Origin of the sequence: Prolixibacter bellariivorans ATCC BAA-1284, assembly GCF_000621705.1 — a bacterium.
Classification (GTDB): Bacteria; Bacteroidota; Bacteroidia; order Bacteroidales; family Prolixibacteraceae; genus Prolixibacter; species Prolixibacter bellariivorans.
The window spans coordinates 115,344-173,014 of the sequence record NZ_KK211332.1 but is presented as its reverse complement, the minus strand read 5'-3'; the positions used below and the strand labels follow the sequence as shown (position 1 = coordinate 173,014).

Genomic DNA, 57,671 nt, shown 5'->3' with positions numbered 1-57,671 from the left:
GGACGCGACCTGCAAATACGCGGTGGCGGCTGGACCGATGATTTGTTGTTGCGCGAAAACAAGGACAATCTGAAAGCGCAGGTTGAATATACCAGGCTGATGAACCTGAATACCATCCGGCTGGAAGGCTTCTGGGGCGAAAGTGATGAGCTGTACAAGCTTTGCGACGAAAATGGTATTCTCATCATGGTCGGCTGGAGCTGTGAGTGGGAGTGGGAAAACTATGTGGGCAAGAAATGTGACGAGTTTGGTGGCGTACAAACCCCGGAAGAGATAAGGCTCGTCAGCAACTCACTGGATGCTCAGATTCTTTGGTTACGCAACCATCCCAGCATCTTTGTGTGGGTACTGGGAAGCGATATGCTGCCGCGTCCGGCGCTGGAAAAGACCTATCTGAAAAATCTACAGGTTTCCGACCCGACACGACCTACCTTATCGGCGTGCTCGGTTCGCACCAGTGAGGTAACCGGACCAACAGCCGTGAAGATGAATGGCCCGTACGATTACGTGTCGCCGAATTATTGGTATATCGATACCGTGAACGGAGGTGCGTTTGGTTTCAATACCGAGACAGGCCCCGGTCCGCAGATTCCACCGATTGAGACATTAAAGAAAATGTTCCCGGCAGACAAACTCTGGCCGGTGAACGAAATCTGGAACTATCACTGTGGCCGTGGCGAGTTCCACAACATCGATACCTACCTGAAAGCATTGAACAACCGGTACGGTGAAGCGAAGAACATCGAAGATTTCGAAATGAAAGCGCAGATGGCCAATTACGAAGCCATCCGGCCGATGTTCGAAGCTTTCGCAGTGAACAAAGCCGAGGCAGGCGGTGTCATCCAGTGGATGCTGAATGCTCCCTGGCCGAAGCTTTACTGGCAGTTGTACGATTATTACCTCACACCCAACGGAGCTTTCTTCGGCACGCAAAACGCCTTGAAGCCGCTGAACATCATTTACAACTACGGCAACCACGGCATCTACATTTCCAACGACTACCGGCACGGGTTTAAAGATCTGACGGCCGAAGTAAGAGTGCTGGATCTGCATTCGAAAGTGGTCCTCGATAAGAAAGTTCCCTTCTCGGTAGATGAATATACATCGAAAGAACTGTTGTCGTTGCCGGAGATGGAAGGTACCACGCCGGTTTACTTTGCCGATCTGCGCATCGTTTCCCCGGAAGGGAAGGAGATAGCCCGTAGTTTTTACTGGCTGTCGCAGAAGAAAGATGTGCCCGATTTTGAAAATACGAAATGGTACGTCACCCCGATAAAGAAATATGCCGACTTCACGGCACTCACCGAACTGCCGAAGGTAAAAGTGGAGAAGACGGAAACCATTGAACAGCATGGCGACCAAACCTGGGTGAAAGTAACGTTGAAGAATCCGTCTGATAAGCTGGCGTTCTTCATTGGTCTGAAAGCCAAAACCAGTGAATCGCATGAGATGGTATTGCCGGTTTTCTGGAGCGACAACTATATTTCCCTCCTTCCGGGAGAAGAACGGGAACTAACCGTGAAGATGAACACCAAAGACCTGAACGGCGAACAACCGGTAATTGAAATGAAAGGTTACAACACACTTTAACAGTATATACAGAAACATAGTATTTTAACAGACAAAAGATACCTATGAAACGGAACTATTACATGGTGGCCCTGGTGTTCATCGTTTTCTTTGTGATTTCTTTTATTACCAATATTCTGGGATCGATTAATCCCAATGTATCGGACAGTTTTCATCTGAGTGGTGCCATGACCGGTTTGTTGCCCTTTTCTTTTTTCATTGCCTACGGACTGATGTCCATCCCATCGGGGATGCTGGTAGAAAAGTACAAAGAGAAGATTAGTATGAGCGGCGGATGGATTGTGGCGACCCTGGGAGCATTTGTTTTTGCTTTGTTTCCCAGTTACCCGGTCTTTCTTGCTTCGTTGTTCTTCATTGGCGCTGCCATGGCCCTCATGCAGGTGGTCATCAATCCACTGTTGCGGGTATCGGGAGGAGAGGAGCACTTCGCCTTCTATTCGGTGTTTGCACAGCTGGTGTTTGGCGGGGCATCGTTCCTGAGTCCGTATGTCTACTCTTACCTGGTGCTCAACCTCGACAAGAGCGGACCGCAATCGAACTGGTTCCTGCAAATTCTGGCCGACATCACGCCCGGGGATTTGCCATGGGTATCGCTCTACTGGGTATTTGGTGTCATTACCCTGCTGATGATCGTCATTATTTTAGTATCGCGCTTCCCAAAAGTGGAACGGAAAGAGGATGAAACAACGGGAGCGTGGGCCATCCACAAAGAGCTGCTGAAGGACAAAACGGTTATCCTTTTCTTCTTCGGCATCTTTGCTTACGTGGGAACCGAGCAGGGTATTGCCAACTGGATTTCGGAATTCCTGCGCACCTATCATGGCCTGCGCCCCGAAGTGGAAGGTGCCGCAGCGGTTGGTTGGTTCTGGGGAATGCTCACCATTGGTTGCCTGTTGGGTATGCTGTTGCTGAAATTCATTGATAGCAAACTGGTATTGCGTGTCTTCGTTATCGCAGCCATGGTCATCTTAACGGCTACGTTGTTTGGTGGCGAGCAGATGGCCATTTATGGTTTCCCGGCACTCGGATTCACCCTTTCGGTGATGTGGTCGATAACCGTTTCGCTGGCGCTGAACAGTGTGGCGAAGTATCATGGCACCTTCTCGGGAATACTGATGAGCGGTATTGCCGGCGGGGCGTTGGTATCGCTGCTCATTGGCGGATTGAAAGATATGATTGGCTTGCGGCAGGGAATGTTTGTTCTTTATCTCACACTGGGCTATCTGCTGTATATCAGTTTTTGGGCCAAACCGTTAATAACCAATAAAACCATTCAGCTGAAGAAGCAAGCCGACCAATAACGTATTAAAGCAGTAGAGACAAGGCATTGCCTTGTCTCTTTTTTATATAACACCTTTGCCTGGCAGGAATCAGGATAAATAGCGTAGAGTCCCTTGGTTGTTTTTTTTTCTTTTCCCTATATTTGGATGCATGTTGTAAAACTTACAGGAAGGTATGTGGGTATCCAGATATCTGACTTCCAAACCAAAAAGCCATCAACCCAATGAAAGGTCTCTCTAACGCATTCATCTTTGCTCTTTTTGTTAGCATTCTGTTTTCTTGTTCCACGTCAGACGAAAATTACCGATCTGACATCGACTTGTCCGGAACCTGGCAGTTCAGCCTGGATTCGGCTAATCGGGGAGTGGAAGGGAAGTGGTATGCCAACGCGTTAAATGACTCTGTTCAACTTCCGGGTACGACCGATACCAACCACAAAGGATTTCTCAATACCGATTCCACTACGATGCATCTGAGCCGGGAGTACAAGTACGAAGGTCCGGCCTGGTACCGGAAGACGATCGATATTCCGGAGAAGTGGAAAGGCAAGCACATCCGTTTTGTGATGGAGCGCACGAAGCCTTCGAAGGTATGGATTGACGAGCAGTATGTTGGTAGTTCATTGTTGTTGGAATCGCCGCAGAAGTATGATGTGTCGGCGTTTCTTACTCCCGGCAAGCACACGATTACCGTTCGGATTGACAATGATCGGAAGCTGACTCCTTACAGGAATGTGCACATTTATTCCGACGACACGCAGACCAACTGGAACGGCATCATTGGGAAGATTTACCTCGAAGCTTCGCCCAAAACCTATATCTCCGACCTGCAGGTTTATCCCGATATTAAGCAAAAGAAGATCAAGGTGAAGATGGGCATCCATAACGGACTCAAACTGGATAAAGTAGATGTAGCCTTGCAGGTGACCAAAACGCTCGACGGGAAGGAGACCCACCTGAAAACTACATACTTTCAGGTGAAGTGCGATTCGCTGGTCAACCTGGAGTACTCGCTGGGCGACAAGATGGATTTGTGGGATGAGTATCATCAGCCAATTTATCATCTCAATGCCATTATCAGCTATAACGATATCAAAGACAACAAGGAGGTTCCCTTCGGGATGCGGAAGTTTGCGGCTGAGGGAACGAAGTTCGCCATCAACGGTCGGATTACGTTCCTGCGCGGGAAGCACGATGCCTGTGTCTTTCCGTTAACCGGATATCCGCCCATGAATGTGGAAGGCTGGATGCATGTGATGAAGATAGCGAAATCGTGGGGTATCAATCACTATCGTTTTCATACCTGGTCTCCACCGGAAGCGGCATTCGAGGCTGCCGATCGGTTAGGGATTTATATGGAGTCGGAATTGCCTTTCTGGGGCGGTTTGGAATCGGATACGCTGGCTGATCAGCTCAAAGCAGAAGGATTGGCCTTGCTGAAGAACTTTGCCAATCACCCGTCGTTTGTCATGCTGTCACCCGGAAATGAGTTGTGGGGCAATTTGGATAAAGTGGGTGAGCTGATTGCTGACTTGAAAAAGGCTGACAATCGCCCGTTGTACACGCAAGGCTCGAACGACAATATTGGGTATTCGGGACCGCTGTCCGTTGAGGATTTTCATGTGGCTGCCCGCACACCGTATGCCCACGATACTACCCTGACGCATGTGCGGCTTACACAGGCGTTCGTCGATTCCCGCGACGGCGGAATCCTGAATACAGAAAAGCCGTCGACGATGGTGAACTTCGATTACCCGGTATCACAAATCAAGATTCCGTTAATCAGTCATGAGGTCGGGCAATACCAGATTTATCCCGATTATAACGAGATCAAGAAATATACCGGCATCCTGAAGCCCCGTAACCTGGAAGTTTTCCGGAACCGTTTGAAGAAAGCCGGCATGTTGGATCAGGATAGTCTGTTTGCTAAAGCGTCAGGTGCCTGGTCGGCGTTGTGCTATCGCGACGAAATTGAAGCGGCGTTACGTACCAAAGGACTGGCCGGTTTTCAGCTGCTCGATTTGCAGGATTATCCCGGACAGGGAACAGCGCTGGTGGGAATGCTCGATGCCTTCATGGATAGTAAGCACGTGATTGCCCGTGACGAGTGGCGGCACTTTTGCAACGATGTGGTTCCGATGCTGGTATTTAAGAAATACTGTTGGACCGTTAACGAAACGTTCACGGCCGCAGTGGAAGTGGCCAACTATTCGAACCGGGATTTGAAACAGCTACTGAAATGGACGGTTTCAGATCGACAAGGGAAGGTCATCAAATCGGGAAGCTTCATTAAACCTGATATTTCTATGGGAGGAGTTGACAGTGTAGGAGAGATTCATATTCCGCTTTCAGAGGTAACCGTGCCTCAGAAATTAACCGTTACCTTAAGCATCGAAGGAACCGATTACCGGAACACTTATCCGGTGTGGGTTTACCCCGAACTGAAAAAGGTACAGTCGGCGGAGGGTATTTACGTCGCCTCGAAACTGGACAACGAACTATTCGATAAACTCAATAAAGGAGAGAAAGTATTACTCTTTCCTTCGCGGGAATCGGTGAAAAGAAACCGTGTGGATGGTTTGTTTCCACCCGATTTCTGGAACTACGAAATGTTTAAGCAGATCAGCGAGGGAAATCATAAACCGGTTTCTCCGGGTACGTTGGGGATATTGACCAATCCGGATCATCCGCTGTTCAACCATTTCCCAACAGAGTTTCACACTGACTGGCAATGGTGGTCCATCATCAAACATAGCAACCCGTTAAACCTGAATCAAACAGCCAAAGACTACCGGCCCATCGTTCAGGTCATCGACAACCTGCAACGCAACGACAAGTTTGGATTGATATTCGAATATAAAGTGGGCAAAGGAAAGTTACTGGTTTGCATGTCAAGGTTAGATGAGCTCCCGGATGATCCGGCAGCAACACAACTCTACCGTTCCATCGTCGACTACATGCAGTCCGATGCTTTCCACCCCATTCACACGATAACGGAAAATCAGCTTCGGGAACTAATTTGATGAAGGAACCGGCCGGAAGCTGGCATATCGTCGCATTTCTTAAAATTTGACGAAGACCATAGGATAAATGATTTTCGTGGTTAAATTGCGTGGCTGTTAAGAAATGGTGGACATGGAACCGTTCAGTCTCAAAATAATTGTTGTCATTGCAGCCGGAATTAGCCTGATCATGGGCTTTTACATGTTGCTCATTCACTGGAATACAGTACGGGTGAAAGGACCGATGTGTTGGGCTGCAGGAAACCTGTTGATTGGTATTGGATTGCTTTTCCGGTTAATTTCTCCTGCGCAGGGTTTCTGTGCAACAGCGGTACCTATGTTGTTGATAACAGTCGGACTGTATATTTATCTGGCCGGCATTTGGCAATTTAAGGAGAAGCGAATCATCTGGTGGATTGTGATTGGCATTCCGGCTTTCGACGTTTTTCAATCGCTGGTATTCTTTTACCTTTTCCCGTTAAACCGCATCAGGGTTGGTCTGCATATGCTAATTCTGATTGTTTATAGTATCATGGCCATTTATGAGATGCTTCGACTGGATGATAGTAAGCGATACCTGCGGAATATTTTTCGACTCAATGCCATTTCCTTCACAGCTTTTCTGGTTTTACTGCTGGTAGGTGTCGTAGTCGTTCTGAATCGACCTGCCTATACTTCAACACAGATAGGTAATATATGGGTCATAGCCTTCGGAATTGCCGGTGGTATTATGACGGCCCTTACGTTTGGATTCCTGTCGGCCGTTAACTTGCAACTTTATACCGAGCTGGAAGGACAACTAAAATCGAAGACTAAATTCTTTTCCATCATTGCGCATGACTTAAGAGGGCCGGTTGGGACCATCATGAACTTTCTGAATCTGATGAATACCGAGAAGGATTTGCAAGAAGAGGAGAAGCTCATTTTCATGGAGAAGATGGAAGTGCTGAGTCAATCGACCTACCACCTGTTGCAGAATTTACTGGATTGGGCCCATACTTCACAGAATCTGGCATCTTTTGAAGAAGAACTGATTGAACTGAATCAATTGGTCGCTTCCAATATCGAATTCTTCAGGAGTTTGACGCAAATGAAATCCATTCATCTTGAGTATCATAATGGAGAAGAAGCATATATCAGTGGAAATGTCAAGATGATTGAGACGGTTATCCGGAACCTGGTTTCCAATGCCATCAAATTCACCCCCAAAGGAGGGACGATTTCCATCACGACTGAAAATAACCTACACGGAGTCCGCCTGGTGGTTGAGGACACAGGAATAGGAATAGAACACAATCGACTAAACCGGATTTTTGAATTGGAGAACAGCCGCTCATCTCAAGGAACCGAAGGAGAAACCGGTTCGGGGCTTGGTTTAGCGTTGTGTAAGGATTTTGTCCGGAAGAACAACGGAACCATCCATGTCGAAAGTACCGTCGATGTCGGAACCCGCGTAATAGTCGACTTCCCTTCACCGGTGTAACAGACGTCGAAAGTCAAAGATCGAATAACTTCTGTAATAATAGAAGCGAGAGAACCCGCGCGAAGCCCAACCTGAAACCTGAAACTCAGCACCAGCGTAGCCCAACAACAGTAACCACAGTAACAGGAAACCCCAACCTGAAACCTGAAACCTTTCTAACGATAGTAACAACAGAAACCACACAAAATGTAACCTATAAACCTCTCCATCTTTTTTCTAATGTCTGGCGTCTGATATCTTCTTCTCTAATTTATATTCATTCTCAATAGTCCAATTTTAGTGATGAACGTTCAATTTTCGGTGGTGAACGTATCAAACTTTCTGATGAACGGAAATTCCCTCAATTGGTATGACCGATTTTCCATTGTAGGTGAAACATAAGATTGCAGTCTTTTTATTATTTTGGAATTCCGTTGGCTAACCAATTAGGCGAAGATACCGATTGCATAGCTATCGATTAGACAGACAGATTGACCAACAATCAATATATATCGTAAATTTTATTTTTATGAAGAACTATTTCGATTTTACCTTAACAGGAAAGAAGTTTTTGCCTGTTTGGCTACTTTTCTACCTCATCTTTTTGATACCGATGGGCTTATATTATTACGCAAAACTCTCACGGGCAGCAACAGAACAGCCAAATCCTTATATGGGATTGTTATTTCTGGCGATGGTCGTAATCGGACTTTTGGTTTATTTCCTTATAGCCAAAATTACAATTAAGCACATTCATTACGGTGAAACCAGTTTCGATTTTCAGGGACAGTTTTGGACCTTCACCGGGAAGGTTGTGCTGGGCATGTTCCTGACGATCATAACGCTTGGTATTTATGCTGCCTGGTTTATTCGCGACCTGGAACGTTTCTTCATCAACAGCAGTTCTCATAATGGGCATGCATTACGATTCAACGGCAGCGGTGCCTATCTGTTTGTTATTATGCTGGTGGTTCTGTTTATTCCATCTCTTGTGGTTGGCCTGTTATTATTGCCTGTTTCATCTGCACCAAATGGGACAACAGTGATGATGATCTCCCGCCAGCTACTTTTCATCATTTTGGTTATTCCCTATTATTACCTGTTTTATAAATGGCTGGTAGATATTAATTTTAAGGAATATCACATCCATTGGAAGACAGAATGGATGCCTTCAGTCGGGAAGATTGCGTTAGAAATAGTTTTGGCTGTGATTACGTTGGGAATTTATCTGCCGCTGGCTTACCTGAAGTTGTTTGCTTATTTCTCCCAACGAACTATCGCCCAAAAGGAGGACGGAGCCTATGTATTTGGTTACGATATCGAGCCGGTTGGTGATTTCCTGTTCATTTGGGGACAATTACTGCTAACCATGGTCACATTAGGTATCTATTATCCCTGGGCCTATGCTAAAATCGGCAAACGCATCCTCAGTAAAACCTATGTAACTGCTTCGAATGAACATTGAATGAATAATTAGAGACGTTGCTTGCAACGTCTCTACGAACTAACTAAAATAATTGACCATCATGTTTAAAGAAAGGCCACAATCAGAAGTACCTCAAAGCTTTTACCCCAATATCGGGCAGTCGTTCCGGCTGCTTATCCGGTTGATTTTAATTTCCATTCCGCTATCTATTCCCTATATAGTCCTGATGATTTTGAATAGGGAATATGTGTTGCCTTATGGACAACTCCTCATATCTTTTACCCTATTATTCTCCTATGGCGTACCGTTTTTCATCGTGGCCCGGCTAGGCGTGAAGCGCATCCGGAAGTTCGATATGCCGGACTACCGGTTGAAATTAAATATGGAACCTTATCAGGTGTTACTGGTCGTCGTCCTGATGACACTTGCTGCTTCCACGCTTATTTCGGCAATCACGGATCTACTCCCTGAGTCCGATTGGTTCAATGATTATATGACTCAGTTAGTTCAACCCAATGTATTTGCTTTCCTGACAGTAGTTGTGGCGGCCCCCGTTCTGGAGGAAATCTTCTTTCGTGGGGTGATACTGGAAGGCTTACTGAAAAACTATTCGCCGGCGAAAGCCATCATCTGGTCAGCAGTTATCTTTGGCGTGGCACACATGAATATGTGGCAAACCACTGGTGCGATTTTATCCGGATTGCTGCTTGGTTGGGTGTACTGGAAATCCAACTCCATCATTCCCGGAATGGTGATTCATTTCGTCAACAATCTGATTGGTTATATCGCCATGATAAATACGGCTGATGCGAATGAATCGCTTAGCGACAGTATCGGTGATAACCTGATTTATGGTGTTGTTCTCTTGAGCGCTTTGGGCATCTTCATCCTCACCTGGCGCTGGCTGAACAAACGCTGGACGAACCCAACACCCGAACCGGCCCCGTAGAGACGCGATGCTTTGCGTCTCCGTTCACATCCATGAAACCGAGTAGAGACGCGATGTTCGCGTCTCTCACATTCGACAAAACCCACAGATAAACGTATCTTAGCGGACATCAAAGCATTGTTGTAAACAACAGGATACATGAAGTGGAACAGACGGACGGTTACGACAGGATTGATTTTGCTGACGGGGAGCTGGTTACTGGCGAGTTGCCAGGAAAAGCCCGCTGATATTCTTCGGCAAACGGAAGACCGGATGAACCGGATGCAATCGGTAGGGTACGAAACCAGCATCCATACCTTCCAGCGGGAAATGGGAACCGACAAGCTCGATTCAGCGCTCTGTTATTTCGATTTCACCAGTCCCGATTCCATCCTGGGCGCACGGTACCGGTTTATGACCAGCAGTGGTGAACAGGTGTTCAACGGCCACCAGTTCTTTCAAAGCAATCCGTTCGACAAAACCGTCATCTATTCCAATCATCATGTAGCTTTCGATGTGAACAGCTCCACCTACCTCATCAACTCGGTGTATGTGCTGCGGAAGCTGCTGCCGGAAATGATCGACAACCCCAATATCACCATTACCCGGCAAAAGGACCGGACCATCCGCAAGCAGGAGTGTTGGGTGGTGTCCATCGACATGAAGAACCTGTGGATCGATCCGAATGCCAGCCACCAATTGAAACCGGCACCGGGAAAAACCCATCATTACGTGCTGGCTGTCTCGAAAAGAGCGGGGCTTCCCGTTCAGTTCCGGTGGAACTACCCCGACAACAAAGGCTATTGGGAATCGACCTTCCGTTACCTGGGGATCGATCAAGGGATGGAGAAATCAGCCTGGAGTTACGACCGTTTCCCGAAGTCGTATCTGCGCATGTCGAAGCAGCAATACTTCGCTTCGTTGAAAAACCGGGCACAGGTAAAATCCGGGCAGGTAGCACCTCGCTGGAGACTTCCGGCTTTGAAGGGAGGTTTTGTCAGTCTGAAAGAGTTAAAAGGAAAGCCGGTGCTGCTCGAGTTCTGGTTTCCGTATTGCCAGGGCGATGACGAAGCCACCGCTTTTCTGAATAAACTGCACAAGCTGGACGGACAAAACGAACTGGCTATTTACGGCATCGAAATGACCGGCAGGGAGGCATCCAATCTCAAAACCTACGTCGAAAAGCAGAAACGGCTTTATCCGACCCTTTACCAGGGAAGGAGTGTGGCCACCGAATATGGTGTCGATGTGGCACCCGCCTTTTTCCTGATTGACGGAACCGGAAAAATCGTGTACGTTAGCACCGGACTGAACAAAGCTGCCTTGACCCAGGCCCTTAAAATCACATTGGAAAAACAATAACCCGTAGAGAAGCGATTCATCGCGTCTCCCATCATTCGATCTACCTTTTTTTGAACGAATTATTCGTTATCTTTATTTAACAAAACTAATAACCTACGAGACAGATGAGATTTATTTTCAACCGATTTCCTGATGACCCTGATTTTCATCCGGATGAAAAATGGACCGGATTAAAAGAGCCAACGGATTTGTGGACGACCCAGTTAAAGGCTATCCCTTTTATGATTTTCAATGGTGCATTAATTATTGTATTGATGGGAATGCTGGGGATTCATTTTGAATTGAATATGACCACGATGCTTATCTCCTTCTTAATATTTTCTCCTATACACGAATTAATACATGCGCTTTTTTTTCCTGAAAAGTTAACGTCTTCCAATGTTTGGCTGGGATTTACGGTCAATGGCTTTGCACCATTTGCTGCCTATTTGGGAGAGATGAAAAGGAATACATTTATCCGGGTTTTGCTGGCGCCTTTTGTAATCATATCTGCAGTAGGCTTACTCTTCCTATTCATTTTCGGAAGTAACAGTCTGGTCGAACATATCCTGGTGTTTAATGCAGTAGGAGCATGTGCCGACATGTTAGGAGTCTATTATATTCTAACACAAGTGCCCCGATACGCCTATGTACGTAATAAAAAAATCAGGACCTTTTGGCGAATAACGAATCCATGATTCGCATCGCGTCTCCCATCTCCCATCTCCTGGCGTGACATCCATAAATACCTTGCATGCAACCTCTCTATTTTTTAATGGAAATTTTTTCGTTTTCCGGGTGATGTTCGGAACTTTAACTGCACATACAGGTAAAGAGATAACATATGGAAGCAGTAGCCATTAAACAACATACCATCGAACGAGAACAGACGTACATCCATCCGTCCGTGGATGAGCTGTACGAAAGAACGTTCCCGCCGGTGGCGGCGTTTGTCCGGAAAATGGGCGGTTCGTTCGACGATGCAAAAGATATTTTCCATGATGCCCTGGTGGTGTACATGGAAATACCGGAAGAAGATAAGAAAGAAGTTCGCGCCACACAGGAAGCTTACCTCCTGGGTATAGCCAAACACTTGTGGATTCGCAAGTATCACCGTGACCGAAGAGAAATAGCATTGAATGATGCGGAAAGCCGGATAACCATCCCGGAAGATTTCTATCCGCCCGTGCAAACGAAACGGTTATTAAGGTTCCTGGAAGTTGCAGGGAAGAAGTGTATGGATCTGCTCCGCGCTTTCTATTACCAGAATTTGTCGATGAAGAAACTAGCCGGAAAGCTGGGGTATGCCAGTGTGCATTCGGCCAGTGTACAGAAATACAAATGTATGGAGAAGATTCGTAATACGGTCAAAGAAAAATCACTGAGCTATGATGACTTCACGGAATAACGCACGACTTATCGAACAATACCTGCATAGTGAGTTGTCTCCATCCGAACAATTGCTGTTCGAAGCCCGGATGATCGCTTACCCGGAGTTACAATCGGAAGTACGGCTTCAACGAAAGGTATACCGACTTGTACGGATGTACCACCGAAAGAAACTGAAGGAAGAGTTGGAAGCGGTACATCAGCGACTTTTCAATGATCCCCGCAAAATGAATTTCCGGCAACGGATAGAACGTATATTTCAACCTGAGTAAGATGATACATTCGAATTTAATACCCATGGTAACCGATAATTCGGCCGGAAGCGAGCGGGCGTATGATATATACAGTTTGCTGTTAAAAGAACGCATCATCTTTCTGGGCGAATCCATCAACGAAACAACGGCGGCGTTGGTGGTGGCGCAACTCATTTACCTGAACAGCGTCGACACCAACCAAACCATCAATCTTTACATCCAAAGTCCGGGCGGAGTGGTTTACTCCGGCATGGCCATTTACGATACCATGAAAATGATGAAGGCACCGGTAGCGACCTATGCGGTTGGTTTCACCGGAAGCATGGCTACATTTCTGCTTAGCGCCGGCGACAAAGGGATGCGCTATGCCCTCCCTCATGCGACTGTTCACATGCATCCGACCGGAGGAGGCTCCAAAGGATACACCGAAGATGTACGTATTGCCACACGTGAACAGGAGCGGTTGCAAACCCAGATTTTCTATCTGATGGGAAAACATACCGGTCATACCTGGAAGGAGATTGAGGAATTCTTTCTGCGTGATAAATACCTCAATGCACAGGAGGCGAAAGAGTACGGAATCGTAGACGAGGTGATGGGCGATGCTGACGATCTGGTTGTTTTAAACAATGCTGAGCTGGACATTCACCTGATGACCGGTAACAATTAAATGAATTTTGTAGAGACGCGATGCTTCGCGTCTCCTTTCATCCGGCTATGCATTTAAATCAATCTGTGTAATCTGGTTAATCTGCGTCATCCCGGTTCAGACTATTTATTCATTATATTTACCCGACAAACCCTATCATCAACCCGGTAAAAACAAGCACATGAATCGTCCCATGCGAAAACAGAAGCGCCGCCTGAATAACGAAGATGCAGCCGAACTGCTACGTAGCGGAGAATACGGCATCCTGTCGATGAGCACAACCGAAAACGAAGGATACGGCGTTCCGTTAAGTTATGCTTACGCAGACGATGCTATTTATTTTCACTGCGCCACCGAAGGGGCCAAGCTAGATTTTCTGCGGACTTATCCTCATGCCTCGTTTTGTGTCGTCGGGAAGACGGAAGTCCTGCCGGCGAAGTTCAGTACGCGTTTCGAGAGTGCCATTGCCGCCGGAACCGTCACCGAAGCCGAAGGCGATGACAAACGCAAAGGCCTCATGTTGCTGGTAGAGAAATACTCACCCGACTTTATGAAAGAGGGAGAAGCCTACATCGACCGGGCAATCGATACCGTCATTGTTCTGAAGATGAACATTGAGGTCCTGACCGGAAAAGCGAGTAAATAAAGCCGACACAGCAAGGCCCAACCTGAAATCTGTAACAATAGAAACTATAGAAACGATAGTAACAACATAAACTTTTCTCAGCATGCAACCCGAAAACATCCACATATCAAATGACAAATCGCTGCTGGATTTGGAGATGATACATGACTTCCTGACAAACCGTTCATACTGGGCGAAAGGGCGGAGCATGGAAACCGTGAAACGTTCCGTCGAAAACTCGCTGTGCTTTGGTGTGTATGAAAATGGTAAGCAAGTGGGATTTGCCCGTGTGGTAACCGACTATGCCGTGTTTGCCTGGTTGTTGGATGTCTTCATCCTGGAAGAATATCGGGGAAGGGGATTAAGTAAGCAACTCATGAGCGCTATCATCAGCCATCCCAATTTGCAAAACCTGAAGCGCTGGGGCCTGGGAACTGATGATGCACACGGACTTTACCAGCAGTTTGGTTTTACCGCTCTGAGCAAACCCAATAACATGATGGAACGAAAGTAGAGACGTTGCACGCAGCGTCTCGGTACCTGACCCCGGAGTGGGTCAAATATTGATAGCCCTGTTCCAATGCTTCGGGATTAACCCGTGCACAATGATTAGCGCTCGCGCAGCAGACATGATTGAAATACCTTCCTTGTTCCGACCGCAATGATGATGTAATAATATTTATTCTTTTGTCCTCAAGCCGGACGGGCTCATCCTTTTCCATTCGATGAAAAGGATGCAAAAATCTTGTCAAAGTGATCCGTCCTCCCACAAGGCTAACACACGCTCCGGCGACTTTGACGGGCCAGCCCACTTTTCGCCTGGCGGCGAATCTGGGGACTTAGCAACGGTAGAGCCAAAACCTATAACGAACGTTTCATATCCCTGAATAAATCCCGGAGGGATGGAATATTGTTAGCCCGGTCCCGATGCTTCGGGATTAACCCCGGGTTGGGGAATTGCGTGTAGGAAAGCGGTCGCGTGATAAGCATGATTGAAATGCCGTCCTTGTTTTGACCGCAAGGATGATGCAGCAACCTTGGGAAATCATTATTTTCTACCGGTACTCTTTCGTACGTTGGGACATGACCGGGGAATTTTCAACCTTATTTACGGTTTTCACCTTAGTAACCAATCGGGCATCACACACTCTCCTCCAACCTTATTTTTTAATGATTGATTGCAGCTGTTACCAATAAGGTTAATAAGGTTGTTTGGTACGGTTGGCGGAGGTTACTAAGGTTTTGGTGCAAGATAAGGTTGATTGTGGTTCTTCTCCAATCCCGAAGGGATGACAGGATTGTAGCCCGGGGTGATAACCCCGGGTAGAGAAATGTGTGAGGGAAAACGGTCGCGAGATAAGCATGAATGAAACACCTTCCTTGTTTCGAGCGCAATGGTGATACCGTTGATTGGAGCGCAACTACAGAAACAACAGTAACGATAGTAACCGCTACGCGTAACCTGAAACCATCTAACCCCTGCTGTCTCGTTTCTACTATTCAACAACATCCGGCTGAACAATAAGAATTCAATCTATTTCGCTATTTTAGGACAAGAAAAACAGGAATAGTTAAAAGCTGGCCAGACACAAGCTAATCTTTAGCAACATCATGACCTTAACTACTAAACCAACCATGACAAGAACCAAACTTCTTATCCTCATCTCTTTTCTCTTCGTGACTCATTTGGCGTTTGGACAAAACCAGAAAGCGGAAGATATGATTCGTGAAGGTGTTGCGCTGCATGACAAAGGCGAATACCAGAAGGCCATTGAGACCTACCAAAAGGTGCTGGAAATGGCTCCCAATTCGAGCGTAGCCAATTACGAGATATCCTATTCTTACCTGGCTGCTAAAGACTACAAAAATGCAGAGAAATTCAGTAAGAAAGTCATCGACCTGAACAACGGAAATGTTTTAGGTGCCTATATCACTTACGGGAATGCACTGGATTTGCAGGGGAAGACCAAAAAGGCCATGAAGGTGTACGAAAGCGCAGCGAAGGATTTCCACCACTATTTGGTGTATTACAATTATGCCATCTGTTGTTTTAACGCCGGCGAAACCGATAAGGCGTACGATTTAGCCATCAAGGCAATTACGGATTATCCGTCGCATGCCAGCAGTCATTTAATTCTGAGTAAGATAATGGAAAGGAAAGGCTCGCGAATAAAAGCCATGCTTCCGCTTTATTTTTTCCTGTTGCTCGAGCCCAACTCCGGCCGGTCAGCCGTTGAATACCAAACGTTGCGAAACTACATCGACCACGGGGTCACCCGGGAAGGAGAGAAGAATATCAACGTGGTGGTTCCGGAAGATGAAGACCCGGACTTTGGCGCTGCCGAAATGATGGTCAGTCTGTCAAAGGCCTCCAACTCCCTCGAGGAGAACAAAGGAAAAACGGACCTGGAACTGTTTGCCGAAAACAACGATAACATCTTTAAAGTGATGGGTGAACTGAAGAAAGATCATACGGGTTTCTGGTGGGACTTTTATGTATCGTTCTTCTACCGAATGGCTAATGAGAATCTCACGAAACCGTTTAGTTATTACATCTCAGAATCGGATGGTGACGAAGCCGCGAAATGGCTGAATGATCATCCGGAGGAGTTCGACCGGTTTAAGATATGGATGAATATACCTAACAATTAGAAAGTATATCATCAAATTACATCGGAAGATTTTCGAACATGGGATTTAACGGACCTTGTGAAGCAATATGACCATGTAAAATAAAGGCTGAGCATAGTATCTTCCACATATTATGATTGAACAATAAGAATTCATATGATTTCGTTATTTCTGAGAACTGGAGCGATTCCGGTGGTCAGGAAGAAAGATTAAGACACTTAAGTATCTCATGAATATATAAACGACTACAGATGAAAACACTACTAACTTTTCTGCTAACATTTTTGTTCATCAACACTTTTGGACAGTCAGTTAATACTGAAAAGCTAAAAACTGCTTTTACCAACCTAAAGAATGATAGAAGCCTGGTTAACCAGCGCAAATACTTTGAACTATTTCCTAACTCATTCCGGGAATTTCAGGAAACTTTTGGTTATGAAAATGGAAAAGCTGCTCCACTATATGACGGGCACGAATACATTCCCGAATTTTTCGATCTGGACAGTATTCCAATAGAGAAGCAGCTGGAAAAGTGTATTAATATTTCAATTGGAGGTCATTGGGAAGCTGATGCCGTGAACTACTTTCACTATCATCTCCGGTCCGAAGTTTTAAAAAATGTTGATCTGACGTATAGGCTTTTGAAAGGAAAACCGAACGACAAAATAGAGTCTTTCTTTTACTTCTTTTTTAACGAGATTCACCCTTCAAGCAAGGCAATCCCGGGAGAGTTTAATGAGATTCAGTCGAAGGACAAAGCATTTTACGAATTGTTAGTCAAAGGACATGAAAGAGCCATGAAACATAGTGGCCATTAATATTGCTGAAGAACAAAATAAGAGTCAATAAACAAGGTCTATAAAATTCTTAAAAAGAGCTTCGTTCCCGGCTGCCTACCAACATCCCGCTTTTATCTAAAAACCTTCGTAGCTTTGATATGTAAACCAATATCATCATGCCAACATGAACTACTTCGAGCAGGAGAGCGAGCGGTTACGGTACCGGAAGTTAACCGAAGCGGACATTCCCCGGTGGGTGGACTTTTTCGTGGACAACGACAACCTGGCGTATTTGGGGTTGGACTTGTCGAAAAGCAAAGAGGTGCTGGCGGAGGAATGGATTACCAAACAGTTCGAACGCTACCGGACGCAAAACCTCGGACACCTGGCGGTTGAACTGAAGGAGACCGGAGCGTTTATCGGGATGGGAGGAATTCTGCCGCAGGTAATCGATGGCAAGCCGGAATACGAAATTGGCTATTCACTTCTTCCCGAGTATTGGGGAAAAGGCTATGGAACCGAAATCGCGCAACAGCTGAAGCGCTTCGGACGGGAAAACATCGAAACCCAACGGTTCGTTTCCGTCATCGACATCCGGAACCAGCGTTCCATTAACGTAGCCCTTAAGAACGGCATGACCCCACTATTCCGGACCCAATACGCCTCGTTAACCGTCGACGTGTATGGGATTGAAAAAGAATTATGAGCGTTTCAGGGCAAACTGAATGGAGTAGGAAAGGATTCTTATGATACAAACCGATAACATCAAATCAATTGAAATTGACCGCGAGGGGAAACTACATGTTGTAACCGATATGACAACTTACCCGATGATATACCGAACAGCAACAGAGGTTCACTGGGATGTGGATAAGCATTCCTTGTATTCACCGAAACCCCGGGAGTGGTCCTATATAAAATGGTACAGCCATATCCTTGACGTTTGTAAAACAGAATGCTCTTGTAAACTTTTATTGACCACAGAAACAACCTGGGTAAATGTGCCGGAGGAATTAAAGAATGAGATAATAGAGATAACGCCAGAGAATCGATGAATCTGTATCAAGAACAGAAGTCATAGTGAAGTAAACCAACCACCGAAACTCTCTTCATCTCTCCTCTAATGTTGAGCAAAGCGAAATCCCTACCGTAGCGTCGGGGTCTGTTGTCTTTTCGTCTTTTTCCAAATTTATAGCAATTCTTAATAGTGCAAAATCAGTGGTAAACGTTCAATTTCAGGTGGTGAACGTGCGAAAATCTGGGATGAACGGAAATCGTTAATGTGTTGCTGTTACTCAACACCATGAAGAATAATAAAACTTCTATACATTTTCTTATTTTAGATAACAAAATCGAAACAGGTTGTTTAGAATAAAAGAATATTCTTATCAATTCAGTACTTCATGACGAGAGAAGAACAAATTGGGAACTTGGTCTTAAATGAAAATGCTTATTTCTATAATAAGATCAAGGCTGGTTTTCTGCCAGAAACGCTAATTAAAACAACGTTTAGGGAGGCTTCTTATGAAAAGATGGGAAGATATCTTTTAAAAGTCGTAAAGAATAAACACCGATTAGCCAATAAGGATATTGAGTATTCCATTTGTGTATTTAAATATAGAAAGAAACCTACTTTTATTAATGAGGAGATACAGGAATGGGAAGAAATTAAACTTGCTTATATAGTAATAGTTGATTTTGATGAATATGTAGCTATATCCAAAAGAAACATATCAGGAACGAAAGAGTTAGATAAGAGAATATTGTCAATTGATTATAAAACTATTTCATCTCTATTCATTGATGACACAACTACTTTTGAGAAGTTCTCAATGAATAACATGAATATATCAGACAATGCTATTCGTCAGAAAAGTATGGAAGCTATTGATCTGAAAGAGAATGTTTCGACTTTAGGACTGCATAGCTATATTTTGAGCAATGTAAGATTAAACAACGATGGAGGGAAAGTATCATTATCGTTAAATTCTTCTCGAATTAACAAATTTGGAAAGAAGAACAACCTCGATTTTTTTATTTCATGGGCAGATGTAATAGTTGATAAAATAGAGAACATTAACGATACAGAGAACTTTCTTTCGTCATTTGCGACTCCTTTAGATTTCGACAGTGAAAGGCAATCATTAAAGCCTATTGCGATATTGTTAATACTTACAAAACTCAATGCAGATTATGAAGCAAACCGAATTGAATCGACGACATTAGTATTTAATGAGTACAAAAGAGACATTGACTTGCTCTCTATTCTAGATAGTTTTTCAAGATTAATAGAAATCCGGGAGTTCGTGAGTGCTCATGGTAACTCATATTTTAAGGTAAACACAAAAATCGTAAATGATTTATCAATCTCGATTAATTCAAAATCAATTACACTTCGCTCACAGAAACTAAAAAATTTGATTATAAAGTTCTCAGATGAAACTAAAATTTCAATTATTGATTATTTCAATAAGTATAATAGCTTCATAATCAACTTCGATAGAGTTGAACTTGTGTATAGTCATCGGAAATTGTTTAGGGACAATAAATTATTGGGAAATATTGATGCTTTTTTAAGTGTCTTCAGGCCTTTCAAAGAATTAAAAGAAGTTAGTAGCGAGAAAGGTATGGTTGAAGCTGAATCAACATATTTCTCAAGAGAGTCTATCTTTGGTTTTGTTGAAGACAACTTTCTTGAAGAATCTAGATTCTTTTTATGCGATGACTTGGGAAAAGAATGGGCAGATCATATAGGGCTTTATGAAGATAGTATATCATTTTTTCACTCCAAATATAAGGATTCAAAGTTTTCTGCTTCGGATTTTCAGGATATTGTAGGGCAAGCTCAGAAAAATTTGGGCAATCTAAGTCCATCAGAATATCAATGGCAAATGAAAGTTAATTTTTGGAATAATTACTATGTACTGGATCACGTTTCGACACAAATAAATAGAGTAAGGAAGGGAGAATCAGCTGAAGCAGCAATGGAATATTTTAAACAGCTGCAATCATTCCCTAATTTGAAGAAAAAGGTTTATCTGGTAATTAATTTTATATCAAAAGCAGATTTAGCTGATAGACTTGAATTGCTTAAGGAGGGTAAGACTTTCAAGGAAAGGAATGAGGTAATTCAAATATTATGGTTTATTTCCTCTTTAGTGTTAAGCTGTAATGAAGTGAACGCTGAGACATATATTATTTGCAAACCTTAATCAACTATATAAGAGGAAAATTAAATCGTTATAAGTATACAAGATTCTTTGCCTGAGCTTTTTTAGAAAAGAGGCTTTGGTCTTTGCTCAAAGGATTGTGATTAAGCATAGAAAAACTAAATAGTAGATACGAACCAAATGATGAAAAAGATGAAGATAAAAATTTTTGTGCCGGGCATTTTCTTTTTTATTCTATCCTCATGCGTTTCAATACCTAAAGAAACCGTGACCTTATCTAAGGTTTTGGGTAATGATTTAGTTGTCTTACATAATTCACATCGAAATCTAGTTGAGTTATATTATGGCAAGATTGAGGATGACGTTAATTCATTTGTTGATGATGTGTACTCGCCTTTTGTGATTCACTATGTATTGCAAGCAGAATTGGACAAGTATAAGAAAGGAGAACCTTCTCTATATGGCTCAATTGAAGCAGCAGGAAAAGTTGGAGGAAAGAATGAAACTGATGAGGCGTTAAATGCAATGCTGGAATTTCAGGAGGCTGCAAACGTACAAATTCAATCCAAGAGAAATGAATTGCTAAATCCTATTCTAAAACAAGAGAAAGAGATTATCGATAAGATTAATGAATCGTATGGAAATGCAATTTATGCTAATTCAACTATTACCGGTTACCTTGAATCTGCTCGAAAGGTCAAGGCTACTCAGCAAGAAGCTCTATCCTTAGTTGGGCTTCAAGGTAAAGACACGGTGATGACAAACTCGCTATTAAAGGTTTCAGAATTAGTCAATGCAGCAGTTCAAAAAGGAAAAGAAATTGATGTGAAAAGCAATGATGCGTATGCGAAGATCAATGAAATATCAAATCAAATTAAAAAACTAACCAGTAAAAATTAATAAAATGTCAGAAAATCGATTTAGCCAATTGTTTGCAGAAGCAGATGCAGCCTTTGATGGAACATATAAGAACGAGCTAGACAAACTAACAGGACTTTCAAAAGAAGAAATAGATTCGATTACTCCTGATACGGAGGATTTAAGAGTTTATTCTGTACTTGTTAAGGTTGTTGAAAAAGCTTCGAGAGAAAATTCGTCTCAAGCTCAACTTCTAGATGACATAAGAAGTTTGGGTGATGTGGCTGTTAAGATCGCAAAAAAAGTACCGCAACTTGCTAAACTATTGTAATAATGAATTGATAATAGGGGCAAGTTGATAAAGGGCACGAAGGTGCCCTTTGTGCCTTTTCATTTAGTCGAAGCTTACACGATTAGTTAGGACTATTTAATATCTGCACCTATGTAGTTTCACCGCCACCCCAGAGTTTATTTAGCGCAGTCCATCTTTGCACAGCCTGAAACTCTTCTAACGATAGTAACAACAGAAACGGCGCAGCCCAACCTGAAACCTTTGACAAACCGTGGGAGTTCGGAGATTTTTCCTATTTTGCCAAACAGAGCATTAATTATGAAAACCATCTGCAACAAGAAACACCAGGCGGAGAACCCGGGTGGGCTTTCTGTTGCCAAACAAATACTATGGAAAAAACAACGTACTCAAAAATCTACCGGGTGATTCACTGGGCCATTGGCATCTCCTTTCTGCTGCTGTTGGTCACCATCTTCCTGCGGTCCACCTGGCTGAATAAGCGTCACCTCGCCGATATCATACAGAACTATTTACAAGGGACCGATCAAACACTGTCCCGTAAACAAATCTGGGCGTTAGCCGGTCAAATACGCCACCCCATGTGGCAGTGGCACATCTACCTGGGCTACGTACTAACAGGACTGTTTGCCATCCGTTTCACCCTGCCGCTGTTTGGCGAGATGAAGTTTCAGAATCCGTTGGGTAAAGGTCTGTCGGCCAAAGAGAAGATGAAGAAATGGACCTACATCATTTTTTACGTATGTGTGGTAGGCTCATTAACCACCGGACTGCTCATTGAGTGGGGCCCCGGAACCTGGAGACGACCGTTGGAAGAAGTCCATCAATTGTCCATCTACTACCTGCTGGCGTTTATCGTCATCCATTGGGCCGGAGTATTCATCGCCGAGTTCACCGACGAAAAGGGAATTGTGTCCCGGATTGTTAGCGGAGGCAAAAGGCGGACAGGAAATTTTGAATGATGAGTGATGAATTTTGAATGAAGGCTTCGAGGCTTTTAAAAGATTTCGGCGGCTGTCGTGTAGGGGAATGAGACGGCCGTGCGAAATCCCAAAGGGATGACAGAATTGTAGAAAACGGATTCATCCATCAGTTCAGGCGCTCTCGTAACAGATTTGATTGGAATGTTGCAGTTGTTTGAGCGCAACAGAGCCAACAATAGTAACAACAGTAACAATAGAAACAATAGGAACTACAGCAACCGCGAAGCGTAACCTGAAACCTTTTGCCATGCTAACGCCCCTTCAGGGCTAAAAGCATTCGCACCATTCCGGCAACAGGGCGCTGCCCTGCCTTGATGCTGTTGCACCGTTGGCGCAAAATTGCAAAGCGTACATCCAGGGCCGAAGGTCTTGCAGCAACAGCCCACGGCATCGCCTTGGGCTAAGTTGGTAGCCTATAAAGCGGTCGCGAGCCAGCGAGGATTGAAAAGCCCATGTTATTTCGACCGCAATAGCGCATACGTTGATAAGCCCGGAACAACAGAAACAACAGAAACAACAGTAACAATAGCAACCACTTCGCGCAACCTGTAACCCTGAGTTTGAGATGGGGAGAATGGGAGAAAATGAGAAATCCCGAAGGGATGACAGGATTGTAGAAAACGGATTCATCCATCAGTTCAGGCGCTCTCGTAACAGATTTGATTGAAATGTTGCAGTTGTTTGAGCGCAATAGCGCATACGTTGATAAGCCCCGAACAACAGCAACAACAGAAACAATAGGAACTACAGTAACCATAGGAACCGCGAAGCGTAACCTGAAACCTGAAACCTGAAACCTGTAACAACAGTAACAATAGTAACAACAGAAACAACAGCAACCTCTTCGCGCAACCTGAAACCTGTAACCTGAAACCTGTAACAACAGAAACAATAGTAACCACAGAAACCACAGTAACCGCGAAGCGCAACCTGAAACCTGTAACCGTAGAACTTCCAAACTTGATCTACTCACCCCAACCTCTCTCTGACACAGAGAGAGACTTCGGTCGGTGCATATATCAATGGCCGGGAAAAATGAGCCAACAACAGAAACAACAGAAACAATAGGAACTACAGTAACCGTGAAGCGCAACCTGAAACCTCTCTCTCGTCTCACGCTTTCCTTATCGCAATCCGCACATCTGTCGTTTCGCCGCTGTTCACCGCTACCTCAAAGGATTGTTCCGTATACCCCAGTTTCGAGGCCGTTAACCGGTACATACCCGGCTCCAGCGATTTCACCCGAAAGCCGCCCAGTCGGGCACTCTGCTTCGTCACCGGTGCGTGACCGTTCAGCGGCAACCGCATCAACTCGATGGTCACGTTCGGAACCGGCTGTTCGTTTGTATCATCCAGCACCTGTCCCTGCATCGCCAGCGAGTTCGTCCGCGTATCGACCAAACGGCGTGCCGCCTGGTAACCTCTGAAGAAGGAAGGCTCAGCCAGTCGGATAATATCCACCAGGGCATCCAGTTGAGCCAACGCCTCATTGGCTTCCATGAACAACGTCTCTATATGCTTTGTAACGGATGTCTGCGCGGTCACTTTCGAGCGTTTTTGTATCAGCGCCTCGTTGTAGGTCTCTATTTCAATCGACAACGTTTCCAGTGTTTCCGGGGTAACACCCCAGGGAGCCAGCGGCTCGAGGTGCTGCTGCGCCAGGTCGTGTAACTTACGGGCATGATTGCGCACATAGGTGTCGGTCCCAAACCGGAACCGGCTAATGGGATAATAGGAATTCGCTTTCAGTTGGGGGAGATGATTTTGCATGGCGTAGCTGTGTATGCGGCTGGCCAGATTAAAAGCGGCATTTCCCAATGCTTGTTTCAGTTCATTCTTTCGCACCGACACACCGGTGCTATCCTCAGCCTGTGCCACCATCATCTTGTACAGTGCTGCAATGGCATCGGAAAAGCTCGTGAACCATTCGCTGTAATTCGGTAGGTTCCCAACCAGCCCGACGTTGTTCGCCAGGTAGTCGCGTACTACCTGGAACATCTTGATGCGGATTATTTGTTCGTGTGTCATGACGTAAAAGGTTAAAAGAGTTTCTATTGTTACTATCGTTAGAGAGTTACAGGTTTCAGGTTACAGGTTGCGCTTCGTTGTTTCTATCGTTAGTTCAGGACATTCGACCTTTGACTTTCAAACTTTCGACGGTTTGAGGTTTCAGGTTACAGGTTGGGCTTGCTGTTGCGCCGCACGTGCTAACCCCGATTAAAACGGGAACAAAAAATACAGAACGCATAACTACGTTAGCTAAAATCCAGCTAAGGCAAACAGAAAGAAAAACTCCGGGGGAAGGTATTTGGATAATAAAACGCAGGGACAAAAAGAATTATTGCCTAAGCAATTAAAAATGAGAAATGAACAGATAGGTTTCAGGTTACGCTTCGCGGTTGCTATGATTACTATTGTTTCTGTTGTTGGGACAACATACACCGGATGTTTATCGCAACGGTACCTACACGTTTTGTCCTCAAGCCTCCGGATTCGTTCTTTTACATTAATGTGAAAAGGTCGGTCAAGTTAAGTCATAGAATCAGTCAGATGCTGAGAAACAGCCTGTGTGAAGATAATACCTTCCGCAAAGCCAGAATTTTTTTTATAACTTGCCCCTTCTATGAGAATGACTGGCACCAGACCGAAGTAATTGATAAAACAAGCTGGTATAATTTAAAGAATTCCCGTTGCTGTCTGGCCTGCGACCAAATCTGCAATTGCTCCAAAGCAACAGGGGGCTATTATCAACATGATTATTTAACCAACATGAAAAAAGTAAACTTGCTCTTCGCGTTAGCTATTGTGCTAACAGCATTCGTAATGACAAACTGCTCAAAAAATGAACCATTCGACCCAACCAGCGTAGTAGGCATTTCAATTAGTACGCCTCCGACAAAGGCTGCCTATTATGAAGGAGAAGACCTGGATCTTTCGGGAATGATAGTTGAACTTCAGTTGAATAACAGTTCGACGAAAAAGGTTTCATTTAAAGATTTTGATGGATACGATCTAACTACCGAACCGGAAAATGGTACACGTCTAACCAAAGAATCTTCGAACACAATTACGATTAAGCAAAATGATACAGGCCAAACCACCGCACAAAACATTACCTTCAATACGGTGACGGACATCGATGGAAACGTATATCGCCTGGTGAAGATAGGCGATCAGGTATGGATGCGGGAGAATCTGAAAACAACGAAATTTCAGAATGGCGATGTGATTGGAACCACCAATCCGGCAACATTGGATATATCAGGCGAAACAGAACCTGAATATGAATGGGCCTACAATGGCGACGAAAGTAATGTTGACACCTACGGGCGATTATACACGCAATATGTAGCAATGGATAGCCGAAATGTATGTCCCGAAGGATTTCGGGTACCTCAAGGTCGCGATTTCAGTACGTTAATCAGCTATCTGCAAAGTAATGGCTACAATTACGATAAATCAACTGATGCCAACAAACTTGGCAAAGCAATCGCCGCGAAAACAAACTGGGATTCATATACTTATTTGGAAGGTCCGGGTAACAATCCCGAAACCAACAACAGCAGTGGTTTCACTGGCCTGCCCAGCGGTGATCGCATCAATTCGGATAAAATCTTTTTGGGAATGGGTGGCTTAACGTATTGGTGGACGGTTGATGTTCGTAATGGAGCAGGAGTCGGCTTTCGTGTTCAAAATGTTAGCGAAGAAGCTGAAATTATCTTCGACGGAGATGTTAATTCAGCGGCTCCCATTCGTTGCATCAAGGAATAAGCAGAAAAGAAATCCTCAAATGATATTTTGGGGATTTCCGGTTTCAATTATTCTTGCAGCGCCGGATACAGTTTCATCCCAACGACAAAGCGGGTTGAACGAGAAACAGCCTATTCAATTCCTCCCGGAGAGACAAAAAGAAAAATCCGAACCGTCCAAATGTCAAACTGTGTGAAGAAAACCCGAAAACGAATCCTTTCCATTTCATCACGAGTCATGAGAAGTTCATCTGGAGTTGGAAAAAGTTGCCCCCGAATTACCAAAAGTTGAACCGGAATCGAGGAAAGCTTATCAGGAATCGATAAAAGTTTTTCCGGAAATAACTTCAGCCCAAAGGCAATTGATATCAGGGCTAACGGAATGGGCATCAGCTCCTCCCGAATCGACATCAGAACGTCATCATCCTTTATCGGAGCTCGGTTACCGGCTATTGGCAACGCCGAAACGGCTGGAGGAATCAGTTTTCAGGCAAGGTCAGCAGCCTAACTTGTAACCTGAAACCTGTAACCGTAGAATTTCCAAACTTGATCTACTCACCCCAACCCCTCTCTGACACAGAGAGGGACTTCGGTCGGTGATTCAAAGAAAGGTCAGGAGCAACGAATTAACCATAGAAACAGTAATAAGGATAGAAACCACAGAAACAATCATCGAGACAGCAAGAGCGCAGCCTAACCTGAAACCTGAAACCTGTAACCAGAAACCGGTTTTCCGATAGTTTAAACCTTCTTAACGCCATTTAACGAACACAAGCCTGAAACCCAGTGTTTATAGTGTAGAGTTTGCTACTTTATAGCATGACACTGATGAAATATTGAACCCAAAGATGGAGGACGCAGCGATGATGAACAACAGCTTATTCAATCCGCTAAAGCCTGCCACTGACCATTTTCTAACGCATCCGTTTTTCCGTGTTTTCGAGTGCCTCTACTGGCACGCCGATACGCCGCCGCCAGGCCGGTAGCCCCCGAAACATGTCAACCTCATCCCGACAAGGCTAACGTGTTCCGCTTTCCCGGGCGGAAATCCGGGCAACGAAGAAAGGTAGAAGACACCATTCAGCAAACAATCAGTATGTCGAATTAAAAATATTGCGTTATGATGCGTTTTGTGTTAGTCGCTGTTTTGTTGTCAGTTGGATTAAGCAGCTGCAACGGACAGGAGCGAAAGAAAACGGTTATGAAGGACCAGAATAAGCCGAAGACGAATATTAAAGTGATTAAGAAGTACGATAAAAACGGCAACCTGGTAAAATACGACTCCACCTATTCGTACTACTATTCTAACGTGAAAAACGATTCCATTGTGCGCGACAGCGCTTTCAGTCAGTTTAAGCGGTACTTCAATAACAAGTACAAATTTTCGGAAGAGCCATTCTTCAACGATCTCTTCTTCCAGGACTCGTTGCTGAAGTATGACTTTTACAACAAAGACTTTTTCAGCAAGCGTTTCAAAAATAATATGGACAAGATGAGTAAACTGTTTGAACAGATGGATTCACTGAAGAACCAGTATTTCCTGGAACAGGTAAAACCACAGGTCCCGAAAAAGTAACATAGCTTTAGGGATGACAGGCAACCAATAGCAGATGCGGTGTGCGACAGGACGGGAATTCTGATAACAAGTGCCGGTGTCGGTTCAACGGTGCAACACACCCTGCTATTGGTTTGCTTTTTATTGTTAGCAGCCTTCCGGCGGAAGAGCTGTTAGTCTCTTTTCCGCCATTCTACATCGGCTTTGAATAACGCTTTCGCGGAAGCGGTCTCTACGGCCTGTACCTTTGCTTCGGTGCCGTTACGGTCGATTTGCATTTCCATCTCATTACCCCAGCGAACTTCCGACAGGAATTCAAGCGAGAAAGCACTGAGGGCGTTTTGCTCGTAATGCTCGCGGTCGAAGCAGTCGGTTACCCAGTCGAGGTAGCGGGTGTTATTCACGTGCATGTTCATGTCGATTTCGTCGTAACGGATGACCTTACGGAACACAGGCTCGGGTGTTTCCAGGGAAATCCGGTCGGGGAGGGTACCTTCGAGTGCGAATCTCCCGGCATTGTCGGGGAGTTCCACGCCCAGGGCAGCTAAACGTTGCGGACGCATGGTCTTTGCGTTCACCAGTAACCAGCCCGATGCGCCACGAACGATCTCGTTGTCCTGCTCGTCGTACATCCGGAAGTCGCGACGGAAGAAGAGGCGTTCCAGTCCTACCGGCCAGGTTTCAATGCGGATGGTTTCGCCCCATTTGGGCATACGGTCAATCTCCACACGGATACGCGACAGGGCCCAGAACAATTCACGTTCCATCAGGATGTCGTAACCGGCTCCCAGGCTTTCGGCGTGGTTTCCGGCCGCTTCCTGGAAATATTGCTGTAAAACGGAAGGTTTTAACTCTTGTTGAAAATCCAAATGATAGGAGGCTATCTTGAAGGATTCTTCCCAGACTTTTTTCATCGATAAACGTTTTGTTGGCGCCGCTGCCGGGTAATGGCACACGGCTGAATGAATTGGCAAAGATAAGAAAAAGAGACGCAGGTTTCAGGTTGGAAGAGTTTCTATTGTTGCTATCGCTACTGTTGTTTCTATGGTTAAAGGATTTCAGGGTACAGGTTTCAAGTCGTAAACTTGACCCAATAGCTATCGCGGATTGGTACTTGTGTGTCAAGGTAAAAGTACAGGATGAAAATATTTTCAATATTGATAAATCAGCATTGCGCTCAGAACAGGAACTCACTTCAATCAACTCCATCATGCGAGCGCCTTCCTACACGCAATTCCCTACCCGGGGTTGACACCCCGGGCTACCAATATTTGCCCCACTCCGGGGGCAGGAATAAGGACGTGCATCAGAATGCCACCATTCCATTGTTATTGAGGTATTATTTTCAACAATGCTAAGTCCCCAGATTCGCCGTAAGGCGAAAGGTGTGGTGGCCGGTCAAAGTTGCCCGGGCAGGAGAGAGCGGGAATGGTTTTGAGTGGGGATTCCGGCATGTGGATCAGCAAGAGCAAAACCATGACGCGGGCGGAAGGATCACTTTGACTTGACCTTTTGGTACTTTTACGTCAAGGTAAAAGGACAAGCAAGGAGACAAATTTTTCCGGTGTTGTTTTATCACCATTGCGGTCGAAACAAGGGAAGTATTTCAATGATGAATATCACACGATCGCTAATATCTTCCGAAAGGATTTTCTAGCGTTATTCACCCCAACCTCTCTAATTAGAACGGTTGGGGTGAATAATGACAGAAGGGGCAGTTCAAATTGGTGGCGTAGAGCGTTTTGCTTACAAATTCTTCTTTAACGAGCCCAATGTATTACCATTGTTTCTTCCGGTTCGAGAAGAACATGGGAACGGTCGACTGGTTTGCCCGATTTATCGTTGAACAGAACGTTCGGTTTGAAGCCATCGGGCACCTGAAGGGCTACCGTCGTTTCGTTACCCGATTTATTCACCAATACGGTGATGTAATCATTACCCGACTGCAGGGTTTTCATCAAAATGTTTTGCTGCTGTTCCACAAAACGGAAAGGAACGCTCACCATCTTTGTTTCATCGGTCACAAACGACGCCAATGCATGGTCATCGTTCAGCCACGAGCCCATACCGATGAGCGAGGGAACCCAAACCACCTCGCCTTTGCCGGTTTGCTTCCGGACGGCAATCACCTGGTCACCGTACAAGCCAATCGTCTTGCCCGACGTTTGATGAATGGTCGATAACCAAAGGTGAGCCGGCAATGAAAGGGCTGGAGTAGTCAGTTCCACATCGAAACGTTCGGCTGTGGTTTTTACCTCTTTCAGGCATCCGCCGAAAAGGTTCTCCAACGGAAAGCCGGTCTTCATGATGTTGTGCATATTCTCGTCGAAGAAACCGGTCAGTCCGCTCACGATGAGTTTACCGCCCCGTTCCACGAAGCGTGTCAGTCCGTCCCAGTAACGGGAAGGAAGGGATATCTGGTGAGCGAGGATGATCACCTTGCCTGTATAATCGGGTTCGTTCCAATTGTATTCATTCATCTCCGAGAAGTCGCAGGTCAGGCCCGATTCGCTCAACACCTGGTAATAGGCCAGTGCCGATTTCATCACGGCACCGGTTACCCGGCCTTCCACGCCTTTGGTCGGTGCTCCCGGCAGCTGACTCTCTTTCTCGATCCACAGCGATTCGTGGTTATACATCACGGTAATCCCGGAAGGAACCGGATGAGCAGCAGCAAACAGACCGGCATGGTCGGCCACGGCCTTTTGAACGTCTCCGGCAGCGATTAACCGGTCAGTCGGTTGGTTCTGGAAATCAATCATGGCCCATTCTCCTGCCTCCGCACCGGTTGCGCGAGGATTCAGACACCAGAAGATGATACCCTGCGCACCGCTCCCGATGCTGGTCCACAACCATTGGTCAATCTCTTCGCGGGTAGGGCAGAACGGATGGAAACCGCTGTAGGTATTATTACCGCCCTGCAGCTCGGTGACCCAGAAAGGAATATCTCCGGCACCCGAACGGATGATATCGCAGTTGGCCGACATCGCCAAAGCATATTGCTGGCGGGTAAAGTAACCGAAATGCCAGCTGGGATGCGCCGAAGCTCCTAATGTCGTGAGGAATTTCCGCCAGGCGGGAAAGTCATATTCCGCTACATTAACGAATATCTGGTGATTGTTCACGTGCAACGGCCGTTTCGGGTCGATAGCCTGAATCTCTTTGGCAATCCAGTCGAGAAACCAGGTGTTATAGTAGAGCAGAAAGCGCTGATCGTCGAACGTGACCCGCGCATACCCTTTGCTTTTGTACGCAGGTTCTTTCTGCTGAGCTTTCCATTCCGCAAACATCTTTCTAGTGAAAGCATTGTCGGGCGCTTGTCCGCCCACGCCCGGCTCATTGATGAGTACCCAGCCGTAAAGTGCCGGAAAGGACTTGAAATGCGTCACCATCTGTCGGATGTACTCCTGAATCTCTTTGAGATGTTCTTCACTCTCGGGAAACTTCACGCCACCTACAGTATTGGTGGCAGGAAAAAGCGTGGCATAAATCTTCACATGATGTTTTTCGGCGGCCCTGAACGCATCATCGTACAGCGAGAAGTCCCAGGTTCCGTCCGGACGGTGCATGTGTGTCTCAAACATCCGGATACGGCAGAAATGCATGTCCTGATCTTCCAGAACACGGAACCAGGTATCTACTTCTTCAGGTGTTTGTCCCGGTTCGATGATTACCTGTGCCCCGATGGCCGGGAAAACATCGTTGGCAGCCTGTGAATTTACAGTCATCATAAAGACCATTATCAGTGTGGGTAATAAAAAACGTTTCATGGTTTGGTGGTGGTTGGTTAGCAGGTGAAAGTTAGGGAAAAATTCAGCCGGGAGAGGAATAATTGGAAATGAATAAATACGAATATGTCCATCGAAGCCGAACAACAGGAACGATAGTAACAATAGTAACTACAGTGACAGGAAAACCTAACTTGTAACCTGAAACTCTTCTAACCTGAAACCTATTTCTCTTTATGCGTCAAACTCAACAACCCTGGTAATACAATCAGCAACAACGGCAGCGCTACAATAAATCCACCAACAACGGCGATAGCTAATGGTTGGTGCAACTGCGCACCGGTACCGATTCCCAATGCCAAAGGCGCCAGTGCAGTAATGGCACAAAGAGCCGTCATGAGGTTGGGGCGCAACCGGACACTGATGGCATGGGTGATGGATTCATGCACCTTACCGGTTTCTTTAAACGCGCGCTTGAATTGCATATAGGTAAAAATGGCATTCTCGCCTATGATACCCACAATCATGATGAGGCCGGTATAGCTTCCTACATTGAGCGGCGTGTGCGTCAGGTAGAGGGCCATGAAACCTCCGGATAACCCAAGCACCGAAATGAGCAGAATGATGAGTGGGGCCTTCAGTTCCCGGAACATGAACAGAATAACGCCAAATACCAGCATACTGGCAATAATCAGAATCGTCAGCAACTCTTTGAATGATTGTTGCTGTTGAATATAAGCGCCTCCGTATTCAATGTGATAGCCCTGAGGAATGACCAGATTGGATTGAATGGTCGCTTTGATGTCGTTCATGACACTGCCGAGGTCACGACCGGCCAGACGGGCTGTCACACCGTACATGTTTTGCAGGTTTTCGCGCTCAATCTCCGATTCACCTGTGTGAAATTTAATATTGGCGACGCGTGAGAGCGGAATGAGCTGACCACCCGGCATAAATACCTTGAGGTTTTGAAGCCGGTCCAGATCTACATTCGTGCTGTCGTGGTCAATGATGCGGATGTTCGAGAGATAGTTTCCGTTAAAGATATCACCAACCACATTTCCCGCCACAGCTGCCTGCATCTGGTACTGGAGGTCGTCGGCCGTAATCCCGTAGCGGGCCATGGCTGTGTAGTCGGGCACAACGGAAATCGACGGGCCGGCAATGACGATACCATCGAACACATCGGCAGTACCCTTCACTTTCGAAACCAGCGTGTCGATACGTTGTGCCAGGGTGCGCAACTTTTGATCATTGCTTCCGAATATCTTAATCACAATGGGCTGAACAGAAGTGGTGAGGTCGCCCAGCATGTCACCGATTACCTGTCCGTAATCGGTGGTCAGTCCGGGGACTTTGGCATCCACTTTTTGGCGGATCTCGTTGATCACTTCTTCTGTGGTTCTTTTCCGGTGGTCTTTGAGTTCGATCAGGTAATCTCCACGGTTGGGTTCAGTGATAAAGAAGCCCATTTGTGCTCCGGTACGCCGGGAATAGGCTTTTACTTCCGGTACAGCTGTAATAATCTTGTCCACCTCATCCAACATTTTATTCGTAGCATCCAGTGAGGCGCCGGGAGGAGAATTATAGTCGAGCACGATACTTCCTTCATCCATTTGCGGAAGGAAACCGGTTTCGAGTCGCGGGTAAATCCAGACAATAGCGCCCAGTAGTAACACTACAATCAACACATTGATGTAGGAGCGATGAGTGAAAAAGTTCACCCAGGTTTGCTGTTTCAATACATGGACTTCGTGTTGGGGCGCTTTCTTTTTGGGTTTCCCCGAAAGCAGCAGATAAACCACCGGCAAGCCCAGCCAGGTAACCAGGAACGAGCAGATGAGCGTAATCATCATGGTGTTGGTCATGATGTGGAAGTAGGCACCTGCTACGCCAGACATCAGTCCGAAAGGAAGAAAAATGACGATGGTACTAAGCGACGAGCCCACCATGGCCGGAAAAAGATACCGGATGCTTTTGCCCACCAGTTCGCGGGAGTGAACGTCGGGATGCTCCTCGTGTGTCCGATGAATTTGTTCGATGACAACCACAGCATCATCGATGATGAGTCCCATGGCTGCCACCAGCGCTCCCAGCGTCATGATATTAAAGGTGTATCCCAGCGTATAGAGCACCGTCAGCGTAGCTCCCAACGTAATGGGAATGACGATGAGGATGGTACTTCCGGCTTTCGCCGAACGCAGAAAAATGAGCGCCACGACAATGGCCAGTACGAGCCCAATCCAAAACGCATCCATCACACTCCGTATGGAGCTGTTGACGAAATCAGCCTGGACATAATACGGTTTGATGGTCACATCTTTGGGCAAGTTTTTCCGCAGTTGTGCCAGCTTTTTTTGCACGGCATCGGTGGTCGAAATCAGGTTCGCGCCGGGTTGTTTCACAATATTCACCAGCACGCCTTCTCTTCCGTTAGCATTGACTTTGATATATTCTGTGGCCTTTTCGATTTTGATCTGTCCCAAATCTTTCAGAAGAATAACACGGTTTCCGTCATTCTTCACCACCATGTTTTCCACATCCGATTTATCGTGCATCGATGCATCAGTCACGCTGAGGTACAATCGCCGGTAGTCGGGGAGAAAGCCATTGGAGCGGATGAAACCGGTTGCCTCGAAGCAACTCTTCAATGTGGCCAGCGTGATACCGAGGCTGCTCATCTTCTGCCGATCGGGAATAAAGCGGTACTCCTTCTGTTTCCCGCCAAGGATAGCCACCGAAGCCACACCTTCAGCCTGCGATAGAAAAGGCTTCACCTGGTAGGTGGCCATGTATTTCAGATCGATGAGCGAGCGGGTTTTGCTCTCCAGCGAATAGCCGATTACCGGTAGGATGGAAGGAGTCATTTTTTCCACCGTAATACTGATATTGGCGGGAAGTTGGTCACGAATCTGGTTGATGCGCGATTGTATTTGTAACTGACTTAAACTGACATCAGAGTTCCAGTCCAGAAATGCGGATATCTCGCAACTACCCCGGCTGGTGGTACTGCGAATCATCTTCAGCCCGGGGACCTGCTTGATGGCATTTTCCATTGGACGCGTCACCGTCACCATCATTCGGTCGGCCGGTTGCAGTCCGGCATCAGCAATCACCTTTACTTTGGGGAATGTTACCTTAGGGAAAAGCGAAACCTGAAGTTTGGAGTAAAAATAGCCCCCTCCCAACAGGACGACAGCCAGGAAAAAGGTGACTGGTTTTTTAAATGCCGTATAAAAGTCTTTGATGTTCATCGATAGAAAAAGTTTCGTGATTAGCGAATCACTTTTACATTCAGGGTGTCGGGGACGCCGTAATTGCCGGTCGTCAGGATTTCATCGGATGGCCGGAACGTTGGAGTGAGGATTTCGACGCTGTCAGCTGTCTGGATGCCGGTGGTCACCGGAACTTTTACGGCCGTCTCCTTTTCGGTGAGTTTCATGACCCAAAAGTTCGTTTCTGTTTCGTTGGCCAGAACAGCTGCTTTGGGAAGCACCTGTGTATTCTCGTTCTCCGATTGTGCCAGCGACACTTTGGCGATAAGTCCTTCGGGAACGACGCCCGCTTTTTGCACCCGGATAATCACCTGACGGGTTTGTGCCGCCTGATCAACTGACGGCAAGGTTTCTGTCACTACTCCGGTTAGTGTTCGTCCGTCGGGCAGCCTTACCGGAAGCTGCATCCCGTTATGGATAATGGTCGGCCATTCCACCGGCACATTCAGGATAAAGACCATGCTGTTCCGGTCGTTGAGCGTTGCCAGTGGTTCCCCTTCCGGGACAAAATCGCCGGTTTGGTGACTAATGGCTGCCACGTAACCCGACACACTGGCGCGGATGGTCATTCTTCCCGACAGGCCGAGTTTTCGGTTCAGACTATCTAGGCTGTTGCCCAGCGCCCTCGATTCTTTCGTCTCGATAACGAATACCGGATCGCCTTTCTGTACCATCTGCCCCGGTTCGGCAAACGACTTCACGACGTATCCGGTGACCGGCGATTTCAATACATGTTGGCGACGAAAGACGGCCGTTGCGTTGAGCTGCACGGTTTGTTGAATGGCTCCTTGTCGCACATGTGTTACCTGAACCTCGGGCAGCGGCGTCGACGGCTCGGCTGTTGAAGTTGATTTCTTTTGACCGCATCCGCTGAAAGCCAAAGCCGCGAGTGCGAAGGTCCCGGCCAGCCAAAAGCGTTGGGCAGAGAATGGAAAACGGGTACTGTTTCTTTTCATGAATGGCATACCTGACAAATTCGTTTGATATCGTTTTTCCGGAATGGCTATTCCGTCCAGTAATTGATTTCGTTGATGATGAGCCATCGTTTGACGCGGATAAGGCTCTGTTCATTTTTCAAATCGATGAAGTTCTGAATGACCATGAAATACTGTGGAATGGAGACGGTTCCCTGTGTCACAAGTTTGCGGTTGGCCCGGATGAGCTGGTTCACCATTTTCAACTGCTTGTCCACTTCGGTTTGCTGGCTTTCCATTTGGCCGAGCTGCCGGAACAGTTCATTGATTTGCTGATTGTACTGCTTCTTAAAATAGTTCTGCTGCGCGTCCAAATCTTCCTGCTGCAACATCAGTTTTTGTTGTTGCAGTTCTTTTTGGTGTCCATCGTAAATGGGAATGGAGAGACTCAGTCCGGCACCGCCGCCAAAGTTGGTTCCGGGCGTTTTTTCAAACGACGACATGTAGCCGGCATCAGCGTGAAGTCTCAGTTTGGGCTGATATTGCTGTTTGTTAATCTCCTGCTGATTCAGCAACCGAAGACTGTCGAGTTGATACTGTTTCAGGAAAGCGGCTGGCGAGGTCATTTGAGAGCCTTCCGGAATCATTTTCGGAGAAGGCAAGGCTACCATTCCTGAATCGGTGATGCCACACAAATTCCGCAATTGCGATAAATCATTCAGGAACTGGGTGCGGGCCTGCGTTACCAGCAATGCCTGCTTTCGCACGTTTGTCAGGAAAGCCAGGTAATCGGTCTGCTGATACACATTGGCGCGGGTGAGCTCCAGCAACACGCCCGATTCGTTCTGCAAGGTGTCTAACACTTCGCGATTGTAGCGGTACTGCAGTTGGTCGCCGTAGGTAACCAAATACTCGCGGGTCACATTTCGTTTGATTTCCTTCCGCGTAAGCTGAAGTGAGTTGACGGCCTTCTGCCGGTTGAGGGAAGCGGCGTTTAGTTGCGGTTTCATCTGATTCTGAAACGGAATAGCCTGGTTGAAGTTGACCACCGAGCCGAGCATTCCCTTATTGGAAAGAGCCACATCGTAGCCCCACTTACCATTGGTGGGATAATAGCTGGCATCGCCCTGAAAGCCAATTTGGGGACCAAACTGCGAGCGTACCAACGCACTGTCGATACCGGCCGACTTCACTGCGTTCCTGCCGCTCTTCAGTAACGGATTATTCGCGTATGCGAAGTTCAGGTAATCGTTCAGCGAAGGCTGTGCCTGCAGCATTCCGGTTCCGATACAAAACCATAAAAAAAGTAAACTCCAACTTTTCAATTTCCTCATGTTTATTATCTGTTCATCCGGCCGTAACCGGAACATCAGTCAACATCTTCTTCCACACTTTTCAACAACTTTTTCTTCAGGAGTTGGCCATTGGGGGCGAAAAGCAGTTCCACCCGGACCTCTTTATTTTTTACCACCATTTCATAAGCAACAGCGTATTCCTCTGAGCATAGCTTTTCCGGCGATTGAATCACAAAATCGGCAAAACCTTCGGTTAATGCCTCCTGAACCGCTAACGGCAACTGCTCGGCTGTTATATTTTGTTCGGTCTCTTTCCAGTTTCCCTTTTCATCGAAGGTGGCTGAAGTTTTATGGCCCTGCCATTGAAATTCCGCTTCAAATTCAGTTTTATTTTCGTGCGACCAACTGATTTGAGTCGCTTCGGGGAACATTTTTCCCAGGTTCGATTGGGCTGCCTTCGGTACCTGCATGCTGCAAGCCGATATTCCTGTAAGGAGAAGAAGAACAATGATGTAGGGTAATACGCTATTCTTCATTTGATTTTTTGTTTTGACTTCCATACGAAGGCAATGTTACCATTCAAATCTGAACAGAATCTGAAGTTAAAACAGAACAGTGAGGATATGGTTGTTGTCTGTGTAATCGTAGTTTACCGTCATGCCGGTTACAGCACCAATTTCTTTCACGATGGCTAAGCCTAAACCGGTGTTTCCTGTTTCGCTCCCGGTCTGAAACCGGTCAAACATTTTCTCAGCGGGTAACGACGGTGTTTTACCGCTGTTGCTGATTTGTAATTTATGCTCTTCTAACTGAATCTGAATATTTCCGCCCTCGATGTTGTGTCGAACAGCGTTACCCAGCAGATTTGACAGGAGAATGTGCGCCAGATCGGGATCGATATGCCAGACCGCTTCTGCCGCGTATGTTTTCTTAACCGTTAACTTCTTCGATGTGATGAAATCTTCCAGCTGTTCCAGTAGTTCGTCGAGTATATTGCTGACTTTCAATGATTGATTCTGATTGAATTGCCGGTTTTCGATCCGCGTCAGCGTTACCATACTCCGGTTGGTTTGCGACAAACGGCGTGCATTCCGGTAGGCCGATTGGACCAACTTTGACTGTTCGGGAGACAGGTCTTTCGATTGCAACAACATTTCGAGCTTGGACAAGATGATGGCCAGCGGTGTTTGAATTTCGTGCGAGGCATTTTCAGTAAATGACTTCAGGGCCTGGTAATCTGAGCGCACTTTGTTGGTTAACTCGGTGATGGCGTTCTCCAGTTCCCGGAATTCCAGAATATCGGTGCCGGAAGGTTGCGGTTGTTTACTTCCCGAAAGGCGGAACTGTTTCAAATGTCCCAGTGTGTGATAGAAGGGAGCCCACAACCGCTTCGACATGAAATAGTTCATGAGCAACAGCGCCGCTAAAAGCAGCAGCAATACCAGTCCGATGGAGCTACTGATTGCGATGACCATGTCGCGGTTTTCGACCAGCAGGCTGCGGATGATGATTTCGTATGGAATACCGTTGATGGTTGTGCGGGAAGTTAGTTGCCGGTACGATTCTTTGTCTCCTTCAATGGGATCGGGGAGTCGAACGGTTTGAATCCTCATTGACTCCTTCGTTAAAGGGGACTCTAAGCGATGAAGAATCAAAAGAGGAGGAGCGTCGCTAACAGTCATTCCTTTTTTCAGCTGTAGCTCGATATTCATCTGCATCGCTGTCAGGTTCTCGTCCACCTCTTCGTTTTCAATCCCGTTAATCATCCGGAAAAGTGCAAATCCGGCGAGTACAAAAAAGAGAGTCGTCAGCAACAGTTGATATCCTATGGTTTTTCGAAGCAGTTTCACCAATATGCTTTTTGTCGTTTTATTCGTCACTCCATTTGTAACCCATGCCGTATACCGTCCGGATGTAATCATTGGCTCCGGCATCGGTCAGTTTACGGCGGAGGTTTTTGATGTGTGTATAGATGAAATCGAAATTCCCGGCCATTTCCATGTAATCGCCCCACAAATGTTCGGCAATGGCTTCCTTCGTCATCACGCGGTTTTGGTTGGTGACGAAATACTGTAACAAGGCAAACTCTTTGCGGGTCAGTTCCGGCTGTTGTTCATTGACTCGGGCTGTTCCCGATTCAGGGTCGATACTAATTTCGTGGTAACGGATTTCTGTTTTTCCACCAAATAGCCGGCGGCGACCTAATGCTTTTACCCGGGCATTCACTTCAGCCAGATGAAACGGTTTGGTCAGGTAATCATCGGCACCCAAATCAAGGCCCTTAAGTTTGTCGTCCAGCGAATCCCGGGCTGAAATGATCAGCACACCAGGAGGTGGCTCATGCTCTCTCATTTGGTGCAACAGTTGCAAACCGTTTCCGTCAGGTAAATTTATGTCGAGTAAAACGATGTCGTAATGGAAGGCTGCCAACTTGTCTTCGGCTGTAAAGTAGTCATAAGCCGGTTCACAGATGTTTCCTTCGGATGCAAGGTAGGTAACCAAATCGTCAGCCAGCGACTGTTCATCTTCCACTATTAATATTTTCATCTCTGAAAAACAGTTTTAAAGTTGCCCGAATGGTAAAAGTAGGCAGAATCGGGTTTTAAAGTGACATATTATTCGCAGTTTCTCCAATATTATAAAGTCTATCACCGCTGCTGGAGTTGTTGACTTGTTTTAGCAAACAGCTTTCTAAAACGTCATCGCCATCGACACGCCACCGCCTTTTTGATACAAAGTTGGGGCGAACACCATGTTCCGCTTCTTTCCCCAACGGTGTTGATGCGTCAGATAAACGAACTCCACCGAGAGAATTCCCACGCCGGCACCGGCCAGTACATCCGAAATCCAGTGTTTGTTGTTCATCATGCGCAGCACCCCCACGCCGGTAGCCGTCGCATACCCGGCCACACTAATCCAGGGCGAAATATGCCCGTACTCCTTGGCCAGGAAAGTAGCCGACAGGAACGCCTGCGCCGTACGCCCCGACGGGAAGGAAGTGAACACGCCGCCATAAGGCCGTTCCACCCGCGTAGCATGCTTAATGCCATATACCACCACCGACATCAGTAGTTCGGCTTTGGTAAAAAGCAGGCTTTGGTTCAGAAAATCATTGCGTCCTTTCACGCCCATCGCTCCCAGTCCCAACGTCACAACAGCGGGTGCAAACTGCAGGTAATTGTCGGCCGAGGTGTGAAATGTCGGGTTCCAGCCATGCATGGTGTCATGAATGCGGTATTTGCTGAGCACCGTTTGCCGGGGAACCGCCATGGTCACCAGTCCGGCAGCTATTAGTCCGGTAGGAAGAATGGCTTTCTTCAGAAAATAGCGCGCTTTGGTCCGGGTAACCGTCTGCAGACTGTCCTGGGCCTGACGGGCCTGCCAGTAGCGGGCCACATCCGTGTACTGAGCCGTATGCAAATGGAAGTCGTGGGTCAACTGGCTTCCGGTTTGCTCATCATCGTCTAATGCCTTCCTGAAATCATTGGCAGCCTGTGCCTGACCAATGAAGATGCTCAGAAGAAAGAATAACACAATTCGATTCATCATTTTAAATGGATTTATGGATGATAAGTAATTACTATGCTTATTCACTGCTTCATATCCCAGTGACAAATTAGAATTTGAATTGCACACTCAGGTTGAACCGGCTAACAATGTGATGGGTATCGTGAACGGGATACCAGCCACTCATGTTGGGCGAAATGGTGATGCCCTTTGCCGGGTGAAATTCAATCCCGGCCAGGTAGAGCCTTCCGTCGGCCAGCACATCCCAGCCATCCAGCGCACCATCGTTTCGTTTCGACCAGAGCTTATCGTAGCGTACGAAGAGGTTGGAATGTTTTTTCAGTTGCATGGTGGCATAGAGCGAAATCCCCGAACGGTCCTGGTCGTTCACATTGGCATGTGCCAACTGGTAATTGTACTCGAGCCCGGCGGTTACCTTCGGGCCGGCATACCCCAGAAATGCAGAGTAGGTATTCTGCGAGACCGTTTTCTTCATATGGTCGAAGTAAAAATGGGCATACAGGTTCTTCACCGGTTGAATGGTCAGCCCGGCAGTATATTGCAGGGCGCTGTCCTGCTGCAGCTTTTGGTAGCCCTCGCCATTCAGCACCGATGCGTCGAACTGAACATACGGCGACCATTTCCACGCCAGTGAAGCCCCCAGGTCGGCCTCCGGGCCAAAGTGGTAAGCATCCATAAAGGTACGCGCCACATAACGGTGCCCCCAGAATTGTTCCTGCAACCGGAATTGGCTGGTCGGGATGACGCCCAACCTGAGCTTCAGGTTACCGCCGTTGTACTGCAGGTAAGCGTTCTTCAATACGGCATTCAGTTTGACACCGCACGTATCGGGGCTGCCCGCGTCGAAGATCACCTTGCCCGAGAACCGCTGGCTGAAGGCATATTCATATCCCAGGTAAGCTCGCGATATGTCGAACGATGGTTTGCCTTTGAAGTTACTCAGCCGATAGGTAAAATTGCTGAAGACCTGCACGACGGCCTTTCCGTGCGGTCGAAAATTTTCCTGCTTTGCTGATTGCGCCATGACCATTTTACTTCCGGCCAAAAGCAACACGAGCAGGCTAATTCGGATTATTTTCATCGTCATCTATTCTAAAATGTAAAAGGGAAATCATAACCGGAAACGAAGTCCGAACTGCAGATTATAAAACCGGGTATCGAGGTGCGGATGCGGGCGAAGCGGGAACGGGTGCCCCGAGGTGTCCACTTTCCATCCGGTAAAGGTGGATGGCGGAGCGTTGTCGGCATCGTGAGCCAGCAGATATTTGACCTCGGTAAAAAAGCGGACGTGGGAAGTCAGCTTAAAGGAGACGCCGTACAGCAGCTGCATGGCCAACTTGACACTGCGGAACATACCGGGATTCGTTTCGGTTACGCCGGCGCCAATTCCTGCGCCCCAGTAACCATAACTACTGTCGTCGTTCGCTCCTTTTTTGCGAAAAGGATTTCCGGTTTTGGAAAGAAAACTCAGCAAGAACAATTTCCGCGACTGCTCCATTTTGGTAAATGGCGGAATTTCGTTGGTGAGAAAACGAACGCCGCGGCTCTTGTTTTCCCATTTCAAATAGCTAATATCAAATCCGATGTTGTGGTGCCAATAGGTTACGCTGAGGTTCGACACCGGAGACCATGAGGATATGGCCTTCGATGTCTTCAGGTTTTTCATCAGAACCCCGTTCTCATAATACCTAAATTTTAAATCCTGCCTACCGGGAATTTGCAATCCGTATCCCATACTAAGACTCAGCTGGCCATAACAGGCCGAAATAGTGAGCATAAAAACCACAACCGAAGCCGGAAGTGCCTTTCTCAAATTCAATCTGTATTTCATCAATTGTTCATTATAACTCCACAGGTAAAGCTTTTGCCCGGTTAAATTCGCTGCAGTGTAATGGGGTAATCATCAGAAAAACAAGTTGGTTTCAACAGGAAAATGCGTTGCCACGGATTAATCGTTATCTTCTCCGTCCTTCAGTATCCGTTTGTTTTTCAGCATACCGTCTTTGGTTAACTGCACTTCCAGTGCCTGATCTTTCTTCTTCAACTCAATTTCGTACCCGGAAAAAGTTGGCGAATCAATAATGGACACTTCTCCTGTTTTGTAACCGGCAAATTGGCGCCCGAGGGTATTCTTCACCGCTGCAGGAAGTGAACGTTTACTGATTTCCGTCTCTGTTTCGAGCCATTTACCATTAGGATTAAAAGAGGCGGAAGTTTCCACTCCACTTAAATAGAACTCGGCTTCCCATTCGTTGGCTTCTTCCTGATTCCAGCGCACCTTCTGCGCATTAGGAAATTTCTGTGAAAAAGCATCGGCTACAGCATTGGGCAATACCGATTTTTGCGCGTGTACGCTTAAACTCATACCCAAAAAGGCAAGCAATAAAAAGGTGGTTTTCATAATATCCTGAATTTTGATTACGATTCAAACGTAATTTTCAATTCTAAAGGAATTTTGAAGTTGCTCGGATTTGCGTCATCATAATTAACGCTTTTACATCTGCCTGGATCAATTTGAATCCCGAATCTTACCTTTACAAGCTTGATTGCTTTTTCCCGGTCTTAAGGAGTGGATTATTTGCGTACGTAAAATTCAGGTAATCATCCAGCGAAGGCTGAGCTTGTAACCAACCTCCACTAAACCATCGGTGTGTATATCGTAACTTTCTTCCGGTAACGTGCATACTTCATGTTTTTTCCCGGTAGGAATTCAGTAAGGGGTTTGTATTGTATTCTTTATTCTGGTGAGTCAATTATTCACTTCCGCAACCGGGAATCAAAGTTCAAAAGCGGTCACACTGGTTCGGGTTTACCGAAAACGAGCAATTAAAATTTACTTAAATCTGCAATCTGATATGATAAATAGCAGCCTGATATATGAAAAGGTGAAGTTACATGAATACTTTTTGTATCTTATCAGGCTCAAGAATAGACGCTTGCAAAGATTTAACATCCGAAGCATCGTCAATTACCTGTACTTAGAATCGTTAAAAATAACTAAATCAGGGTGTAGCGGTTTTCAATTTGTATTAAACTTGCAGCTGAGTTTTTGATTGATACGTGAGGAAGAGAATAGGAAATATTATTACCATGATATTGCTGTTGCTGCCAATAGCAATAGGATATGCTCATTTCATGAACGAAGTGCATGAACTTTCATCCCGAAAGCGGATTGCAGAAGTTCGGACTTCGGAAGTGAACAATGGAACCAATGCTCCTTACGGATTTTTTGCCGATGAGGTAGAGCCTGCTGTCCTCAACTGTGTTGATGACAGTAAGCAAGAACTGAAATTACAACTCCTTAAAACTTTTGTGGTGCGGAAACATGATTTGAATACGGAACAGGCTTCTGTTGCGCGTTCATTTACCGATCATGCTTTGCATTCCATCCCGCTCAATGAAACGGATGATTTCATCTATTTCATTGAATCCCTTCTTTTATAGATCAACCAACCGGTGATCTGCCTCCGCAGATGACCTTTTAGCCGGAATTCTCTCATTTCATCCGGTTTTGTTTCCGGGAAAACCTTCCGGGAATCTTCAGAAATCTATTTACTACTAAAAATTATACAACATGGGCAGTGTATCTATTCTACTGTTAATGTTCTGCGGATTTGCATTTGCCGCGCTGGCGATTGGTCTGGGCAACAAGCTTTCGATCAAACGATACAATCCCGAAAAGGGTGAGGCGTATGAATGCGGCATGGAAACGCAGGGCACAACATGGGTTCAGTTTCATGTGGGCTACTATCTGTTTGCCCTGGTTTTTCTGTTGTTCGATGTGGAGATAGCCTTTCTCTATCCCTGGGCCGTAGTGTTCAAGGAGATTGGTATGGTCGCCTTTGTCGAGATTGTATTTTTTGTGTTGGTATTATTCCTGGGCCTGCTATATGCCCATAAAAAGAAAGCCCTGTCATGGATGTAAATAAAAATCCCGAACCGTTTCCCGGCGAGATTTTCGAAGATGAGTCGGGGAATACCAATTTTCTGGTTTCGAATATCGACAAGCTGAGTAACTGGGCACGAAGCAACTCGCTTTGGCCGCTCACTTTCGGAACCAGCTGTTGCGCCATCGAAATGATGTCGGCGGCATCGGCCAAGTACGACTGGTCGCGGTTTGGCTTCGAGGTGGCACGTGCCACTCCCCGTCAGGCCGACCTGATTATCGTAGCCGGAACCATTACCAAGAAAATGGCGCCGGTACTCAAGCGTCTGTACAACCAGATGCCGGAACCCAAATATGTAATTGCCATGGGCGCCTGTACCATTACCGGTGGACCGTTCTTCTACAACTCCTATACGGTTGTGAAAGGCGTGGATAATATCATCCCGGTGGATGTGTACATTCCGGGTTGCCCACCCCGTCCGGAAGCATTGCTGGAAGGGATGATGAAACTGCAGGAGAAAATCCGGCATTCCAGAGCCTACGTGATTGACAAACCGAAAAAGAAGGAAAACGATGACTAAAGAAGAACTGAAAAGTTACCTGGAGAAAACCTTCCCGGGAATGACGCAGGAAGAGAACATCGATTTTCCTGTGCTTTGGGTGGAAAAGGATCAGATTTTTGAAGTGGCTAAGAAGCTAAAAGAAGATGAAGCTACGAAATTCGATTTTCTGTTCGACGAAACAGCCATCGACTGGCAGACCCATTTCGAAATGGTCTACCACATGACCTCTACCACTTACCGCCACGATTTGGAAATCAAGGTGAAGCTGGAAGATCGTGACGATGCTGAGTTGCCATCGGTGGAACCACTTTGGAAAGCCGCTGAAATGTATGAGAACGAAATCTACGATTTGTTCGGCATCCGTTTCTCAGGTCATCCACATTTGCGGCGCATCTTTATGACAAACGAATGGAAAGGTTATCCGCTCCGGAAGGACTACCAGGACGATGATGTTATATCCCTGTAATTGACTGTTATGGAAACAAAAGATATCAAACACGACGAATTTGTCATCAACGTAGGCCCGCAGCACCCTTCCACACACGGTGTGTTACGTTTGGAATTGTGGCTAGACGGAGAGGACATCATCGATTCGAAACCTCACCTCGGGTATATTCACCGCGGCATCGAAAAAATGTCGGAGGCTTTGGGTTACAAACAGTTTATTTACCTCACCAGCCGGATGGATTACCTTTCGGCGCACATTAGTAACCAGGCTTGTTCGCTGGCCATCGAGAAAGGTTTGCAGATTGAAGCACCGGCCCGTGCACAGGTTATCAGGGTACTGATGGCCGAGCTGACACGCCTCGCATCGCACCAGTTGTGGTGGGGAGCATTGGGACTCGACCTGGGAGCCGTATCGCCGTTCTTCTATGCTTTCCGCGAACGCGAGATGATTCTGGAAATCTTTGAAGAAACCTGTGGATCGCGCCTGACGATGAATTACATAACACCGGGTGGTGTGGTCAACGATTTGCACCCCGATTTCGTGAAAAAGGTGAAAAAGCTGATTGAGCAGTTGAAGGGTAACCTGCACGAATATTACCAGTTGCTCACCGGCAACGTGATATTGCAGGCCCGTACCCGTGGCGTTGGAAAACTGACCGCCGAAGATGCTGTCTCATTGGGTTGTACTGGTCCCGTCGCCCGCGCCTCCGGCGTGAAGTGCGATGTTCGTAAGTTGCATCCCTATGATGGCTACGACAAGGTTGAATTCGAGGAAGTTCTGAACGACAAAGGCGACAACTTTGCCCGTTACTGGCTCCGCATCGAGGAGATGAAGCAGTCGATTTACATCATCGAGCAACTCATCGACAATATCCCGGAAGGTAGTTACCGTGAGAAGCTGAAAGGTGTAGTGAAACTTCCTGCCGGCGAATATTACCAAAGGGTGGAAACAGCCCGTGGCGAGCTGGGAGTGTACATCGTGAGCGACGGCAAAAAAGAGCCGTACCGGGTCAGGTTCCGGACGCCCAATTTCTCGAACCTGAATGCCTTGCGGCCGATGTTGAAGGGCGCTAAAATCGGTGACATGGTTTCGATGATGGCCACGCTTGATTTAATTATTCCAGATATCGACAGATAAGATAATACGATACAAATGCAATTATCCATATCATTATTAGAGATAACCCGGGCCATTGACAGTTGGCTGAACAGCGCGTTTCATCCGCATGTGGCGTATGGAATCGAGCTGGTGTTGGCTGGAGTCGCCGTGATTTTGCTGGTGGTAGCTATGGCCATTCTGATGGTTTACGCCGAGCGGAAGTTGGCCGGGTTTATGCAGATGCGGCTTGGCCCGATGCGCGTTGGAAAATGGGGTTCGATGCAGGCCGTAGCCGATGTGATGAAACTTTTATTGAAAGAATGTTTAGTTCCGACTAATTCCGATAAACTGATGTTCCGGGTTGCCCCGTTTGTGGTGACTATCGTGAGCTTCATGACATTGGTGCCCATCGCTTTTGCGAAAGGAATCCAACTTTGGGACATCAACATCGGAGTGTTTTATATTACGGCAGTGAGCTCCCTTTCGGTGATTGGGATTTTGATGGCCGGCTGGTCGAGTAACAACAAATACTCGTTGCTGGGAGCTATGCGAAGCGGAGCACAGATTGTGAGCTACGAACTATCCGGCGGACTGGCACTGATTGTCGTGGTGATGATGAGCGGAACACTGAGTATTTCCGGCATTGTTCAGGCACAGGCCGATGGCTGGTGGGTGATTAAAGGACACATTCCCGTGATTATTGCCTTCGTTACATTCATCATTACCAGTACAGCCGAGTTGAATCGCGCACCGTTCGACCTGGCAGAAGCAGAATCGGAGTTGACAGCCGGTTACCACACCGAGTATTCGGGGATGCAATTCGCCATGTTTTTCCTTTCGGAATATACGAACATGTTTGTCTTGTCGATGGTGGCAGCCACGGTTTTCCTCGGAGGCTGGATGCCCTTCCACCTTGCCGGACTTGACGGATTGAATCACTTCATGGATTACATCCCCGGGATTGTATGGTTCTTCGGGAAGACTTTCTTCATCCTGTTCCTGATTGTGTGGTTCCGCTGGACATTCCCGCGGCTGCGTATTGACCAGCTGTTAAAACTGGAGTGGAAATACCTGCTTCCGGTAAGTATAATCAATGTTCTGTTTGCGGCATTCATTGCCCTGATGGGATGGTATCTGTAAATGACGGAGGGTAAAATGAATAGCATATATCAATATTTCAGAGCAATCTGGTACGGGTTTTCTTCCCTCTGGAAAGGGATGATGCTCACCGGGCACTACCTGGTACATCCGAAGAAAATCCTGACGGAGCAATATCCGGAAAACCGCGATACCCTGTACATCCCGGAAAGGTTTCAGGGCGAAGTGGTTCTTCCGCATGACGAGAACAATGAGCACTTGTGCACCGGTTGTACCATTTGTGAGATGAACTGTCCCAATGGTTCCATCAAAATCATTACCCGCCAGGTGGAAACACCCGAGGGGAAGAAGAAGAAGGAGTTGGACGAGTGGGTATATCATCTGGGACTATGTACTTTTTGCGGTCAATGCATCGATGCATGCCCGCAGGATGCGATTAAAATGTCCAACGCCTTTGAACATTCGGTTTACGACCGGAAGTTACTCACCAAGGTGCTCAATCAACCTGGTTCAAAACTAAAAAGCGCAAAGAAATGAGTGCATCAACCATTATATTTTATATCGTTTCGGCTCTTGTGCTTGTTTTTGGTGCGATGAGCGTTTTTACCCGGATGATATTCCGCGCGGCGATATACCTGCTCTTTTCCCTCATCGGAATAGCCGGAATTTATATCCTGATGAACATGGATTTCATTGCGGCACTGCAGGTGCTAATCTACGTAGGTGGGATTATCGTCCTGATTATCTTTTCCATCTTTTTGACACACCAGTCGGGTGATAAGTTACCGAAACCACTATTCAAACGAATTGTGGTCGCAGCAGGTATGTCCGCCTTTGGTCTTATTCTTACCCTGGGTGTCTTTTATCGGACTGCTTTCAAAGCCACTACCGAGATGGGCGTCGACCATTCGGCACGCAACATCGGCCGGCAAATGCTCGATTACCATCATCACGGTTACGTTTATCCGTTCGAGATTGTCAGCTTTTTGCTGTTGGCGGCACTGGTGGGATGTATTGTGATTGCAGTGAAAATCAAAAACAAGTAACGTTATGGAACAAGTACCATTAGCACATTTGCTGATTCTCAGTTCGGCCCTGTTTTTTCTGGGCGTCTACGGATTTTTCACCCGGCGGAACATGATTACTATGCTCATGTCGGTGGAGCTGATACTGAACAGCGTGAACATCAATTTTATCGCGTTCAACAAGTACCTGTTTCCGAATCAGCTTGAAGGAATATTTTTCACCCTCTTCATCATCGCGGTAGCTGCGGCGGAGGTTTCGCTGGCCATTGCCATCATCATCAATCTGTTCCGCAAGTTTAATACAGTCGATGTAGAGGAAGTTGACACCATGAAATTCTAAGCTATGACATTAGATAATATCATACTACTCATACCGTTATTACCGCTGCTAAGCTTTCTGTTGCTGGGGTTAGCAGGAAAGCATATTTCGGTCCGCTTCTCGGGAGTAATTGGTTCAGTGCTTCTTGGTGCTGCACTGGTTCTTTCGCTGGTAACAGCATACGATTATTTCTTCAGTATCGGTAAACAGGGAAGTGAATTTGTCCCGTATCTGACGGCGCAACTGAACTGGTTGCCGTTTAATACAGACCTGTCCATTAACCTGGGGCTGGTTCTCGATCCAATTTCTGTAATGATGTTGCTGGTCGTTACGTTTGTTTCGACGATGGTACACATCTACAGTTTGGGATACATGAAAGGTGAGGAGCGTTTTACCACCTATTATTCCTATTTGGGATTGTTTACCTTTTCTATGCTGGGGTTGGTGCTTTCGACCAACATTTTCCAGATGTACATCTTCTGGGAACTGGTAGGAGTATCTTCATACCTACTCATTGGTTTCTATTTCAGCCGGCCGTCGGCTGTGGCTGCCGCCAAGAAGGCGTTTATCGTCACACGTTTTGCCGACCTTGGATTCCTGATTGGTATCCTGATGCTGGGACACGGCGCACACAGCTTCGACTTCTTCACGCTAATTGAGAGGCTATCCACGCCGGGCTCGTCATACCTGGCCACCATGACAGGCGCATCGTTTCTGGGCATGAGCACGCTGACCTGGGCACTGATCCTGGTCTTCATTGGCGGTGCCGGTAAATCGGCGATGTTCCCGCTGCACATCTGGTTACCCGATGCCATGGAAGGTCCAACGCCTGTTTCGGCGTTGATTCACGCCGCAACAATGGTAGTGGCCGGTGTTTACCTGGTAGCTCGTTTGTTCCCGATATTCGCCGTCGGTGCTCCGGATGCTTTAACCGTAGTTGGTTACGTAGGTGCCTTTACCGCTTTGTTTGCAGCTACCATTGCCTGTACGCAAACCGATATCAAAAAGGTGCTGGCTTACTCTACCATTTCGCAGATTGGCTTCATGCTGTTTGCATTGGGAGTAGCCGGATGGGGACCGGGCAAAACCGAAGGTTTCACAGCTGGTCTGTTTCACCTCTTCACCCACGCCTCCTTCAAAGCACTGCTCTTTCTTGGCGCTGGCGCCATTATTCATGCCGTTCACAGTAACGAGATGAAAGACATGGGAGGCCTGCGGAAATCGATGCCCATTACGCATATTACGTTCCTGCTGGCTGCACTGGCCATTTCCGGAATTCCTCCTTTCGCAGGATTCTTCAGTAAGGAAGCCATCTTCAGCGCAGCGGAACAAAGTAACCCGCTTATCTATTGGGTAGGACTGATTGCCGGTACGCTGACCGCCTTCTATATTTTCCGCTTGTACTTCATGATTTTCTGGCACAAAACACCCGATGCTCATGCGCATAACCATGAGAAAGGCGAGTGGGCCATGATGATTCCGATGATGTTACTGGCTGTTGGAGCTGTATTTGGCGGATTTATTCCTTTCGGTGATTTTGTTAGTGCCACCGGAAAACCGCTGGAGTTACCTATCGAATTGAGTCATATTATTCTACCGGTAGGATTAGGTGTATTGAGTATTGTGGCTGCCGCTGTCCTTTACCGGAAAGAGTCGGATGTGCCACAACGGATTGTCAATACGCTGGGAGGTTTTTACCGCGCTGCATACCGAAAGTTCTATGTCGACGAAATATACTTGTTCATCACCAAAAAGATTGTGTTCAATTTGATGGGAAGGCCAGCGGCCTGGTTCGATCGTAATGTGGTTGACGGTACGGTTCAAAAAACCGGAAGCCTGACGATTGCTTTGTCGAATGCCATCAAACGTGTTCAATCGGGAAAATTGCAGGCATACACTATGTACTTCTTTGGCGGTGTGTTGCTTATGGTGGTGTTGTTACTCTATAAATTCGCATAACGATGAATATTCTGTCTCTATTAATATTGATACCTCTTTTGACTGTTGTAGGCATCCTGCTGGTCAAAAGTGATAAACTCATCCGGCAAATTGCGTTGGCGGGAGCCGTGCTTCAATTGCTTTTTTCCGGCTGGCTGACGGCTCAGTATGTTTCGTTACGCAACGCCGGTGCTACAGCGCAAATGCTGTTTGAATCATCCCGTGTTTGGTTCCGTCCGTTAGGCATTAATTATCACATTGGTGTGGATGGCATTTCGCTGGTGATGATTTTGTTAACTGCAGCGGTCGTACTGGCGGGCGTACTGGTTTCGTGGAAAATAGAAAAACAGGTAAAAGAGTTTTTCTTCATGTTGCTCTTGCTGAGTGTCGGGGCATATGGATTTTTCATTTCGCTGAACCTGTTCTCCATGTTCTTCTTCCTCGAACTGGCGGTCATTCCCAAATATCTCCTTATCGGGATTTGGGGAACCGGAAAGAAAGAGAACAACGCCATGAAGCTTGCGCTAATGCTGATGACCGGTTCAGCGTTGGTTTTTCTGGGAATCGTCGGATTGTACTTCGCTTCGGGCTGGTACGGTGGCGAACACACCTGGGACATCATGAAGTTGTCGCATATGCATCTTCCGATGAATGTGCAGGTGATTATTTACTTCCTCACCTTTATCGGCTTTGGTGTATTCACCGGTATGTTTCCGTTTCATACGTGGGCACCTGATGGTCACTCTTCGGCACCTACTGCGGCTTCGATGTTTCTGGCAGGTATCTCCATGAAACTGGGGGGGTACGGTTTACTTCGTGTAGCTACCTATCTCATGCCTGATGCAGCCCGGGAGTATTCCTGGATTTTCATCATTCCGGCTACCATTGCCATTTTTTATGGCGCCCTCGCCACTTTGATGCAAAAGGATTTGAAATACATGAACGCATACTCATCCGTAAGCCACGTAGGTTTTGTGGTGTTGGGTGTCGCGATGATTACCAAAGTGGCTTTTGCGGGAGCAGTGTTACAAATGGTATCGCACGGTATCATGACGGCTCTTTTCTTCGCCGCTATCGGGATGATTTACGATCGCGCTCATACGCGAATGAGCAATGAGCTGGGCGGTGTACTGAAACAGATGCCGTTTATCGGGACCATCTTTTTCATTGCCGGTTTAACCTCACTCGGATTGCCCGGATTTAGTGGTTTTGTTTCCGAGATGACGGTGTTTGTCGGTTCGTGGGAACACACCGGTTTATTCTACCGGATTGCCACCATCCTGGCTGCTGCCTCTATCGTGATAACAGCGGTTTATATTCTCCGGGCAACCGGTTTGGCCATCTGGGGAACCATTACTAAAAAGGAATATGCCCTGCTGAAAGATGCCGGCTGGAACGAACGTTGGGCTGCGATTATTCTCATCGCGGGGATTGTATTGATTGGTTTGGCTCCGTTCCTTTTCATGCATTTGATCAACGCCGATGTTCAGGAGATTTTTAATCGTCTGGCGGCAGGATAGGAGTGAGCATCCGTTCGGGAGGTTTCCCGGTAACGGACAAGGGATAGAAAATTTCAATGTTAACAACGGAATACAATTGAAAGATGATTAACGAATCAATAATTATACTGCGTTTTGAGTGGCTAATCGCCCTGATGATTGTGGTGCTGTTTGTGCTAAATCTCATGGGGGTTGACAAAAATCCAAAACGCTTCATGAACATCGTCAATGCGATGCTCGTCATCAACTTTGTGGCCGGATTCATTCCCATTAAAGACGGTTACCTGTTTCAGGGATTTTATCATACCACAGCGCTGATTGTACTGGAGAAAAACATACTGAACCTGGGATTAATGCTGATTGCCTTTTCGGCGAAACAGTGGATTATTGAATCGAAACGGCCGGCAGAGTTTTTCATACTCATGTTTTCCAGTGTGCTGGGAATGTATGTGATGCTTTCCAGCGGACACATCCTGGTATTGTACCTGGGACTGGAGCTGTCGTCGCTGCCACTGGCTGCACTGGCGGCCTTCAACACCGACAGTCGAAAATCGTCGGAAGCAGGTGTTAAATACATCTTGTCGTCTGCCTTCTCTACCGGAATTACCCTTTTCGGGATTTCATTGTTGTACGGAGCAGTTGGTAACCTGGGATTTGACGCCATCATTCAACACATTCACGAAGATGCGCTGACGTTGACGGCATTTGTCTTTATCCTGGCAGGTTTCTCCTTCAAGATGTCCATCGTTCCGTTCCATATGTGGACGGCCGATGTATTCGAAGGAGCTCCGACACCGGTGACCAATTACCTGGCAGTCGTTTCGAAAGGTTCGGTGATTTTCATTTTCATTACGGTACTGTACACCGTGTTCGGGAAACTGGAGAATGCCTGGCTGCTGGCTATCAGCGTCCTTTCGGTGCTGAGTATGACGGTGGGAAACATCTTCGCTTTGCGGCAGCAAAACCTCAAACGATTCCTGGCCTTCTCGTCCATCGCTCAGGTGGGATTCGTATTGGTCGGTATCGCCGGCGCTTCCAATATGGGAACCGATTCAGTGGTTTACTTTCTGGTGATATACCTGCTGAGCAATATTGCGCTCTTCAGCATTGTCGAAGCCATTTCAGACGAAACAGGTAAAGTGACTATCAGCGATTACAAAGGATTGTACAAATCGAATCCGTTTTATGCCATCATTTTTACGGTCGCATTGTTTTCGCTGGCTGGTGTACCACCAACAGCCGGATTCTTTGGTAAACTGTTCCTGCTGACTTCCGGAATGGGATCGGGAATGTATGTGTTACTTGGATTTGCGACTATCAACCTGGTGCTTTCGCTGTATACTTATTTACGTGTAGTGAAGGCGATGTTCATCGATCCGGAAGAAGAACGCATGCCACTCATCAAGAAGAGTGTGCTGACCAATTTTGTACTGGCAGTTTGTCTGATCGGTATTATTATTCTTGGCTTCGCCGGAGTATTCTATCAATACATCGACAGCATCAGTTCACAACTTTAATTGTAAGGTTATGGCTATTAATACACATCACCAGGTTGGTGAAATCAATAATAAACGTTGCTCCATCGTCGAAAAGTCGATTACTGCAGAACGTGTCGGTTTTCTGAAATCATTGCTCACATTCAACGGCTACGAAGTCGAAGTGGCCGAAAAACCGGACGGCACGTTCGACTTAGGGGTTACTGATATTTTATTCAATACGGAAATGGCTCTATATGGCCGCTATTTGAGAACAAAGGAAAGGAAAGTTGTTACACCCGAAATGTGGAGATAACCGGCTGCAAGGCCTGTTGTCTCCCTTTTCCCAGGAAAAGCACATGAGGTTGGTTCTACCCGGGCAAACGGTTCAGAATCAGACTTGATGGTGACCGGAATGTCTTAAGTAGTATGGCCTTATGTGTGTTCCGGAAGGGATGGCTTTGTTCGTTTATACCCGTTCTTCCGTCCGGCAGAGGTGCCATCCGCTGTTTTGTCAACATTGTCGCGGAGGAAGACACTGAAAGAGCCGGGGAAAACATCGAAAGAGCGGAGGAAGACTCTGAAAGAATGGAGGAAGACACTGCTAACGTGGCGGAAGGCATTACCGAAGCTGAGAAGGACATCGCCAGAGTAGCGGAAGACAACGAAAGAGTTGAGGCAGATATGGAAAAAGCAGGGAGTGACATCCCGGAGCCGGCGAACGATATTACCCAACCTGAGGAGAACCCCGAAAGACCTGCGAATAACGCTGCTGACCTTATTTACGGTATGATTTTCCCATTACGGTTGATGTCGAAGCAACCGATCCACCGGCCGTAAGCCGGGCAACCTTCGGTCAGTGCGTTGCTATTCCGGAAGTCGGCTACGCAGTATTGCTTCTTCCCGACGAGTTTCTCTCGCATATGATAGCGTTCGCTCCGTTGCCGGGGCGTTATCATCAAATACTGCAGCTCATTTCTCTGGTGAGAGAATATAGTTTTTCATCAGGAATTGTTCGTCAAAGCCCAACTTCAGGTACAAGCCTTTGCCCATTGCCGAAGCCTGCAGCGTGGCGTATTCTGCTCCATCATGAATGGCTTTGTTGAGCACGAATTTCATGATTTCTTCCGCCAATCCTTTTCTGCGCATCTCGGGAATGACACCAACGCCATGAATGCCGGCAAACTGATCGGTTTGAAAAAGAATGGCCGTTCCAACCGGTTGTTCTTGTTTTAACGCCAGAATATATTCGATTGAGCTCATCGTGTAGAGCAATGTTTCTTCAGTGATGCGATAACCAAAAGCGGATGGATAAATATTGGCCCACTTTTTCGCGTCGACAGGGTTAGATACCACTTTGAAATCAAGTTTGTTTTCCAGCGCGAAAGTTTTTGTCAACGGCATCGACATGGCCACTTGTTCAAATGTTTTAGTAAAACCGTTATCTTCCAGAATTTGGTTGGATTGGCTGTGGTATATATCCCGGTAGGGAATGGTGAAACGGGTGTTCGAAGAGCCTAGCTTCTCCAATGCTTTTCTCACGCTTACCTGCGTGACATCTTCGTGGAACCACAATCGGTTGGGCCATTCGGAGTTTCCGATTTCGGCATAGTCAAATATCTCTCCGGCAACATTTCCCCGGAAGGGAGTTGCTGCTGTTTTCCATAGGGAGGTAAGATTCTCCCAGTTGGCTTTTATGAGGTTTTGTTTATTTTTCATTTCAGGTTGATTAAAAGAATTCCGGTAATCATGGACAATACGCCCAATATACGTTTTATCGTGATGGGTTCAGTCGGCAGGTCGAACCAACCAAAATGGCCGGCAATAACAGCAAATAATAATTGCCCGCACAGTCCCAACGATATCATAGTGGAGACCCCCAAACGGGGAATGGTATAATAATAAATGCTGATTCCCAGTACACTGAAGAAGCCTCCGGCAACCCATAAATAGGAAGGGATTTGCCTGATGTCATTCCAGGCCGGCATCTCTTTCGCGCTAAGCAACAAAAAAGTGACGGCGAAAATCATGCTGCTGAAAAAGGCTGTGACCGAAGCCAGCAGCGGATTTTTCAGCAACACGCCCAGATGAGCATTCAGGCTTCCCTGTATCGCGAGGAATATTCCTCCGACAAACGCCAGCAATGGCAAAAATAACTGATTCATGGCAATAAATAATTAGCCTCGTTCCGGTTCACCTGCCATTACTTCCACCAGTTCAAAATCGCCCAGATATTCAAATAAATTGTCGACTGACTTTCTGATTTTGGGTTGGTGTTGGTTGGCATCGTCTTTGGAACGATAACCAAGGGCTGCAATGACTGAAGCATGTAAGCCCTGCTCTGTGAGCCCCAGAATTTCATTGTATTTTTCGGCTTCAAATCCCTCCATGGGACAAGCATCAATCTTCAATTCGGCACATGCGGCCAACAAAGTTCCCATGGCCAGATAGGCCTGTTTGGCTGTCCAGTAAAGCTGCTCTACATCCGATTTTTCTTCCATTTTTACTTTCAGAAAATCGCGGTAGCCGGTCAACTCATTCTGACTTCTGTTCTGAATCTGTGCCGTTAATTCTATGAACTCGTCGATGTGTTTTGTTTTCACGGAAGTATAGTTACAAAAGACGACCAGGTGCGATGCATCCGTTATTTGGCGTTGATTCCAGGAAACAGGTTTTAGTTTGTTCCTCAAAGACTGGTCTTCAATAATCAAAACCTTGTAAGGTTGAAGTCCGTAGGCTGAGGCCGATAAACGGACGGCTTCTTTTATTTGTTCCAGATCGTTGTTTGATATTTTCCGGGAACTATCGAAGTTTTTGGTAGCGTAACGCCACTTCAGGTTTTCTATTAATTTCATCTTGCTTGTTTTACGTTTAAATTCCTGATAACCGCGTGTAATAATCGAGGCATTGATTGAAATAAATAGAATCGATTCTGGAAACAAAGGTATGAGGGCATGGCGAGCCTCGCATTTACATATGTTGATTCAGGAATTTTTTTTCAGATCTTTTCTGATCCGACTGAGTTGGGTAGGCGTAATTCCGAGGTGTGAAGCAAGATGACGTTGAGGAATTCTTTTATCAATATCGGGATGTTGCTGAAGTAATTTGATATATCGTTCAGTCGCAGTTTCCATCACCAATGAGATTTCCCGGGGTTCTTTGTCCATCACCCAGTTCTTTTCAAGGTAGGCAATATAGAAGTCTTTTAAATCTGTTTGCTGGTCAATCAGTTCCCGGTATTTTCGGTAGTTGATGTTGATCAGGATGGTGTCTTCCAGGGCTTCCAGTGTAAAGTTGGAGGGCGTTCTTTTCATTAACGAAATGGTCGAGCCGGCGAAATCGTTCTCAAGGAAAATGTTTTTGTTGTAACTGTTTCCCTCATCATCGGTATAGTAAGCTATCAAAGCGCCGCGACATATAAAATGAAGGTTTCTGGCAACCTGACCATTGTGCAGTAAAACCTCGTCTTTTTGCACGGTTTGGAACTCAACCAAAGACTCAATCAATTGCCATGAATCCGGACTCATCGGCGCATAGCTTTCAAATTTTTGTTTGAAGCTCTTCCTGAAGTTGTCGAATTCATCCATGGCATTTCCCTTTT

The 57,671-nt window shown here is 46.4% G+C and carries 55 protein-coding genes (1 of these 55 only partly in view); 38 read left to right on the top strand and 17 right to left on the bottom strand.

All coding sequences use genetic code 11. The features are described from left to right. The 21 genes from T426_RS24495 to T426_RS0119825 form a co-directional block, all read left to right on the top strand. Positions 1-1,590, top strand: partial view of a glycoside hydrolase family 2 protein gene (locus T426_RS24495; protein WP_036985533.1) — the 3' portion only. 1,023 nt of this gene lie to the left of the window's left edge; only the last 1,590 of its 2,613 coding nucleotides appear in the window; its start codon lies off the left edge, out of view; it ends in the stop codon at positions 1,588-1,590. Positions 1,591-1,634: 44 nt separating this feature from the next. Further along, positions 1,635-2,891, top strand: a complete 1,257-nt coding sequence (locus T426_RS0119920) for an MFS transporter (RefSeq protein WP_025865603.1) — start codon at positions 1,635-1,637, stop codon at positions 2,889-2,891. A 203-nt stretch (positions 2,892-3,094) separates the two neighbouring features. Continuing rightward, positions 3,095-5,893: a sugar-binding domain-containing protein gene (locus tag T426_RS24490; RefSeq protein ID WP_051569045.1), complete on the top strand. Its 2,799-nt coding sequence runs from the start codon at positions 3,095-3,097 to the stop codon at positions 5,891-5,893. Positions 5,894-6,005: 112 nt separating this feature from the next. Beyond that, positions 6,006-7,355, top strand: a complete 1,350-nt coding sequence (locus tag T426_RS0119910; protein ID WP_159103367.1) for a sensor histidine kinase — start codon at positions 6,006-6,008, stop codon at positions 7,353-7,355. A gap of 508 nt (positions 7,356-7,863) precedes the next feature. Next, entirely contained in the window at positions 7,864-8,799 is a 936-nt protein-coding gene (locus T426_RS0119905; RefSeq protein WP_027586190.1) for a DUF898 family protein, read from the top strand. A 61-nt stretch (positions 8,800-8,860) separates the two neighbouring features. Beyond that, positions 8,861-9,709: a CPBP family intramembrane glutamic endopeptidase gene (locus T426_RS25365; protein WP_025865606.1), complete on the top strand. Its 849-nt coding sequence runs from the start codon at positions 8,861-8,863 to the stop codon at positions 9,707-9,709. A 138-nt stretch (positions 9,710-9,847) separates the two neighbouring features. Further along, complete coding sequence (locus T426_RS0119895; RefSeq protein WP_025865607.1) at positions 9,848-11,050, top strand: TlpA disulfide reductase family protein; 1,203 nt, start codon at positions 9,848-9,850, stop codon at positions 11,048-11,050. 104 nt (positions 11,051-11,154) lie between these two features. Then, positions 11,155-11,727, top strand: a complete 573-nt coding sequence (locus tag T426_RS0119890; RefSeq protein ID WP_025865608.1) for a DUF3267 domain-containing protein — start codon at positions 11,155-11,157, stop codon at positions 11,725-11,727. Positions 11,728-11,873: 146 nt separating this feature from the next. Then, the gene (locus T426_RS0119885) at positions 11,874-12,437 is read left to right on the top strand and encodes an RNA polymerase sigma factor (protein WP_025865609.1); all 564 of its coding nucleotides are present in this window, start codon (positions 11,874-11,876) and stop codon (positions 12,435-12,437) included. Continuing rightward, positions 12,418-12,690: a hypothetical protein gene (locus T426_RS0119880; RefSeq protein ID WP_027586189.1), complete on the top strand. Its 273-nt coding sequence runs from the start codon at positions 12,418-12,420 to the stop codon at positions 12,688-12,690. The genes T426_RS0119885 and T426_RS0119880 overlap by 20 nt, the downstream gene beginning before the upstream one ends. A 1-nt stretch (position 12,691) precedes the next feature. After that, a complete protein-coding gene (locus T426_RS0119875) occupies positions 12,692-13,342 on the top strand; it encodes a ClpP family protease (protein ID WP_025865611.1) in 651 nt (216 codons plus the stop codon). 160 nt (positions 13,343-13,502) lie between these two features. Next, the gene (locus T426_RS0119870) at positions 13,503-13,967 is read left to right on the top strand and encodes a pyridoxamine 5'-phosphate oxidase family protein (RefSeq protein ID WP_025865612.1); all 465 of its coding nucleotides are present in this window, start codon (positions 13,503-13,505) and stop codon (positions 13,965-13,967) included. Between the two features lie 82 nt (positions 13,968-14,049). Next, entirely contained in the window at positions 14,050-14,460 is a 411-nt protein-coding gene (locus tag T426_RS0119865; RefSeq protein ID WP_025865613.1) for a GNAT family N-acetyltransferase, read from the top strand. A gap of 1,121 nt (positions 14,461-15,581) precedes the next feature. Then, positions 15,582-16,598 carry a tetratricopeptide repeat protein gene (locus T426_RS25360; RefSeq protein WP_051569043.1) on the top strand — a complete coding sequence of 339 codons (1,017 nt, stop codon included), beginning with the start codon at positions 15,582-15,584 and terminating at the stop codon, positions 16,596-16,598. Between the two features lie 230 nt (positions 16,599-16,828). Beyond that, complete coding sequence (locus T426_RS0119855) at positions 16,829-17,395, top strand: hypothetical protein (protein WP_025865844.1); 567 nt, start codon at positions 16,829-16,831, stop codon at positions 17,393-17,395. Between the two features lie 145 nt (positions 17,396-17,540). Beyond that, positions 17,541-18,062 (top strand): GNAT family N-acetyltransferase, encoded by a 522-nt coding sequence (locus T426_RS24475; protein WP_025865845.1) that lies wholly within the window; start codon positions 17,541-17,543, stop codon positions 18,060-18,062. A gap of 40 nt (positions 18,063-18,102) precedes the next feature. Further along, positions 18,103-18,411 carry a hypothetical protein gene (locus T426_RS26345; RefSeq protein WP_025865846.1) on the top strand — a complete coding sequence of 103 codons (309 nt, stop codon included), beginning with the start codon at positions 18,103-18,105 and terminating at the stop codon, positions 18,409-18,411. A 348-nt stretch (positions 18,412-18,759) separates the two neighbouring features. Next, positions 18,760-20,568, top strand: coding sequence for a hypothetical protein (locus T426_RS0119840; protein ID WP_025865847.1), 1,809 nt, complete (start codon positions 18,760-18,762; stop codon positions 20,566-20,568). A gap of 150 nt (positions 20,569-20,718) precedes the next feature. Further along, positions 20,719-21,426, top strand: coding sequence for an OmpH family outer membrane protein (locus T426_RS0119835; RefSeq protein ID WP_148303841.1), 708 nt, complete (start codon positions 20,719-20,721; stop codon positions 21,424-21,426). A gap of 4 nt (positions 21,427-21,430) precedes the next feature. After that, positions 21,431-21,715 carry a hypothetical protein gene (locus T426_RS0119830; RefSeq protein ID WP_025865848.1) on the top strand — a complete coding sequence of 95 codons (285 nt, stop codon included), beginning with the start codon at positions 21,431-21,433 and terminating at the stop codon, positions 21,713-21,715. A 350-nt stretch (positions 21,716-22,065) separates the two neighbouring features. Next, the gene (locus tag T426_RS0119825) at positions 22,066-22,656 is read left to right on the top strand and encodes a cytochrome b/b6 domain-containing protein (protein WP_027586186.1); all 591 of its coding nucleotides are present in this window, start codon (positions 22,066-22,068) and stop codon (positions 22,654-22,656) included. 1,134 nt (positions 22,657-23,790) lie between these two features. On the opposite strand, the gene T426_RS0119820 is transcribed toward T426_RS0119825, so the two are convergent. Beyond that, positions 23,791-24,705 carry a carboxypeptidase-like regulatory domain-containing protein gene (locus tag T426_RS0119820; protein WP_025865850.1) on the bottom strand — a complete coding sequence of 305 codons (915 nt, stop codon included), beginning with the start codon at positions 24,703-24,705 and terminating at the stop codon, positions 23,791-23,793. 741 nt (positions 24,706-25,446) lie between these two features. Here T426_RS0119820 and T426_RS0119815 point away from each other — a divergent pair. From T426_RS0119815 to T426_RS0119805, 3 genes are all read left to right on the top strand, one after another. Beyond that, a complete protein-coding gene (locus T426_RS0119815; RefSeq protein ID WP_159103374.1) occupies positions 25,447-26,448 on the top strand; it encodes an FISUMP domain-containing protein in 1,002 nt (333 codons plus the stop codon). Positions 26,449-26,683: 235 nt separating this feature from the next. Further along, the gene (locus T426_RS25865) at positions 26,684-26,941 is read left to right on the top strand and encodes a hypothetical protein (RefSeq protein ID WP_148303842.1); all 258 of its coding nucleotides are present in this window, start codon (positions 26,684-26,686) and stop codon (positions 26,939-26,941) included. A 605-nt stretch (positions 26,942-27,546) separates the two neighbouring features. Then, on the top strand, positions 27,547-28,002 hold the full coding sequence (locus tag T426_RS0119805) for a hypothetical protein (RefSeq protein ID WP_027586182.1): 456 nt from the start codon (positions 27,547-27,549) through the stop codon (positions 28,000-28,002). 152 nt (positions 28,003-28,154) lie between these two features. On the opposite strand, the gene T426_RS24470 is transcribed toward T426_RS0119805, so the two are convergent. The 12 genes from T426_RS24470 to T426_RS0119740 all read right to left on the bottom strand — a co-directional run bounded on the left by T426_RS24470 (position 28,155) and on the right by T426_RS0119740 (position 43,122). Next, the gene (locus T426_RS24470; RefSeq protein ID WP_025865854.1) at positions 28,155-28,895 is read right to left on the bottom strand and encodes an acyl-[acyl-carrier-protein] thioesterase; all 741 of its coding nucleotides are present in this window, start codon (positions 28,893-28,895) and stop codon (positions 28,155-28,157) included. 846 nt (positions 28,896-29,741) lie between these two features. Further along, positions 29,742-31,751, bottom strand: coding sequence for a beta-galactosidase trimerization domain-containing protein (locus tag T426_RS0119790; protein ID WP_027586180.1), 2,010 nt, complete (start codon positions 31,749-31,751; stop codon positions 29,742-29,744). A 182-nt stretch (positions 31,752-31,933) separates the two neighbouring features. Then, positions 31,934-34,963, bottom strand: a complete 3,030-nt coding sequence (locus tag T426_RS0119785) for an efflux RND transporter permease subunit (protein ID WP_051539175.1) — start codon at positions 34,961-34,963, stop codon at positions 31,934-31,936. 20 nt (positions 34,964-34,983) lie between these two features. Then, positions 34,984-36,027 (bottom strand): efflux RND transporter periplasmic adaptor subunit, encoded by a 1,044-nt coding sequence (locus tag T426_RS24465; protein WP_051569040.1) that lies wholly within the window; start codon positions 36,025-36,027, stop codon positions 34,984-34,986. After that, positions 35,988-37,232 (bottom strand): TolC family protein, encoded by a 1,245-nt coding sequence (locus T426_RS0119775; RefSeq protein WP_169737703.1) that lies wholly within the window; start codon positions 37,230-37,232, stop codon positions 35,988-35,990. Before T426_RS0119775 ends, T426_RS24465 begins: the two co-directional genes overlap by 40 nt. Positions 37,233-37,267: 35 nt before the next feature. Further along, the gene (locus T426_RS0119770; RefSeq protein WP_169737702.1) at positions 37,268-37,729 is read right to left on the bottom strand and encodes a PepSY-like domain-containing protein; all 462 of its coding nucleotides are present in this window, start codon (positions 37,727-37,729) and stop codon (positions 37,268-37,270) included. 66 nt (positions 37,730-37,795) lie between these two features. Then, a complete protein-coding gene (locus T426_RS0119765) occupies positions 37,796-39,043 on the bottom strand; it encodes a sensor histidine kinase (protein ID WP_159103378.1) in 1,248 nt (415 codons plus the stop codon). A gap of 19 nt (positions 39,044-39,062) precedes the next feature. Further along, positions 39,063-39,740: a response regulator transcription factor gene (locus T426_RS0119760; RefSeq protein ID WP_025865862.1), complete on the bottom strand. Its 678-nt coding sequence runs from the start codon at positions 39,738-39,740 to the stop codon at positions 39,063-39,065. 144 nt (positions 39,741-39,884) lie between these two features. After that, a complete protein-coding gene (locus T426_RS0119755; RefSeq protein WP_025865863.1) occupies positions 39,885-40,742 on the bottom strand; it encodes a phosphatase PAP2 family protein in 858 nt (285 codons plus the stop codon). Positions 40,743-40,809: 67 nt separating this feature from the next. Then, positions 40,810-41,802 carry a hypothetical protein gene (locus tag T426_RS0119750; protein ID WP_027586175.1) on the bottom strand — a complete coding sequence of 331 codons (993 nt, stop codon included), beginning with the start codon at positions 41,800-41,802 and terminating at the stop codon, positions 40,810-40,812. A 30-nt stretch (positions 41,803-41,832) separates the two neighbouring features. Further along, positions 41,833-42,552 carry a hypothetical protein gene (locus T426_RS0119745; protein ID WP_025865865.1) on the bottom strand — a complete coding sequence of 240 codons (720 nt, stop codon included), beginning with the start codon at positions 42,550-42,552 and terminating at the stop codon, positions 41,833-41,835. Between the two features lie 117 nt (positions 42,553-42,669). Next, positions 42,670-43,122, bottom strand: coding sequence for a PepSY-like domain-containing protein (locus tag T426_RS0119740; protein WP_025865866.1), 453 nt, complete (start codon positions 43,120-43,122; stop codon positions 42,670-42,672). Between the two features lie 689 nt (positions 43,123-43,811). Here T426_RS0119740 and T426_RS0119735 point away from each other — a divergent pair. The 14 genes from T426_RS0119735 (at position 43,812) to T426_RS0119670 (ending at position 54,910) form a co-directional block, all read left to right on the top strand. After that, positions 43,812-44,165, top strand: a complete 354-nt coding sequence (locus T426_RS0119735) for a hypothetical protein (protein ID WP_027586174.1) — start codon at positions 43,812-43,814, stop codon at positions 44,163-44,165. Positions 44,166-44,295: 130 nt separating this feature from the next. Next, on the top strand, positions 44,296-44,646 hold the full coding sequence (locus T426_RS0119730; RefSeq protein ID WP_025865868.1) for an NADH-quinone oxidoreductase subunit A: 351 nt from the start codon (positions 44,296-44,298) through the stop codon (positions 44,644-44,646). Next, positions 44,637-45,188, top strand: a complete 552-nt coding sequence (locus T426_RS0119725) for an NADH-quinone oxidoreductase subunit B (RefSeq protein WP_027586173.1) — start codon at positions 44,637-44,639, stop codon at positions 45,186-45,188. The genes T426_RS0119730 and T426_RS0119725 overlap by 10 nt, the downstream gene beginning before the upstream one ends. After that, positions 45,181-45,636, top strand: coding sequence for an NADH-quinone oxidoreductase subunit C (locus tag T426_RS0119720; RefSeq protein WP_027586172.1), 456 nt, complete (start codon positions 45,181-45,183; stop codon positions 45,634-45,636). Before T426_RS0119725 ends, T426_RS0119720 begins: the two co-directional genes overlap by 8 nt. A gap of 9 nt (positions 45,637-45,645) precedes the next feature. After that, positions 45,646-46,755, top strand: a complete 1,110-nt coding sequence (locus tag T426_RS0119715) for an NADH-quinone oxidoreductase subunit D (RefSeq protein WP_027586171.1) — start codon at positions 45,646-45,648, stop codon at positions 46,753-46,755. Positions 46,756-46,770: 15 nt separating this feature from the next. Continuing rightward, positions 46,771-47,856 carry an NADH-quinone oxidoreductase subunit NuoH gene (gene nuoH / locus T426_RS0119710; RefSeq protein WP_082229569.1) on the top strand — a complete coding sequence of 362 codons (1,086 nt, stop codon included), beginning with the start codon at positions 46,771-46,773 and terminating at the stop codon, positions 47,854-47,856. 15 nt (positions 47,857-47,871) lie between these two features. Beyond that, entirely contained in the window at positions 47,872-48,351 is a 480-nt protein-coding gene (locus tag T426_RS0119705) for a 4Fe-4S binding protein (RefSeq protein ID WP_027586169.1), read from the top strand. After that, positions 48,348-48,860, top strand: a complete 513-nt coding sequence (locus tag T426_RS0119700) for an NADH-quinone oxidoreductase subunit J family protein (protein ID WP_025865871.1) — start codon at positions 48,348-48,350, stop codon at positions 48,858-48,860. Before T426_RS0119705 ends, T426_RS0119700 begins: the two co-directional genes overlap by 4 nt. Before the next feature lie 4 nt (positions 48,861-48,864). After that, the gene (gene nuoK, locus T426_RS0119695; RefSeq protein WP_025865872.1) at positions 48,865-49,179 is read left to right on the top strand and encodes an NADH-quinone oxidoreductase subunit NuoK; all 315 of its coding nucleotides are present in this window, start codon (positions 48,865-48,867) and stop codon (positions 49,177-49,179) included. A gap of 3 nt (positions 49,180-49,182) precedes the next feature. After that, positions 49,183-51,117: an NADH-quinone oxidoreductase subunit L gene (nuoL, locus tag T426_RS0119690; RefSeq protein ID WP_025865873.1), complete on the top strand. Its 1,935-nt coding sequence runs from the start codon at positions 49,183-49,185 to the stop codon at positions 51,115-51,117. A gap of 2 nt (positions 51,118-51,119) precedes the next feature. Continuing rightward, positions 51,120-52,616, top strand: coding sequence for a complex I subunit 4 family protein (locus T426_RS0119685; protein ID WP_025865875.1), 1,497 nt, complete (start codon positions 51,120-51,122; stop codon positions 52,614-52,616). A gap of 83 nt (positions 52,617-52,699) precedes the next feature. After that, complete coding sequence (locus T426_RS0119680; RefSeq protein ID WP_027586168.1) at positions 52,700-54,112, top strand: NADH-quinone oxidoreductase subunit N; 1,413 nt, start codon at positions 52,700-52,702, stop codon at positions 54,110-54,112. A 10-nt stretch (positions 54,113-54,122) separates the two neighbouring features. After that, positions 54,123-54,386, top strand: coding sequence for a hypothetical protein (locus T426_RS24460; RefSeq protein ID WP_051539177.1), 264 nt, complete (start codon positions 54,123-54,125; stop codon positions 54,384-54,386). Positions 54,387-54,499: 113 nt separating this feature from the next. Beyond that, a complete protein-coding gene (locus tag T426_RS0119670) occupies positions 54,500-54,910 on the top strand; it encodes a hypothetical protein (RefSeq protein WP_027586167.1) in 411 nt (136 codons plus the stop codon). 132 nt (positions 54,911-55,042) lie between these two features. Here the strand turns inward: T426_RS0119670 and T426_RS0119665 are convergent, their stop codons facing one another. The 4 genes from T426_RS0119665 to T426_RS0119650 form a co-directional block, all read right to left on the bottom strand. Then, positions 55,043-55,789, bottom strand: a complete 747-nt coding sequence (locus T426_RS0119665; RefSeq protein WP_025865879.1) for a GNAT family N-acetyltransferase — start codon at positions 55,787-55,789, stop codon at positions 55,043-55,045. Further along, positions 55,786-56,235 carry a DMT family transporter gene (locus tag T426_RS0119660; RefSeq protein WP_025865880.1) on the bottom strand — a complete coding sequence of 150 codons (450 nt, stop codon included), beginning with the start codon at positions 56,233-56,235 and terminating at the stop codon, positions 55,786-55,788. The genes T426_RS0119665 and T426_RS0119660 overlap by 4 nt, the downstream gene beginning before the upstream one ends. A gap of 12 nt (positions 56,236-56,247) precedes the next feature. Then, positions 56,248-56,925 (bottom strand): NAD(P)H-dependent oxidoreductase, encoded by a 678-nt coding sequence (locus T426_RS24455; RefSeq protein WP_025865881.1) that lies wholly within the window; start codon positions 56,923-56,925, stop codon positions 56,248-56,250. A 129-nt stretch (positions 56,926-57,054) separates the two neighbouring features. Further along, positions 57,055-57,657, bottom strand: coding sequence for a Crp/Fnr family transcriptional regulator (locus tag T426_RS0119650; protein WP_025864998.1), 603 nt, complete (start codon positions 57,655-57,657; stop codon positions 57,055-57,057). Positions 57,658-57,671: the final 14 nt, after the last annotated feature.

Excerpts from the sequence above, each read along its gene's own strand:
- T426_RS0119920 (WP_025865603.1), top strand. The coding sequence starts at position 1,635 with ATGAAACGGAACTATTACATGGTGGCCCTGGTGTTCATCGTTTTCTTT.
- T426_RS24490 (WP_051569045.1), top strand. The coding sequence starts at position 3,095 with ATGAAAGGTCTCTCTAACGCATTCATCTTTGCTCTTTTTGTTAGCATT.
- T426_RS0119910 (WP_159103367.1), top strand. The coding sequence starts at position 6,006 with ATGGAACCGTTCAGTCTCAAAATAATTGTTGTCATTGCAGCCGGAATT.
- T426_RS0119905 (WP_027586190.1), top strand. The coding sequence starts at position 7,864 with ATGAAGAACTATTTCGATTTTACCTTAACAGGAAAGAAGTTTTTGCCT.
- T426_RS25365 (WP_025865606.1), top strand. The coding sequence starts at position 8,861 with ATGTTTAAAGAAAGGCCACAATCAGAAGTACCTCAAAGCTTTTACCCC.
- T426_RS0119895 (WP_025865607.1), top strand. The coding sequence starts at position 9,848 with ATGAAGTGGAACAGACGGACGGTTACGACAGGATTGATTTTGCTGACG.
- T426_RS0119890 (WP_025865608.1), top strand. The coding sequence starts at position 11,155 with ATGAGATTTATTTTCAACCGATTTCCTGATGACCCTGATTTTCATCCG.
- T426_RS0119885 (WP_025865609.1), top strand. The coding sequence starts at position 11,874 with ATGGAAGCAGTAGCCATTAAACAACATACCATCGAACGAGAACAGACG.
- T426_RS0119880 (WP_027586189.1), top strand. The coding sequence starts at position 12,418 with ATGATGACTTCACGGAATAACGCACGACTTATCGAACAATACCTGCAT.
- T426_RS0119875 (WP_025865611.1), top strand. The coding sequence starts at position 12,692 with ATGATACATTCGAATTTAATACCCATGGTAACCGATAATTCGGCCGGA.
- T426_RS0119870 (WP_025865612.1), top strand. The coding sequence starts at position 13,503 with ATGAATCGTCCCATGCGAAAACAGAAGCGCCGCCTGAATAACGAAGAT.
- T426_RS0119865 (WP_025865613.1), top strand. The coding sequence starts at position 14,050 with ATGCAACCCGAAAACATCCACATATCAAATGACAAATCGCTGCTGGAT.
- T426_RS25360 (WP_051569043.1), top strand. The coding sequence starts at position 15,582 with ATGACAAGAACCAAACTTCTTATCCTCATCTCTTTTCTCTTCGTGACT.
- T426_RS0119855 (WP_025865844.1), top strand. The coding sequence starts at position 16,829 with ATGAAAACACTACTAACTTTTCTGCTAACATTTTTGTTCATCAACACT.
- T426_RS24475 (WP_025865845.1), top strand. The coding sequence starts at position 17,541 with ATGAACTACTTCGAGCAGGAGAGCGAGCGGTTACGGTACCGGAAGTTA.
- T426_RS26345 (WP_025865846.1), top strand. The coding sequence starts at position 18,103 with ATGATACAAACCGATAACATCAAATCAATTGAAATTGACCGCGAGGGG.
- T426_RS0119840 (WP_025865847.1), top strand. The coding sequence starts at position 18,760 with ATGACGAGAGAAGAACAAATTGGGAACTTGGTCTTAAATGAAAATGCT.
- T426_RS0119835 (WP_148303841.1), top strand. The coding sequence starts at position 20,719 with ATGAAGATAAAAATTTTTGTGCCGGGCATTTTCTTTTTTATTCTATCC.
- T426_RS0119830 (WP_025865848.1), top strand. The coding sequence starts at position 21,431 with ATGTCAGAAAATCGATTTAGCCAATTGTTTGCAGAAGCAGATGCAGCC.
- T426_RS0119825 (WP_027586186.1), top strand. The coding sequence starts at position 22,066 with ATGGAAAAAACAACGTACTCAAAAATCTACCGGGTGATTCACTGGGCC.
- T426_RS0119820 (WP_025865850.1), bottom strand. The coding sequence starts at position 24,705 with ATGACACACGAACAAATAATCCGCATCAAGATGTTCCAGGTAGTACGC.
- T426_RS0119815 (WP_159103374.1), top strand. The coding sequence starts at position 25,447 with ATGAAAAAAGTAAACTTGCTCTTCGCGTTAGCTATTGTGCTAACAGCA.
- T426_RS0119805 (WP_027586182.1), top strand. The coding sequence starts at position 27,547 with ATGATGCGTTTTGTGTTAGTCGCTGTTTTGTTGTCAGTTGGATTAAGC.
- T426_RS24470 (WP_025865854.1), bottom strand. The coding sequence starts at position 28,895 with ATGAAAAAAGTCTGGGAAGAATCCTTCAAGATAGCCTCCTATCATTTG.
- T426_RS0119790 (WP_027586180.1), bottom strand. The coding sequence starts at position 31,751 with ATGAAACGTTTTTTATTACCCACACTGATAATGGTCTTTATGATGACT.
- T426_RS0119785 (WP_051539175.1), bottom strand. The coding sequence starts at position 34,963 with ATGAACATCAAAGACTTTTATACGGCATTTAAAAAACCAGTCACCTTT.
- T426_RS24465 (WP_051569040.1), bottom strand. The coding sequence starts at position 36,027 with ATGGCTCATCATCAACGAAATCAATTACTGGACGGAATAGCCATTCCG.
- T426_RS0119775 (WP_169737703.1), bottom strand. The coding sequence starts at position 37,232 with ATGAGGAAATTGAAAAGTTGGAGTTTACTTTTTTTATGGTTTTGTATC.
- T426_RS0119770 (WP_169737702.1), bottom strand. The coding sequence starts at position 37,729 with ATGAAGAATAGCGTATTACCCTACATCATTGTTCTTCTTCTCCTTACA.
- T426_RS0119760 (WP_025865862.1), bottom strand. The coding sequence starts at position 39,740 with ATGAAAATATTAATAGTGGAAGATGAACAGTCGCTGGCTGACGATTTG.
- T426_RS0119755 (WP_025865863.1), bottom strand. The coding sequence starts at position 40,742 with ATGATGAATCGAATTGTGTTATTCTTTCTTCTGAGCATCTTCATTGGT.
- T426_RS0119750 (WP_027586175.1), bottom strand. The coding sequence starts at position 41,802 with ATGAAAATAATCCGAATTAGCCTGCTCGTGTTGCTTTTGGCCGGAAGT.
- T426_RS0119745 (WP_025865865.1), bottom strand. The coding sequence starts at position 42,552 with ATGAAATACAGATTGAATTTGAGAAAGGCACTTCCGGCTTCGGTTGTG.
- T426_RS0119740 (WP_025865866.1), bottom strand. The coding sequence starts at position 43,122 with ATGAAAACCACCTTTTTATTGCTTGCCTTTTTGGGTATGAGTTTAAGC.
- T426_RS0119735 (WP_027586174.1), top strand. The coding sequence starts at position 43,812 with ATGATATTGCTGTTGCTGCCAATAGCAATAGGATATGCTCATTTCATG.
- T426_RS0119730 (WP_025865868.1), top strand. The coding sequence starts at position 44,296 with ATGGGCAGTGTATCTATTCTACTGTTAATGTTCTGCGGATTTGCATTT.
- T426_RS0119725 (WP_027586173.1), top strand. The coding sequence starts at position 44,637 with ATGGATGTAAATAAAAATCCCGAACCGTTTCCCGGCGAGATTTTCGAA.
- T426_RS0119720 (WP_027586172.1), top strand. The coding sequence starts at position 45,181 with ATGACTAAAGAAGAACTGAAAAGTTACCTGGAGAAAACCTTCCCGGGA.
- T426_RS0119715 (WP_027586171.1), top strand. The coding sequence starts at position 45,646 with ATGGAAACAAAAGATATCAAACACGACGAATTTGTCATCAACGTAGGC.
- nuoH (WP_082229569.1), top strand. The coding sequence starts at position 46,771 with ATGCAATTATCCATATCATTATTAGAGATAACCCGGGCCATTGACAGT.
- T426_RS0119705 (WP_027586169.1), top strand. The coding sequence starts at position 47,872 with ATGAATAGCATATATCAATATTTCAGAGCAATCTGGTACGGGTTTTCT.
- T426_RS0119700 (WP_025865871.1), top strand. The coding sequence starts at position 48,348 with ATGAGTGCATCAACCATTATATTTTATATCGTTTCGGCTCTTGTGCTT.
- nuoK (WP_025865872.1), top strand. The coding sequence starts at position 48,865 with ATGGAACAAGTACCATTAGCACATTTGCTGATTCTCAGTTCGGCCCTG.
- nuoL (WP_025865873.1), top strand. The coding sequence starts at position 49,183 with ATGACATTAGATAATATCATACTACTCATACCGTTATTACCGCTGCTA.
- T426_RS0119685 (WP_025865875.1), top strand. The coding sequence starts at position 51,120 with ATGAATATTCTGTCTCTATTAATATTGATACCTCTTTTGACTGTTGTA.
- T426_RS0119680 (WP_027586168.1), top strand. The coding sequence starts at position 52,700 with ATGATTAACGAATCAATAATTATACTGCGTTTTGAGTGGCTAATCGCC.
- T426_RS24460 (WP_051539177.1), top strand. The coding sequence starts at position 54,123 with ATGGCTATTAATACACATCACCAGGTTGGTGAAATCAATAATAAACGT.
- T426_RS0119670 (WP_027586167.1), top strand. The coding sequence starts at position 54,500 with ATGGCCTTATGTGTGTTCCGGAAGGGATGGCTTTGTTCGTTTATACCC.
- T426_RS0119665 (WP_025865879.1), bottom strand. The coding sequence starts at position 55,789 with ATGAAAAATAAACAAAACCTCATAAAAGCCAACTGGGAGAATCTTACC.
- T426_RS0119660 (WP_025865880.1), bottom strand. The coding sequence starts at position 56,235 with ATGAATCAGTTATTTTTGCCATTGCTGGCGTTTGTCGGAGGAATATTC.
- T426_RS24455 (WP_025865881.1), bottom strand. The coding sequence starts at position 56,925 with ATGAAATTAATAGAAAACCTGAAGTGGCGTTACGCTACCAAAAACTTC.
- T426_RS0119650 (WP_025864998.1), bottom strand. The coding sequence starts at position 57,657 with ATGGATGAATTCGACAACTTCAGGAAGAGCTTCAAACAAAAATTTGAA.